The sequence below is a fragment of the Microbacterium sp. SGAir0570 genome, from assembly GCF_005491085.2.
Lineage (GTDB): Bacteria > Actinomycetota > Actinomycetes > Actinomycetales > Microbacteriaceae > Microbacterium > Microbacterium arborescens.
Genome location: NZ_CP027929.1, coordinates 1,983,428 through 2,041,098 on the forward strand (window position 1 = coordinate 1,983,428; position 57,671 = coordinate 2,041,098).

The 57,671-nt window shown below is 71.5% G+C and carries 43 protein-coding genes (2 of these 43 running past the window's edge); 21 read left to right on the top strand and 22 right to left on the bottom strand.

Going from position 1 to position 57,671, the window contains the following annotated elements; genetic code table 11:
• A protein-coding gene (locus tag C1N74_RS09445) for an ABC-F family ATP-binding cassette domain-containing protein (RefSeq protein WP_137750407.1) crosses the window boundary here: on the top strand, nt 1–178 show its final stretch. 1,646 nt of this gene lie to the left of the window's left edge; 178 of the gene's 1,824 nt are visible here — the last part of the coding sequence; its start codon lies off the left edge, out of view; the stop codon is at nt 176–178.
• A gap of 57 nt (nt 179–235) precedes the next feature.
• Here the strand turns inward: C1N74_RS09445 and C1N74_RS09450 are convergent, their stop codons facing one another.
• The 8 genes from C1N74_RS09450 to C1N74_RS09485 all read right to left on the bottom strand — a co-directional run bounded on the left by C1N74_RS09450 (nt 236) and on the right by C1N74_RS09485 (nt 7,150).
• Nucleotides 236–1,153: an ABC transporter substrate-binding protein gene (locus tag C1N74_RS09450; protein ID WP_023950327.1), complete on the bottom strand. Its 918-nt coding sequence runs from the start codon at nt 1,151–1,153 to the stop codon at nt 236–238.
• A gap of 54 nt (nt 1,154–1,207) precedes the next feature.
• Entirely contained in the window at nt 1,208–1,921 is a 714-nt protein-coding gene (locus C1N74_RS09455) for an ABC transporter permease (RefSeq protein WP_137750408.1), read from the bottom strand.
• Nucleotides 1,918–2,601 carry an ABC transporter permease gene (locus C1N74_RS09460; RefSeq protein WP_023950323.1) on the bottom strand — a complete coding sequence of 228 codons (684 nt, stop codon included), beginning with the start codon at nt 2,599–2,601 and terminating at the stop codon, nt 1,918–1,920. The genes C1N74_RS09455 and C1N74_RS09460 overlap by 4 nt, the downstream gene beginning before the upstream one ends.
• Nucleotide 2,602: 1 nt before the next feature.
• A complete protein-coding gene (locus C1N74_RS09465; protein WP_023950321.1) occupies nt 2,603–3,424 on the bottom strand; it encodes an ABC transporter ATP-binding protein in 822 nt (273 codons plus the stop codon).
• 4 nt (nt 3,425–3,428) lie between these two features.
• Nucleotides 3,429–3,719 carry a DUF427 domain-containing protein gene (locus C1N74_RS09470; protein WP_137750409.1) on the bottom strand — a complete coding sequence of 97 codons (291 nt, stop codon included), beginning with the start codon at nt 3,717–3,719 and terminating at the stop codon, nt 3,429–3,431.
• A 109-nt stretch (nt 3,720–3,828) separates the two neighbouring features.
• Nucleotides 3,829–5,142, bottom strand: a complete 1,314-nt coding sequence (locus tag C1N74_RS09475) for a GNAT family N-acetyltransferase (protein WP_137750410.1) — start codon at nt 5,140–5,142, stop codon at nt 3,829–3,831.
• Nucleotides 5,139–6,083: a 4-(cytidine 5'-diphospho)-2-C-methyl-D-erythritol kinase gene (locus C1N74_RS09480; RefSeq protein WP_071918004.1), complete on the bottom strand. Its 945-nt coding sequence runs from the start codon at nt 6,081–6,083 to the stop codon at nt 5,139–5,141. The genes C1N74_RS09475 and C1N74_RS09480 overlap by 4 nt, the downstream gene beginning before the upstream one ends.
• Entirely contained in the window at nt 6,080–7,150 is a 1,071-nt protein-coding gene (locus C1N74_RS09485) for an aldo/keto reductase (RefSeq protein WP_064956463.1), read from the bottom strand. The genes C1N74_RS09480 and C1N74_RS09485 overlap by 4 nt, the downstream gene beginning before the upstream one ends.
• An 86-nt stretch (nt 7,151–7,236) precedes the next feature.
• Here C1N74_RS09485 and C1N74_RS09490 point away from each other — a divergent pair, with 86 nt between their 5' ends.
• Nucleotides 7,237–8,871, top strand: a complete 1,635-nt coding sequence (locus C1N74_RS09490; RefSeq protein ID WP_023950308.1) for a stealth conserved region 3 domain-containing protein — start codon at nt 7,237–7,239, stop codon at nt 8,869–8,871.
• Here the strand turns inward: C1N74_RS09490 and C1N74_RS09495 are convergent.
• From C1N74_RS09495 to hemE, 10 genes are all read right to left on the bottom strand, one after another.
• Nucleotides 8,816–9,736 carry a phosphodiesterase gene (locus tag C1N74_RS09495; RefSeq protein WP_023950306.1) on the bottom strand — a complete coding sequence of 307 codons (921 nt, stop codon included), beginning with the start codon at nt 9,734–9,736 and terminating at the stop codon, nt 8,816–8,818. The genes C1N74_RS09490 and C1N74_RS09495 overlap by 56 nt on opposite strands.
• Before the next feature lie 100 nt (nt 9,737–9,836).
• Nucleotides 9,837–10,682, bottom strand: coding sequence for a 16S rRNA (adenine(1518)-N(6)/adenine(1519)-N(6))-dimethyltransferase RsmA (rsmA, locus tag C1N74_RS09500; protein WP_137750411.1), 846 nt, complete (start codon nt 10,680–10,682; stop codon nt 9,837–9,839).
• Nucleotides 10,683–10,739: 57 nt separating this feature from the next.
• A complete protein-coding gene (hemL, locus tag C1N74_RS09505; protein WP_023950302.1) occupies nt 10,740–12,059 on the bottom strand; it encodes a glutamate-1-semialdehyde 2,1-aminomutase in 1,320 nt (439 codons plus the stop codon).
• Entirely contained in the window at nt 12,056–13,051 is a 996-nt protein-coding gene (gene hemB, locus C1N74_RS09510) for a porphobilinogen synthase (RefSeq protein ID WP_023950300.1), read from the bottom strand. Before hemB ends, hemL begins: the two co-directional genes overlap by 4 nt.
• Nucleotides 13,048–13,818, bottom strand: coding sequence for a uroporphyrinogen-III synthase (locus tag C1N74_RS09515; protein WP_064956459.1), 771 nt, complete (start codon nt 13,816–13,818; stop codon nt 13,048–13,050). The genes hemB and C1N74_RS09515 overlap by 4 nt, the downstream gene beginning before the upstream one ends.
• Nucleotides 13,815–14,795: a hydroxymethylbilane synthase gene (gene hemC, locus C1N74_RS09520; RefSeq protein ID WP_023950296.1), complete on the bottom strand. Its 981-nt coding sequence runs from the start codon at nt 14,793–14,795 to the stop codon at nt 13,815–13,817. Before hemC ends, C1N74_RS09515 begins: the two co-directional genes overlap by 4 nt.
• Nucleotides 14,792–16,006, bottom strand: coding sequence for a ferrochelatase (locus C1N74_RS09525; RefSeq protein ID WP_064956458.1), 1,215 nt, complete (start codon nt 16,004–16,006; stop codon nt 14,792–14,794). Before C1N74_RS09525 ends, hemC begins: the two co-directional genes overlap by 4 nt.
• The gene (gene hemQ, locus C1N74_RS09530; RefSeq protein WP_181405510.1) at nt 16,006–16,695 is read right to left on the bottom strand and encodes a hydrogen peroxide-dependent heme synthase; all 690 of its coding nucleotides are present in this window, start codon (nt 16,693–16,695) and stop codon (nt 16,006–16,008) included. Before hemQ ends, C1N74_RS09525 begins: the two co-directional genes overlap by 1 nt.
• Nucleotides 16,695–18,098, bottom strand: a complete 1,404-nt coding sequence (locus tag C1N74_RS09535; RefSeq protein WP_137750413.1) for an NAD(P)/FAD-dependent oxidoreductase — start codon at nt 18,096–18,098, stop codon at nt 16,695–16,697. Before C1N74_RS09535 ends, hemQ begins: the two co-directional genes overlap by 1 nt.
• Nucleotides 18,095–19,165, bottom strand: coding sequence for a uroporphyrinogen decarboxylase (gene hemE, locus C1N74_RS09540; RefSeq protein WP_258318038.1), 1,071 nt, complete (start codon nt 19,163–19,165; stop codon nt 18,095–18,097). The genes C1N74_RS09535 and hemE overlap by 4 nt, the downstream gene beginning before the upstream one ends.
• 116 nt (nt 19,166–19,281) lie before the next feature.
• On the opposite strand from hemE, the gene C1N74_RS09545 reads away from it, so the two are divergent.
• Both C1N74_RS09545 and C1N74_RS09550 read left to right on the top strand, forming a co-directional pair.
• Nucleotides 19,282–20,598, top strand: coding sequence for a glutamyl-tRNA reductase (locus tag C1N74_RS09545; RefSeq protein WP_023950285.1), 1,317 nt, complete (start codon nt 19,282–19,284; stop codon nt 20,596–20,598).
• The gene (locus C1N74_RS09550; RefSeq protein WP_023950283.1) at nt 20,595–21,572 is read left to right on the top strand and encodes a LacI family DNA-binding transcriptional regulator; all 978 of its coding nucleotides are present in this window, start codon (nt 20,595–20,597) and stop codon (nt 21,570–21,572) included. The genes C1N74_RS09545 and C1N74_RS09550 overlap by 4 nt, the downstream gene beginning before the upstream one ends.
• Before the next feature lie 4 nt (nt 21,573–21,576).
• Here C1N74_RS09550 and C1N74_RS09555 read toward each other — a convergent pair whose 3' ends face one another.
• The 3 genes from C1N74_RS09555 to C1N74_RS09565 are packed head-to-tail and all read right to left on the bottom strand — an operon-like array spanning nt 21,577 to nt 25,162.
• Nucleotides 21,577–22,515 (bottom strand): TatD family hydrolase, encoded by a 939-nt coding sequence (locus C1N74_RS09555; RefSeq protein ID WP_023950281.1) that lies wholly within the window; start codon nt 22,513–22,515, stop codon nt 21,577–21,579.
• 2 nt (nt 22,516–22,517) lie between these two features.
• Entirely contained in the window at nt 22,518–24,086 is a 1,569-nt protein-coding gene (gene metG / locus C1N74_RS09560) for a methionine--tRNA ligase (protein WP_137750414.1), read from the bottom strand.
• 59 nt (nt 24,087–24,145) lie between these two features.
• The gene (locus C1N74_RS09565) at nt 24,146–25,162 is read right to left on the bottom strand and encodes a LacI family DNA-binding transcriptional regulator (protein ID WP_036304553.1); all 1,017 of its coding nucleotides are present in this window, start codon (nt 25,160–25,162) and stop codon (nt 24,146–24,148) included.
• 198 nt (nt 25,163–25,360) lie between these two features.
• Here C1N74_RS09565 and C1N74_RS09570 point away from each other — a divergent pair, with 198 nt between their 5' ends.
• The 5 genes from C1N74_RS09570 to C1N74_RS09590 all read left to right on the top strand — a co-directional run bounded on the left by C1N74_RS09570 (nt 25,361) and on the right by C1N74_RS09590 (nt 33,790).
• Nucleotides 25,361–27,382 carry a beta-galactosidase gene (locus C1N74_RS09570; protein WP_137750415.1) on the top strand — a complete coding sequence of 674 codons (2,022 nt, stop codon included), beginning with the start codon at nt 25,361–25,363 and terminating at the stop codon, nt 27,380–27,382.
• 147 nt (nt 27,383–27,529) lie between these two features.
• The gene (locus tag C1N74_RS09575) at nt 27,530–28,762 is read left to right on the top strand and encodes an extracellular solute-binding protein (RefSeq protein WP_023950275.1); all 1,233 of its coding nucleotides are present in this window, start codon (nt 27,530–27,532) and stop codon (nt 28,760–28,762) included.
• A gap of 61 nt (nt 28,763–28,823) precedes the next feature.
• Complete coding sequence (locus C1N74_RS09580; protein ID WP_088380036.1) at nt 28,824–30,452, top strand: ABC transporter permease subunit; 1,629 nt, start codon at nt 28,824–28,826, stop codon at nt 30,450–30,452.
• Complete coding sequence (locus C1N74_RS09585; RefSeq protein ID WP_023950273.1) at nt 30,452–31,345, top strand: sugar ABC transporter permease; 894 nt, start codon at nt 30,452–30,454, stop codon at nt 31,343–31,345. Before C1N74_RS09580 ends, C1N74_RS09585 begins: the two co-directional genes overlap by 1 nt.
• A 105-nt stretch (nt 31,346–31,450) precedes the next feature.
• Nucleotides 31,451–33,790 carry a glycosyl hydrolase 53 family protein gene (locus C1N74_RS09590; RefSeq protein ID WP_137750416.1) on the top strand — a complete coding sequence of 780 codons (2,340 nt, stop codon included), beginning with the start codon at nt 31,451–31,453 and terminating at the stop codon, nt 33,788–33,790.
• A 90-nt stretch (nt 33,791–33,880) separates the two neighbouring features.
• Here the strand turns inward: C1N74_RS09590 and rsmI are convergent, their stop codons facing one another.
• On the bottom strand, nt 33,881–34,705 hold the full coding sequence (gene rsmI / locus C1N74_RS09595; RefSeq protein WP_137750417.1) for a 16S rRNA (cytidine(1402)-2'-O)-methyltransferase: 825 nt from the start codon (nt 34,703–34,705) through the stop codon (nt 33,881–33,883).
• A 22-nt stretch (nt 34,706–34,727) separates the two neighbouring features.
• On the opposite strand from rsmI, the gene C1N74_RS09600 reads away from it, so the two are divergent.
• From C1N74_RS09600 to hrpA, 12 genes are all read left to right on the top strand, one after another.
• Nucleotides 34,728–36,323, top strand: a complete 1,596-nt coding sequence (locus C1N74_RS09600; RefSeq protein WP_258317906.1) for a dolichyl-phosphate-mannose--protein mannosyltransferase — start codon at nt 34,728–34,730, stop codon at nt 36,321–36,323.
• A 32-nt stretch (nt 36,324–36,355) separates the two neighbouring features.
• The gene (locus tag C1N74_RS09605; RefSeq protein ID WP_137750418.1) at nt 36,356–37,411 is read left to right on the top strand and encodes an FHA domain-containing protein; all 1,056 of its coding nucleotides are present in this window, start codon (nt 36,356–36,358) and stop codon (nt 37,409–37,411) included.
• 110 nt (nt 37,412–37,521) lie between these two features.
• Nucleotides 37,522–38,667, top strand: coding sequence for a serine/threonine-protein kinase (locus C1N74_RS09610; protein ID WP_023950268.1), 1,146 nt, complete (start codon nt 37,522–37,524; stop codon nt 38,665–38,667).
• Between the two features lies 1 nt (nt 38,668).
• Complete coding sequence (locus C1N74_RS09615; protein ID WP_137750419.1) at nt 38,669–44,608, top strand: Ig-like domain-containing protein; 5,940 nt, start codon at nt 38,669–38,671, stop codon at nt 44,606–44,608.
• A gap of 31 nt (nt 44,609–44,639) precedes the next feature.
• Complete coding sequence (locus C1N74_RS09620; RefSeq protein ID WP_023950264.1) at nt 44,640–45,605, top strand: MoxR family ATPase; 966 nt, start codon at nt 44,640–44,642, stop codon at nt 45,603–45,605.
• Nucleotides 45,602–46,957 carry a DUF58 domain-containing protein gene (locus tag C1N74_RS09625; RefSeq protein WP_137750420.1) on the top strand — a complete coding sequence of 452 codons (1,356 nt, stop codon included), beginning with the start codon at nt 45,602–45,604 and terminating at the stop codon, nt 46,955–46,957. The genes C1N74_RS09620 and C1N74_RS09625 overlap by 4 nt, the downstream gene beginning before the upstream one ends.
• Nucleotides 46,954–49,458 (top strand): transglutaminase domain-containing protein, encoded by a 2,505-nt coding sequence (locus C1N74_RS09630; RefSeq protein WP_137750421.1) that lies wholly within the window; start codon nt 46,954–46,956, stop codon nt 49,456–49,458. The genes C1N74_RS09625 and C1N74_RS09630 overlap by 4 nt, the downstream gene beginning before the upstream one ends.
• Before the next feature lie 51 nt (nt 49,459–49,509).
• Nucleotides 49,510–50,793 carry a DUF5684 domain-containing protein gene (locus C1N74_RS09635; protein ID WP_137750422.1) on the top strand — a complete coding sequence of 428 codons (1,284 nt, stop codon included), beginning with the start codon at nt 49,510–49,512 and terminating at the stop codon, nt 50,791–50,793.
• Nucleotides 50,793–51,647, top strand: coding sequence for a PP2C family serine/threonine-protein phosphatase (locus tag C1N74_RS09640; RefSeq protein WP_023950256.1), 855 nt, complete (start codon nt 50,793–50,795; stop codon nt 51,645–51,647). The genes C1N74_RS09635 and C1N74_RS09640 overlap by 1 nt, the downstream gene beginning before the upstream one ends.
• Nucleotides 51,640–53,091 carry a protein kinase gene (locus tag C1N74_RS09645; RefSeq protein ID WP_137750423.1) on the top strand — a complete coding sequence of 484 codons (1,452 nt, stop codon included), beginning with the start codon at nt 51,640–51,642 and terminating at the stop codon, nt 53,089–53,091. The genes C1N74_RS09640 and C1N74_RS09645 overlap by 8 nt, the downstream gene beginning before the upstream one ends.
• Nucleotides 53,092–53,153: 62 nt before the next feature.
• Nucleotides 53,154–53,870, top strand: coding sequence for a hypothetical protein (locus tag C1N74_RS09650; protein WP_036304804.1), 717 nt, complete (start codon nt 53,154–53,156; stop codon nt 53,868–53,870).
• A 31-nt stretch (nt 53,871–53,901) separates the two neighbouring features.
• Nucleotides 53,902–57,671, top strand: the 5' portion of a protein-coding gene (gene hrpA / locus C1N74_RS09655) for an ATP-dependent RNA helicase HrpA (protein WP_137750424.1). 202 nt of this gene lie beyond the right edge of the window; 3,770 of the gene's 3,972 nt are visible here — the first part of the coding sequence; it begins with the start codon at nt 53,902–53,904; its stop codon lies off the right edge, out of view.

The following is a 57,671-nucleotide window of genomic DNA, read 5'->3' on the forward strand; positions in this document are numbered from 1 at the left end:
CGATCGCCGACTGGAGAAGATCCAGGGCGAGATCGCGGCCGTCGATGCGCAGCTCGCCGATGCACACGACGACTTCGAGCGGATCATGGGGCTGCAGCGACGACGCGACGAGCTCGTCACCGAGACGACCACGCTCGAGGAGCGGTGGCTCGAGCTCGGCGAGGCCATCGACGGCTGACTGCGCACGGCACGACGAAGCCCCCGGCGCGATGCGCACCGGGGGCTTCGTTGCGGATCAGACGAGTCCGTTGTCCTCGAGGAACTTCTTCGCGATCGCGGCCGGCTCGAGCTTGTCGACCGTGCTCTGGACGTTCAAGGCGACCAGGGCCTCGGGGGTGAGCTTCGCGCTGACGGCGTTGATGGTGTCCTCGACCTCGCCCGCGAGATCCTTGTTCACGACCGGGACGACGTTGGACGCGAGGAAGAGCCCCTCGGGGTCTTCGAGCACGACGAGGTCGTCGGTCTGGATGCGCGGGTCGGCCGTGAAGACGTTCGCGACGTTGACCGTGCCTGCGACGAGGTCGTCGACCGTGGTCTCGCCGGTCGCCTGGAAGCCGACCTCGATGCCGTAGGTGTCGGCAAGGCCCGTCGGACCGTAGGGACGCTGCTCGAGCTCGGCAGGACCGCCGAGGGTCAGCGGCTCGGTGACGTTCGCGAGGTCGGCGATCGTGGTCAGGTTCCACTGCTCGGCGAACGCCGCCGTCACGGTGTACGAGTCCTGGTCGCTCGCGGTCGCCTGGTCGAGCACCGTGAGGTTCTCGGGGAGCGCGTCGGCGAGAGCGGCGTACACGTCCTCGGAGGTGCGGGCGGTGGTGTCCTCGTCGAAGTACTGCAGCAGGTTGCCGGTGTACTCGGGGAACAGCGTCAGCGACCCGCTCTCGAGCTCGGGCAGGTACGCCTCGCGCTGACCGGTCGTGAACTGACGGTCGACGGTCTTGCCGGCACCCTCGAGGGCCTGCGCGTAGATCTCGGCGATGATCTCGTTGGAGTAGTAGTCCTGGGAGCCGATGACGATGGTGCCGTCGGCCGGGGCCGCCGACTCGCCGCCGCCCTCCGCGAGCGGGTCGGAGCTCGCGCATCCGGCGAACAGGGTGGTGGCGGCGAGCACGCCGACACCGGCCGTCAACAGGCGGCGGGTGGTGAAGCGGGACATGGGTTCCTCTTTTCGGTGATGCGAAGGTTCGGTGCTGTGGGTCGGGATGGTCGGTCAGGCGGTCGCGGCGAGGGGCCGGCGGCGGCGCTGCGGGGCGTCGGCGGCACGGACGCCACGCGGCACGCTGAGGCGTTGGAGGAGGGCGAAGACGGCGTCGAGCAGGAGGGCGAGCAGCGCGAGGATCAGGGCGGCGCCGAGCACCTGGTCGATCGCGCGGAGGTCGATGCCCTGGATGATGCGGAAGCCGAGCCCGCCGAGGTCGGTGTACCCGGCGATCGTGACGGTCGCCACGACCTGCAGCACGGCCGAGCGCAGCCCGCCGATCAGCAGCGGCAGGCCGAGGGGCACCTCGACACGCCAGAGGATCTGCCACTCGGTCATGCCGACCGCGCGAGCCGCGTCGATCGTGCGTCGATCGATCGCCTGAAGCCCGCTGTACGCGCCCGCGAGGAGCGGCGGGATCGCGAGCACGACGAAGGTGATGAACGCCGCCTCGGTCTTCTGGGTGACGCCGAGCAGCAGGATCAGCAGGATCAGCAGTCCGAACGACGGGATGGCCCGCGCAGCCCCCGACACGGCGACGGCGAACTCGCGTCCCTTGCCCGTATGACCGATGGCCCAGCCGATCGGCACCGCGATGAGCGCGGCGATCACGACTGAGACGAAGGTGTAGAACAGCTGCTGGCCGATCAGGAACGGCACCGAGTTGCTGCCGGTGTACTGAGCGGGGTCGAGCACCCAGGCGATCGCGTCGACGAAGACGTTCATGCGGTCGCCTCCCGTCGGCGGCGCGCGCGGCGGTCGCGTCGGACCGATCCGGCGTGCGCCCACGGCATGACGACGCGTCCGATGACGACGAGCAGCGCGTCGATGACGAGAGCGATGATCGCGACGGCGAGGATGCCCGCGAACACCTCCTCGAGCAGGCGGCGCTGGATGCCGTTGGTGAAGAGATACCCGAGGTTCGTGACGCCGACGAGGATGCCGACGGTCGCCAGCGACACGGTCGAGACGGCCATGACCCGCAGGCCCGCGAGCAGCACCGGGCCCGACAGCGGCAGGTCGACCGCCCAGAACCGGCGGAACCCGCCGTATCCCATGGCCGTCGCCGCCTGCCGGACGCCCGGGTCGACCGAGTCGAACCCGTCGGCCACGGAACGGGTCTGGATCGCGATCGCGTAGATCGTCAGGCCGACGATGAGGTTGGTCTCGGTGCGGATGCCGTATCCGAGTGCACTGGGAAGCAGCACCAGCAGGGCGAGAGAGGGGATCGTGTAGAGCAGTCCCGTGAGGGTGATCACCCACCCGCGCAGCAGGCGGTAGCGCCACGCGACCCAGCCGAGCGGCACGGAGAGCACGAGTCCCAGCACGATCGCGATGACGCTCTGCCGGATGTGATCGAGGGCGAGCGAGAAGATGAGGTCGAGGTTCGACCAGATCCACGACACCTCAGGCGTCTCCTTCGACCAGGGCGCCCTGCGTGCGCCCCTCGGAGTCGACGAGCACCGCACCGTTGGCCGTCCGCTCGACGTGCAGGGCGCGCTTGCCCCGGTCGACGCCGATGAAGCTCGCGACGAACTCGTCTGCCGGGTCGCGGATGATCTCGCTGGGCGAGCCGACCTGGAGCTTGTGGGCACCGGCCGCGAGGATCACGACCTGGTCGCCGAGGAGGAAAGCCTCGTCGATGTCGTGGGTGACGAAGACGACGGTCTTGCCGAGCTCGCGCTGTAGACGCAGCAGCTCCTGCTGCAGCTCGTCTCGCACGATGGGGTCGACCGCCCCGAACGGCTCGTCCATGAGGAGGATGTTGGGGTCGTTGGCGAGGCCCCGGGCCACCCCCACGCGCTGCTGCTGACCGCCCGACAGCTGGCTCGGATAGCGGTCGGCCATGCGCGTGTCGAGGCCGACCGTCTCCATGAGCTCGAGCGCCCGGCGACGCGCATCGCGCCGACTCGTGCCGGTGAGGACGGGCACCGTGGCGATGTTGTCCGCGACGGTGAAGTGCGGCAGCAGACCCGAGTTCTGCATGACGTAGCCGATACGGCGGCGCAGCTGCACCGGTGATCCGGTCGCGACGCTCTCGCCGTCGATCTCGATGGCACCGGAGGTCGGCTCGACCATCCGGTTGATCATGCGCAGGAGCGTCGTCTTGCCGCACCCGGACGATCCGACGAAGACGGTCGTCTTGTGCGAGGGGATGACGAGCGAGAAGTCCTGCACCGCCCGGGTGCCGTCGGGGAACTCCTTGACGACGTCGCGGAACTCGATCACGCGCTCAGCTCTCGATGACGACCGAGCGGTCGAACGCGACGTATCCCGAGAAGTCGGTGCCCACGCGCTCGATCGCGGTCGGATAGGGCGTCGGGTACGACCATGCCTTGTCGGGCGAGCCGGCGACATCGAAGTACTGGGCGTCACCCTTCCAGGCGCACCTATAGGGCGTGTCGCTCTCGGTCAGGACTCCCGGCGCGACGCTCCGCGGCGGGAAGTACCAGTTGCCCTCGATCCGGACGAGATCGCTCTCGTCGGCTTCGGCGATGATCGTGTCGCCCAGTCGTGCACGCATGGCGCCGCCCTCCCGTTGTGGTCTCTCACGCTAGCGTTCGGAGCCGACACCCGGGCCGTGTTGCGTCATGCCGCGAAATGGACTAAAGCAGCGCATCCCGACCCGGCGGTCAGTACCAGAGACCGACGCGCGGCACCGTCGTCGACGCGAACATCCGCGTGGATGCCGCGAGGTCGGTGCCCGTCAGTCGGCCGGCCCGCCCGAGAGTCTCGGGCGACACACCACCGAGATAGACGGCGGCGAGCTCGACGACCGACAGGTCGAGCACATCGGCGCCGGTCGTATCGGCATCCGCCGCCGTCGACACCGTGCCCGCGCCGCCGTCATCGATCGTCAGGAGGTACTCCCCCGTAGCGATCCCGAGCGGATCGCTCACTCGCAGCAGCAGGCGACCCGCGGCACCATAGGTGCGCGCACGGAGGGCGGCAGGCACATCCACGATGCGCAGGTACTGGTGGTCGAAGACCGAGACCGACGCCGCCCGCCGGTCCCCGATCATCCACAGCACCGGCTCATCGACCGAGCACAGCTCCGCGCGGACGTGGGCCACCAGATCGAGCTCGAGCAGGAACCGCCAGAGCGCGGCGTAGGCGTCGTCGGTCTCGGCGATGAGAATCGTGACCTTCGCGGTGCCCTTGACGATGTCGCGCTCGTGCGGCGCGAGCGTGTAGGTGAGGATGCCGCGCACCTCGCCCGCCGCGTCGCGGTACTGCACGCACCGGATGTCGCCGCCGTCCTTGGCATCGGGGTCGGTGCCGGTGAAGCGATCGCCGTGTCCCGGCGGCAGCGCGATGTCGCCCGGGGTGCGGCGACGCGTGCGCTCGTGGAGCGTTGCGACGACGTCGCGCGCGGAGGTCCGGTCGATGAAGTCGAGACGACCGTCGGGCGTGGGACCCGCCCAGCGCACCCGACGGGTGTCGATGTCGAGGATCGCGGCCGATGCCGCCGACGCGAAACCGTAGCGGCCGTAGAGCGTGGACTCGGTCACCGTGAGCATCGCGATCGGCAGCCCGGCCGCTGCGACGGTGCGGACCTCGCCCTCCAGGAGGGCGCGAGCGATGCCGCGGCGGCGGTGCGTCTGCGCGACCGTGACGGCGCTGATGGCGCCCGCGGGGATCGTCCCGCCCGGCACCGTGAGTTCGGACGGCCACGACGCGATCGTGCCGACGGCGACCTCGGGCATCGGACCGCTCTCGTCGAACACGCCCGTCAAGCGTCGCGCGCTGTTGCGACCGCGCGCGCCCGCGATCTGCTCGGCCGAGCGCTCGCCGTCCTGGAAGCCGCGCGAGACCGCCTGGATCCACCCCTCGAAGGCCCGCTCGTGCGGGGGCACGGTCCGATAGGTCAGGCCGCGCTCGGCGAGGGAACGACGGGACGCCTCGTCGACGTCGCGATGCAGGAGGGGGTTCGGGGTTTCGGTCATCGTGTCATCACTTTCGCGCCCGTCACCGGGCCGGAGACATGACGGGCCCGGTGGCCCATCGCGGACAGGTCGTGCTCGATGCTCTGCGCGGCGGTGGCATCGGCCGCCAGGAAGGCGAGGGTGGGCCCGGAACCGGACACGAGACCCGCGAGGGCGCCGAACTCGCCGGCGCGCTCGAGCAGCTCACGCAGGTCGGGACGCAGCTCGCATGCCGCTTCCTGCAGGTCGTTGCGCAGGGCTGTCGCGAGCAGGTCGGGAGAGCCGGACCGCAGGGCCTGCAGCACGACAGGGTCGACCTCCGGCGGTTCGGGACGCGGCGCGATGTCGGGACGGCGATCGGCGCGCAGCCGATCGAGCTCGGCGTAGACCTCGGGGGTCGAGAGCCCGCCGCCGTCGGCGATGACGAGGACCCAGTCGAAGCGCGCTCGCCCCAGCGCCGGGCTCAGTCGATCCCCGCGTCCCGTGCCGACGGCGCTGCCGCCCATGAGCGAGAAGGGGACGTCCGCACCCAGGCGCGACGCCATCTCCTGGAGAGCGGGCGAGGTCAGCCCCGCCCCCCACAGGGCGTCGCACGCCACCAGTGCGGCCGCGGCGTCCGCCGAGCCCCCGCCCATCCCTCCGGCCACCGGGACGGCCTTGCGGATGTCGAGGTGCACGCCGCCGAGATAGCCGACCTCGCGCGCCACCATGCGGGCAGCACGCAGGGCGAGGTTCCGATCGTCGAGCGGAACGCCGGGCACGGGCGCGCCGGTCTCGTCACGGACGCTCACGGTGAAGTCGTCCGCCGGGGTGGCCACCAGGTCCTCGTAGAGCGAGACGGCCTGATAGACGGAGGCGACGTCGTGGTACCCGTCGTCCTGCACCGATCCGACGTCGAGGAACAGGTTGATCTTGCCGGGTGCCCGCACACGCACGCGGTCGGGGACGGCACTGACGCTCATGACCCGTCCGGTCCGTCCCAGATCGAGCCGATGCGAGCCGCGATGTCGTCGATGCGCCGCAGCTCGTCGTCGGTCAGGTCGGGACCATCGAGGGCGGCGAGGTTCTCGTCGAGCTGAGCCGTGCGCGATGCGCCGATGAGAGCCGACGCGACCACGGGGTCGCGCAGCGTCCACCGGATGGCGAGCTGCGCGAGGGTCTGCCCGCGCTCGCGGGCGAGGTCGCCCAGCTCGCGCAGCCCTGCCAGCGCCGATGCCGACAGCCGCCCGTCGTCCGGCAGCGAGAAGCGCTGCATGGACCGCTCCGACGTGCCGTCATCGAGGTATCGCCCCGTCAGGAGTCCCTGCTGCAGCGGCATGAAGCCGATGGCACCCATCCCGTCGGTCCGCAACTGGTCGGTGAGGCCGTCCTCGATCCAGCGGTTGAGAATCGAGTAGGAGGGCTGGTGGATCACCAGCGGCGTGCCGAGGTCGCGTGCCACCGCGGCGGCGCGCGCGGACTTCTCCGCCGAGTACGACGAGATCCCGACGTAGAGCGCCTTGCCCTGACGCACGAGCGCGTCGAGCGCGCCGACCGTCTCCTCGATCGGGGTCGTGTCGTCCTCGCGGTGGGAGTAGAAGATGTCGACGTAGTCGACGCTCATCCGCTTCAGCGACTGCTCGGCGCTCGCGATGAGGTACTTCCGCGACCCGTGGTTGCCGTACGGGCCGTCCCACATGTCGTATCCCGCTTTCGACGAGATGATGAGCTCGTCGCGGTAGGGGGCGAGATCCTCGCGCATCATGCGGCCGAAGTTCGTCTCCGCCGAGCCGTAGGGCGGCCCGTAGTTGTTCGCGAGGTCGAAATGCGTGATGCCGCGGTCGAAGGCGTGACGCAGCACCTCGCGCTGGCGGTCGAAGGGGATGTTGTCGCCGAAGTTCCACCACAGCCCGAGCGAGATCGGGGGCAGGAACAGTCCGGACGAGCCGACCTGGCGGTACCCGCTGCTCTCGTAGCGATCGGGTGCTGCGGTGTAGGGACGGTGCAGGTCTCCGCCGCGCGAAGCGGGGAAGCGGGGCGAGGCGGTCACGATCCGAGCCTATCGACAGCTCGTCGGGCCGAGCCCCGCCCCCGCAGGGATATCCGAGGTGCACGGAAACACCGATGTAACGGAGAATGTCTACTCTGCCTAAGAAGACATCTTTCCCCGAGGAGGAAACCCTGGCCCTTTCCGCTCTGCCCCGCCGCGAGAACCCCTGGATCGATCTGCCCGCGCAACGCGACGACGTCGTCTTCGACGAGGGCGTTCTGCGCCTGGTCCACGACACGACGACACCCGAAGCCGCCCGCACCGCGGATCTGCTGCTGCTCGCGGAGGCGTTCGACGCCGCCGGCATCCGCGTGCTGATGATCCGTCACGATCTCCACACCCCCGCGCTCGCGATCGACCTCGCGGACGCGGAGCGGACGGCGACGGCACTGCGCACTCTCGGTCGGCGCGAGCCGCTGTATCTGAAGGCGAAGGGAACGGCTCCGGTGTTCGCTGCCGACGCCGTCATCCCCGACTCCGCGCCGCACGCCCTCCGCGCGTACCGTCCGCGAGTGACCGCGACGGGAGGCCGGCGCTACGACCACGAGTACGGCGTGCGGGTGGAGTTCTGGCGTTTCGGCGAGACCTCCGTGGAGGCCCCGCAGGCCAACGCGCTCATGCGGCGCATCACGCCCGCTCAGGACGTGGACATCGTCACGGCGACCCGGTACGGCCGCGAGTGGCAGACCGTCGCGGGCATGCTCGACCCCCACCCCCGCGAGATCACCCACGACGTCGACATGGTGTTCTCGTGGGTCGACGGCTCGGCGAGCGAGTTCCAGCGGCAGCGCGCGGCGCAGTTGTCGGAGTACGTCGTCGGCGAGGGCGACGACGGCCCGGCCCGGTACCGCCACGTCGACGAGCTGCGCTACGCGCTGCGCAGCGTCCACATGTACGCGCCCTGGGTCCGCCGCATCTTCATCGCGACCGACTCCCCCGCCCCCGCATGGCTCGCCGACCACCCGAAGGTGACGATCGTTCGCAGCGAGGAGTTCTTCGCCGATCCGTCTACGCTACCGACGCACAACTCCCACGCCGTCGAAGCGCAGCTGCACCGCATCGAGGGGCTCGCGGAGCACTTCCTGTACTCGAACGACGACATGTTCTTCGGTCGCCCGGTGCACCCCGAGCTGTTCTTCTCGCCCGGCGGCGTCTCGTCGTTCGTCGAATGCGACGTTCGCATCGGCTCGGGCGACCCGCGGCTCGAGCGGTCGGGTCACGACAACGGCCTGCGCGTCAACCGTGCCCTCCTGCAGGAGCGGTTCGGCCGCGTCATCGTCCGCGACCTGGAGCACTGCGCCGCTCCGCTGCGCCGCAGTGTGATGCAGGAGCTCGAGGAGACCTTCCCCGAGGACTTCCGCCGCACCGCGGCATCCCGCTTCCGCGCCGCGACCGACATCTCGGTGACGAACTCGCTGTACCACTATTACGCGATGTTCACCGGGCGTGCACTGCCGACGTCGGTGCCGCGCACACGGTACGTGCAGACCACCCTCGCGCGTTCGCTCGCCGGGATGGAGCGTCTCGCGAAGCGCCGCGACATCGACATGTTCTGCCTGAACGACGGCGGCGAGACCGAGGTACCCGAAGAGATCCGCGTGGCGTCGCTGCGCGACGTGCTGGAGCGGATGTTCCCGATCCGGGCGCCGTGGGAGATCCCGGCCGTCAGCGAAGGACGGGTACGGGACGCGTCGGCGGCGCGCTCCGGCGTGAAGCGCTGACGGGAGCGATCCCGGCCTCGGCCAGTCGCCGCTGGGCCTCGCCGGCGTCGGTGTACTCCAGCGTCGTCGGCGCGTCGATCGGCACCACCGAGTGCACGACCGTGTCGTCGTAGACGTGCACGAAGTTGAACGACTGGGCGCCGTCCTGCGGGCGGGTACCGCCCACCGGGACCGTGAGGTCCTGCGCGTAGCAGGTCGACGAAGCCACCGAGACCGGGATACCGGCGAAGGTCGCGAAGGTCGAGTAGTGCAGGTGCCCGGCGATGATGGCGCGGACGTCGGATCCGGCCAGGACGGCGGCGAGCGAGCGCTGGTCGCGCAGCTCGACGCTCGCGGCCAGCGGCAGCACGCTGGGCACCGGCGGGTGGTGCATCGCGAGGATCGATCCGAGCGGCGCGGGCGTCGAGAGCACCTCGCGCAGCCACGCGAGCTGCGCGGGGCGCACTTCGCCGTGGTGTGAGCCGGGAACGCTCGTGTCGAGCGTGATGAGCCGGAGCCCGTCGATCTCGTCGACCCGGTCGGCCGCCTCAGCGGTGCCGGACTCGCGCCACAGCGTCTCGCGGAAGCCGGCACGGTCGTCGTGATTGCCCATCACCCAGAACACGCGCGTCTCGAGGCGCTCGGCGAACGGCTCGACCAGGTCGCGCAGCTCGGCATAGGCGCCGCGCTCGCCGAGGTCGACGAGGTCGCCGGTGAAGACGATCCCGTCGGGACGGAGGGCCGCCGCCTCGATCGCGTCGAGGGCTCGGCGCAGGTGCGCGGCCGCGTCGACGCGGTCGAAGAGCTGCGAGCCGGCGGCTCGCAAGTGGGTGTCGCTCAGGTGCAGCAGCACCCTCTCGGGTGCCGGGTACTCGGCGCTTCGCATCGTCTCTTCCGGGTCGGGTGATGCTCGCCGCGGCGCTCGCGGCTCGCCCCGAATGTTACCGGCATGTTTCGGGAGAACCCGATGACGCGCTGATGATCATTCAGTGAACGGATGCCGCCAGCCGTACGAAATCGTCGATCGTGAGCTGCTCGCCGCGCAGGGTCGGGTCGATGCCGACGGCCTCGAGAGCGGCGGACGCCGTCGCCGCGGTGCCGCCGAACAGCGGTGAGACCGCCTGACGGAGCATCTTGCGGCGCTGTCCGAACGCGGCGTCGATGATCTGGAAGGTGCGGCGGCGGAGGTCGTCGTCGCCGCGGGGCTCGGCGTCCCGCTCGAAGGCGACCAGCAGGCTGTCGACGTTGGGAACGGGCCAGAACACCTGCCGCGACACCGTCCCGGCGAGGCGCCACGATCCGTACCACGCGGCCTTCGCGCTCGGCGAGCCGTAGATCTTCGAGCCGGGCGCGGCGGCGAGCCGTTCCGCGACCTCGGCCTGGACCATCACGACACCGCGCTGCAGGTACGGAAAGGTCTCGAGGAAGTGCAGCAGCACGGGCACGCTGACGTTGTAGGGCAGGTTCGCCACGAGCACCGACGGCTCACCCGGCAGCTCGGTCACCCGGAGCGCATCGGCGTCGACGACCGTCAGCGCATCGGCTTCGACGCCGTGCCGAGCCGCGGTGACCGGCAGGTGCGCGGCGAGGCGGTGGTCGATCTCGACGGCCGTGACACGCGCACCCGCTTCGAGGATCGCGAGCGTCAGCGAGCCCAGCCCCGGGCCGATCTCGACGACGCGCTCGCCCGGCTGGACGCGCGCCGCGTGCACGATCTTGCGGACGGTGTTGGCGTCGACGACGAAGTTCTGCCCGAGCTTCTTGGTCGGAGTCACGTCGAGTTCGGCCGCGAGGGCGCGGATCTCGGCGGCACCGAGCAGGGTCACAGGCATGAGGACCAGCCTAGTTGCGCCGCGCCGCGCCGCCCCACGGACGACGCGACGCGCGGCTCATGCGTCGGCGGATGCGGCGGCGGCAGCCCGCGCGGCGCCGGGCAGCGCCTCGAGGATGCGGCCGAGGGCGACGTCGTCGTGCGCTGCCGTGAGGAACCACGCCTCGAACGCCGAGGGGGGAAGCGACACCCCCGCCTCGAGCATGGCGTGGAAGAAGGCCGCATAAGCCCCGGCATCCTGACGCGTCGCCGTCTCGTAGTCGGGGACGCCCGCGACGACCGCCGAGCCGAAGAAGACGCTGAAGAGCGTCCCGGCCCGCTGGACCACGTGCGGCACACCGGCGGCATCGAGCGCGGCCGAGGCCGCGACCGAGACCGTGTCGGCCGCTCGCGAGATGCGGGCGTAGACGTCCGAGTCGGCGAGGCGGAGCGTCGCGAGCCCCGCGGCGACAGCGACGGGATTGCCCGAGAGCGTGCCGGCCTGGTACACCGGCCCGAGGGGCGCCAGCAGATCCATGATCTCGGCGCGTCCCGCCAGCGCGGCGACGGGGAGGCCGCCGCCGACGACCTTGCCGAAGGTCAGCAGATCGGGCGCGACGTCCTCCCCCGCCTCGCGCAGGACTCCCCAGTATCCCGACGGCCCCGAGCGGAACCCGGTCAGGACCTCGTCGCTGATGAGCAGCGCGCCGTGGCGGTTCGTCAGCTCGCGCAGGAAGGTCGTGAAGCCCGGCGCGGGCGGGACGACGCCCATGTTCGCGCCGGCGGCCTCGGTGATCACCGCGGCGATGTTCGCGCCGTGCTCGGCGAAGACGGCTTCGAGAGCGGCACGGTCGTTGTAGGGCACCACGAGGGTCTGCGCGGCGATGGGGGCGGGGACGCCCGCGGATCCCGGCAGTGCGAGGGTCGCGAGCCCGGAGCCGGCCTGCGCCAGCAGGCCGTCGGAGTGGCCGTGGTAGTGACCCGAGAACTTCACGAGCAGATCGCGCCCGGTCGCCCCGCGCGCGAGACGGATGGCGGTCATGGTCGCCTCCGTGCCCGTCGAGACGAGGCGGATCTTCTCGGCGATCGGCACCCGGCGACGGATCTCCTCCGCCAGCTCGGTCTCGGCGGGTGTCGATGCGCCGAACGACAGACCGCGTCGAGCGGCGTCGACGACGGCGTCGATGACCTCGGGATGCGCGTGACCGACCAGCGCCGGGCCCCAGCTGGCGACGAGGTCGACGTAATCACGCCCCTCCGCGTCGGTGACATAGGGGCCGGTCGCCGACACGTAGAAACGGGGCGTGCCGCCCACCGATCCGAAAGCGCGGACCGGCGAGTTCACGCCGCCGGGGATGACCGCCCGGGCACGGTCGAACAGTTCGTCGTTGCGGGTCATGCGAAGTCCTTTCCGGCGCGGAGCCAATCGGCCACCTCGCGGGCCCAGTAGGTGAGGATGACGTCGGCGCCGGCGCGCCGGATGCCTACGAGCGACTCGGCGATCGTGCGCTCGCGGTCGATCGCACCGGCGCGGGCAGCGAGCTCGATCATCGCGTACTCCCCCGACACCTGGTACGCCCACACGGGCACCGTCGCGGCATCGGCGACACGAGCGAGCACGTCGAGGTAGGGGCCGGCGGGCTTGACCATGACGTAGTCGGCACCCTCGGCGATGTCCTGCATCGCCTCGGCCACGCCCTCTCGCCCGTTGGCGGGATCGAGCTGGTAGGTGCGACGGTCGCCCTGCAGGGTCGACTCGACGGCGTCGCGGAACGGCCCGTAGTAGGCCGAGGCGTACTTCGCGGAGTAGGCCAGCAGCGCGACGTCGCTGTGTCCGGCCTCGTCGAGCGCGGCTCGGATGACGGCCACCTGGCCGTCCATCATCCCCGACAGCCCCAGCACTTCGGCGCCGGCCCGGGCCTGGGCGAGCGCCATCCGGGCATAGACCTCCAGAGTCGCGTCGTTGTCGACCGAGCCGTCGGCGGCGAGCAGGCCGCAGTGCCCGTGATCGGTGAACTCGTCGAGGCACAGGTCGGCCTGCACCGTGATGCGTCCCTGCGCCGCGTCGCGCGCCACACGGATCGCACGGTTGAGGATGCCGTCCTCAGCGACCGCCCCCGAGCCCTCGGCGTCTCGGACGGCGGGCACGCCGAACAGCATGATGCCGCCGACGCCCGCGTCCGCGGCATCCGTCACGACGCTCGCGATGGCCTCGATCGGATGCTGCATGACGCCCGGCATGCTGGCGATCGGCAAGGCCTGGTCGATGCCCTCCTTCACGAAGACCGGCAGCACGAGCTGCGCGGCGACGAGGTGGTGCTCGGTCGAGAGGCGGCGCATCGCAGGGGTGCGACGCGTGCGACGCAGGCGCCGCTCGGGGAAGGTGCTCATGGGGAATCCTCTGGTGCGGGTCGCGCGTCGAGCTCTGCGATGAGGGCGTCGACGCTCTGCGAATGTGCGGTGTGCTGCACGGTGTAGCCGAGCTTCTCGGCGTCGCGCGTGGTGCCGGGGCCGATCGAGGCGATGAACACCTCGCGCCCGGGGATGCCGACCTGGCGGCGGAGCTCGCGCCCGACGCTCAGCGACGTGAGCAGGACGGTGTCGATCCTCCCGGTGCGCACCTCCTCGGCGATCTCGGGGGTCAGATCGACCCCCACCGTCCGGTACGCGATGCAGACGTCGACCTCGTAGCCCTGGAGCTCGAGCTCGTCGCTGATGACGGCCATCGCGAGATCCGAGCGGAGCACGAGACAGCGCCCCGTCGATCGCGGTGAGCGACCGGCGCACCACTGGGCGATCATGTTCGTCGCGGACGAGGTGCCCACCGGCACGAACTCGACCTCGAAGCCCGCGTCGGCGACGGCGCGCGCGGTCGGCCGCCCGACGGCGGCGATGCGTGTTCCGATCGGGATGCTCACGCGCTGCGCGACGAGCTGCTCGACGGTGGCCGCGCTCGTGATGAAGACCCAGGCGTACTCCCCCGCCGCCAGAGCGGCGAAGGCCGCGTCGCGGGCCGCGAGGTCGCGTGGGGGCCGCGACTCGATGAGGGGTGCGATCACACCCGTCGCGCCGCGGCGCTCGACCTCGGCGCGCACGCGCTCACCCCAGGCTCCCCCGCGGGGGATCAGGATGCGGCGCCCGCTGAGACCGCCCGTCATCGGCTCGTCCCCGGCAGATCGGCGATGTCCGCAGCACCGCCGTCCAGCAGCTCGGCGACGACGTCGGCGGCGACCGACTCACGCTCGCCCTCGGAGGTCAGGTCGGCGCGCAGGGCACGCTGGGCGCGCACCGTGCGGTCGCCCCCGGGCGCGTACACCTCGGCGACGAAGACGGACTCGGCTGCGAGCCCGGTGACCGAGATCCCGACCGGCGCGGCGCATCCGGCCTCGAGTCGGCGGAGGACCGCGCGCTCGAGGAGGGCGCGCGAGGACGACTCGGCGTCGTCGATCAGCGCGACCGCGCGGCCGATGGGCCCGTCGAGGTCGACCGTGCGGATCTCGACCGCGAGCGCTCCCTGCCCGGCCGACGTCGGCCACCGGTCGAGCCCGAAGACCTCGCCGATGGCGCCGTCGCGCTCGATGCGCCGCAGTCCCGCCTCGGCGAGGACGATGGCGTCGTAGTCGCCGTCGCGCATCTTCCGCAGACGCGTGTCGATGTTCCCGCGGATGTCGCGCACGCGCAGGTCGGGTCGGCGGCGCAGCACCTGGGCGACGCGGCGCGGCGACCCGGTGCCGATGACGGCCCCCTCGGGCAGTCCGTCGAGGGTCGTCTGGGCGGTCGGCCCGCAGAGCACGTCGCGCTGCGGGGCCCGTGGCGGCACCGCCCCGATGGTCAGTCCGGGGTAGGGCGCGGTGGGAAGGTCCTTCATCGAGTGCACGACGAGGTCGCAGTCGCCCCGCAGCAGAGCCTCGCGCAGGGCGGTGGCGAACACACCGGTACCGCCCATCTGCGCGAGCGAGCCGGTCAGCACATCACCGTCCGTCGTGATCTCGACGAGCTCGACGGGGATGCCGGTCGCATCGGTGATCGCGTCGGCGACATGGCGCGACTGGGTCGTGGCGAGCAGGCTCGCGCGGGTCCCGAGACGCAGGACGGGGACGTCGGTCGCGTCGGCGGCGTGAGTGCCGGCTGTCACGGCGCCACCCCCGCGAGCGCCGGCTGGAAGCCCAGACGCTTGTTCTCGCAGCATCCCGGTCGGCATACGTCGTACCAGGGCCCCAGCGAGGTCACGGCGGGGCGCTCGTCGGCGGGTGTGCCCTTGAGCCGCTCCTCGACGAGGTCGACCAGACCCGCCACGTAGGCCGGGTGCGTGCTGGGCGACGCGGTGCGCACCGCGAACAGTCCGTGCTCCTCGGCCGTCTCCATCGCTTCGGTGTCGAGGTCCCAGAGCACCTCCATGTGGTCGCTGACGAACCCGAGCGGCACGATCAGCACCGCCTTGCGCCCCGCGGCGGGAAGCTCGGAGATCGCGTCATTGATGTCGGGCTCGAGCCACGGCACGGACGGCGGGCCCGACCGGCTCTGGAACACCAGCTGCCAGGGGCTCGTCGTGCCGAGCTCGGCGACGATCGCCTCGGCGACCGCGGTGTGCTGGGCGACGTACGCGCCACCGGGGCCGAAGCCGCGCTCGGGCGGGCCGGAACGGTCGGCGTCGGAGTTCGGGATCGAGTGCGTCGAGAAGAGGATCTCGATGTCCTCGTCGGCGATGCCGCGCTCGCGCACCTTCGCGAGTCCGTCGCGGATGCCGTCGACGAAGGGGGCGACGAATCCGGGGTGGTCGAAGAATTGCCGGACCTTGTCGATCTCGACCTCGCCCGCCAGTCCCGTCGCTTCCATGGCGTCGGCCAGGTCTTCGCGATACTGGCGGCACGAGGAGTACGAGCTGTAGGCGCTGGTGGCGATCGCGATGACGCGACGGTGCCCATCGGCGTGCAGCTCGCGCAGCGCGTCGTCGACGTACGGCATCCAGTTGCGGTTGCCCCAGTAGACCGGCAGGCCGAGGCCGCGCGCGGCGATCTCCGTCTCGAGGGCGGCCTTCAGCTCGCGGTTGTGCTGGTTGATGGGAGACACCCCGCCGAAGTGACGGTAGTGGTGGGCGACCTCTTCGAGGCGCTCGTCGGGGATGCCGCGACCAGCCGTGACGTTGCGCAGGAATGGCAGGACGTCGTCCTGGCCCTCGGGGCCGCCGAAGCCGAGAAGGAGGAGCGCGTCGTACGACGTGGGCTCGCTCACGTGGGGTGCTCCCCCGCACGACGCGGGACCGGCGGCGGGAACCGCGCAGCCGGGCGCACACGGCGGGGCGCTCTGGGCACGCGGGGGCTTGGGACGGAACTCGTTCGCGCTCATCAGGACAGCACCTCCGCCAGCTCGGACACCTCGACGCGTCGTCCGGTGTAGAAGGGCACCTCTTCGCGGACGTGACGCCGCGCATCGGTGGCGCGCAGGTCGCGCATGAGGTCGACGAGGCTGATCAGCTCGTCGCTCTCGAGCGGCAGCAGCCACTCGTAGTCGCTCAGGGCGAAGGTCGAGACGGTGTTGGCGATGACGTCCGAGAACTTCGCACCGCGGCGGCCGTGCTGGGCGAGCATCGCCGAACGCTCCTCCTCGGGCAGCAGGTACCACTCGTAGCTGCGCACGAACGGGTAGAGGCACAGCCAGTCGCGGGCGGGCTCGCCGCGGAGGTAGCCGGGAACGTGCCGCTTGTTGAACTCCGCCTCGCGATGAACGCCCATGGCGCTCCATTCGAGGTCGAAGGCGGCGAGGGCCGCCGTTCGGCGCAGTTCGCGCAGCGCGCGCTGCAGAGCCGCCGGATCGTCGTCCGAGCCGGAAGCCGTGTGCAGCCACACCATCAGCTCGGCGCCCGCGCGCATGCCGGTGACGTCGTACAGTCCGCGCACCGTGACGCCGGCCTCGGGCAGCCCGGCGACGACACGCTCGAGCTCGGCGAGGTCGGCGTCGGTGGGCGCCTGGTGACGCGGTCGCGGACCGGCGAGGATCGCGAAGAGGGTGTAACCGAGCGGGATCTGTTCGGTCATCAGGACTCCTTTCGAACGGAGGGAACAGCGAAGAGCTCATGGGCCAGCGCGCGGGCGTGCGGAATGACCGAGGCGAGCCCGGTACCGGCCGCGACGGCTCCGGTGACGTGGATGCCGCGGGCCGCGGCATCCATCACCGTCGCCGTCCAGGAGTCGGACTCGGCCGGCACGACGGCGTCGCGCCACCGGGTCGTCAGGATCTCTCCGATGTCACCGCGATCGACGCGAGCGCCCGTGAGGTGGGAGATCTCGCGCGCCACGGCCGCGGCGGAGTCGAGGCCCGCGGTGTCGTCGGCGCGCGCCGAGAGGCGGACGAGGTGCGTCCCCTCCGGCAGCGCTTCTCGCGCCCAGGCCCACTTCGCGTCGATGTGGGTCAGGGCCTTGGCCGCGGTACAGGTACCCGGAGCGACGATGACGCCCGATCCGACGGGCTCCGCAGACAGGTCGTCGGAGGTGACCGCCGCGGTGAGCAGGCGGACCGCGGGCTGGATCGGCGCTGTCGCCCCCGCATCGATGGCGCGGCTGTCTCGCCCGAGCAGATTCGCGGCACCCCGCGGGCCGGTTGCGATGACGACGTGATCGGCGCGGATCGTCTCGCCGTCCGCGAGCGTCACCGCGACGCCGGGACCGGATGCCGGGTCGACCCGGCCGACCGCGGTGCCGGTGCGGATCACCGCGCCGCGTTCGGCGGCGAGGCGTGCGACGGCGTCGGCGAGCCGCCACATTCCTCCGGCGATTCCCCCGACGGCGGTTCCGCCCGGAGCGTTCGGGGCGACCTCCGCAGCTGCTGCCAGCAACGAGCCCGTGCGCTCGAACGCCTCCCACATCTTCGGGTGAAGACGCGGGAGCGGAACGGCCGCGGCGGGCTGCGAGTAGATGCTGCGGCAGAGCGGATCCACGAGGTCGCGGAGGAGCCCTTCGCCGAGGCGCTCTTCGACGACGTCGGCGAGCGAAGCGGTGGGATCGACGGGCGCGTCCAGAACCTCGGCGGCAGCTCGCTCGGCGGCGCGGTCGCCGACGATCGCGACGACGTCGGGTGCCAGCGGGTCGGCCGGGATGCCGATGACCGTCCGTCTCGGCAGGGGCAGCCGGCTCCACCGGGCGCCGGGCAGGCCGACGCCGTGCTGCGATACCAGGTGCGCGGGCCCCGACCGCGGTGCGACGACCTCGAGCGGCAGGGCGAAGTCGGCGATGAGTCGCGGCACCGCGTCGGTGCGCTTCGCGAAGGACTCCGCCCCCAGGTCGATGTCGACCCCCGCGATGCGCCCGCGGCGCAGCATCCCGCCGATCTGATCGTCGGATTCGACGACAGTCGCGCGTGCTCCCGCGGTCACGGCCTCGAGCGCGACGACGAGCCCGGCGATGCCGGCCCCGACGATGACGACGTCGGTCTCGACGGTCATGCCGACCGCCACGCGTGGACGGTGCGCACGACGGAGCTGATCGCGTCGGGATCCGCCTCCATGGGCACTCCGTGACCCAGGTTGAACACGTGTGCGCGTGCGGCGCGCCCGGCCTCGAGGATGCGCGCGATCGCCGCGTCGCGGACCTCGGCCGGAGCGAAGAGCAAGGCGGGGTCGAGGTTGCCCTGCAGCGTCAGGTCGCCGCCGACCCGACGATCGGCCTCGTCGAGGGGCACGCGGTAGTCGACTCCGAGGGCGTCGATGCCGATCGAGGCCATGTCACGCAGGATCTCGCCCGTCCCGACACCGAAGTGCACGAGCGGGATGTGATCGATGCCCGCGCCGGCGGGGACCGGGAGCGCGCGCACGGCTTCGAAAGAGGCCGCGGATGCCGGCAGCGCCGCCACACGGTAGTCCTCGGGCGGCAGGCCCCCCGCCCACGAGTCGAACAGCTGCGCGGCACTGGCGCCGGACTCGACCTGCAGCGCGAGGAACTCCCCCGTCACGCGGGCGAGCCACTCCGTCAGCGCTCGCCAGGCAGCCGGGTCTTCGTGGATCAGGCGGCGGGCGGCCAGATGATCCTTCGACGGCCCTCCCTCGACGAGGTAGGCGGCGAGGGTGAACGGGGCACCGGCGAAGCCGATGAGCGGCAGCGGCTCGCCGCGCGACTCGGACTCCTCGGCCAGCATCCCGGTCGTCAGCTCCACGGCGCGGGCGATCGCCTCGCCGCGCTCGCGCACGAGAGCGGGATCGATCTCGACCGCGCGGGCGATGTCGGCCGCCGTGCGCAGCGGCTGGGCGAAGACGGGGCCGCGCCCGGCCGCGATCTCGACCTCGATGCCGAGGATCGCCAGCGGCACGATGATGTCGCTGAAGAAGATCGCCGCGTCGACGCCGTGGCGGCGCACGGGCTGGAGCGTGATCTCGCTGGCGAGCTCGGGCGTCAGGCAGGCGTCGAGCATCGTGCCCTGCGAGCGCAGCGCACGGTATTCGGGCAGCGACCGGCCGGCCTGGCGCATGAACCAGACGGGGGTTTTCTCGACGCGTTCGCCGAGCAGGGTGCGCACGAGCCGGCTCGAGCCGGTGGCGTGCGTGACGAGAGGGTGGGCGGATGCCGGAATGATGATCTCCTCGAATGAGTTAATCGATATACTAGTCACGATTCCAGGGGGTTCTTCCGCACGTGCTCGTCGCTCTCACCGCGCATCAGCGCTCCACGCCGCTCGCTTCACTCGAGCGACTCTCCGTCATCGGAGACGAAGTCGGCACCCGGTTGACAGAGGCCCATGACGCCATCCAGGGTGCTGTCGTCCTGGCGACCTGCAACCGCTTCGAGGCGTACTTCGACCTGCGCGACGACGCCGACTTCCCCTCGACGATCCCGGCGATGGACGCCGCGATGGAAGAGATCGCGAAGCTGAGCGATCTGCCGTACCGAACCGTCCGCGAGACGGTCGACTTCGCCCACGGCAACAAGGTCGCTCATCACCTCTTCTCCGTGGCGTCCGGCCTCGACTCGGTCGCCGTCGGCGAGGACGAGATCGCCGGCCAAGTGCGTCGCGCGCTCGACGACGCGCGACGGGGCGGGCTGACCACCGCTCCCCTCGAGCACCTCTTCCAGCGGGCCACCGAGACCTCACGCGCCGTGAAGAACAGCACGCGCATCGGGGAGTCGGGCCGTTCGCTCGTGCGACTCGCCCTCGAGCTCGCGTCCTCGCGCGTGGCGGACTGGTCCGCGGCGCGCGTGCTGCTGGTGGGCACCGGCCGCTACGCCGCGGCATCCCTCGCCGCGCTGCGCGACAAGGGCGCCGTCGACGTCCGCGTGCACTCTCGCTCGGGCCGCAGCCGCTTCGCCCAGCGCGAGCACCTCGTCGCCGTCGACGCCGAGCACTACGCCGAAGAGGCGGCCGCTGCCGACGTCATCGTGACCTGCACGACGACCACCGACACCTATGCGCTCACCGCCGCCGAGCACGCCGCCCGCCGGGCCGGCGCCGATCGCACGCAGCTGATCATCGACCTCGGGCTGCCCCGCAATGTCGACCCCGCCCTCCGCGACGTCGCCGACATCGAGCTGCTCGATCTCGAGACCATCCGCATCCACGCCCCGATCGACGAGTTCGCCACGCTCGACGAGGCACGCGAGATCGTCGCCGGCGCTGCGGCCCGCCACGCGGCGGCGCGGCGCGTGCACGAGGTCGCGCCGTCGGTCGTGGCGATGCGCGGATACATCACGGGCATCCTCGACGACGAGCTCGAGCGTGCACGGCTGCGCGGCGAGTCCCCCCAGGTCGAGGCCGCACTGCGCCACTTCTCGGGTGTGCTGCTGCACCGTCTCATCGCCCAGGGTCACACCCTCGCGTCCTCCGGCTCGGGTGCGGCCTGGGCCGATGCGGTGGCGACCGTGTTCCCGGCTGCGGCCGAGGCGTCCACGACCACCGGCGCCGTTCCGACCGAGCGCGCCCCGGGTGGCGCGCAAGCCGGAGTCGGCCGGTCATGACGCGGCAGGTGACCCTGAAAGACATCGCGCTGCGCGCGGGTGTCTCCACGGCCGCCATCAGTCAGGCCCTCAACGATCGCGGGAGCCTGCGTCCCGAGACGCGCGAGCGCATCAAGGCGATCGCGGCCGAGCTCGGATACCAGCCCAACAAGTACGCCGCGGCGCTGCGGAGCGGCCGCACGATGTCGGTGGGCTTCGTCGTTCCCCAGGATGCCGAGCTCGACCTGTCCAAGCGCGGTGCACTGCATCGCAGCCGGCACATCGGCGCGCTCGTCAGCGCTGCAGCCGATCAGGGCTTCACGGTCACGATGCTGCCCGCCGCGCGGCCCGACCTGCTGCGCGGCGCGCAGATCGACGTCGTCTACTTCGCCGAGGTGGCCGCCGACGATCTGCTGCTGCGCGAGGCCATCGCCCGCGGCATCCCCGTCGCCACGAACGACCTCTACGTCGACACCGAGCTGTCGATCACCGTCCGCACCGGCTACGACGAAGCGGTGCGCGCCGCCCTCGCCCTGCTCGAGGCCGGCGGGGCGCGGCGTATCGGGTTCCTCGTCGACGATGCGGGCTCGCCCCGCGACGAGATCGGCGAGACCGCGTACCGCGCGTGGAGCACCGTGCGCGGTCGCGACCCGCTCGTGGCCTACCTCGATGCCGAGCACGGCGCGCTCCCCCGCCGGGTCGGCGAGCTGCGCGACGCGGGCGCCGACGCGATCTTCTCGTTCGCCGAGGAAGGCCCGGCCATCTACCTGCAGCTCGAGGAGATGGACTTCGTGATCCCGCGCGACATGCAGTTCGTCGCCCTCTGCACGAGCGACTGCGCCGTCAACACGCGGCTCGGTGTCACGCACGTCTGCGTGCACCCGGAGCTCGCTCCCGCCGCGATGTTCCAGGCCCTCAGCAGCATCCGCGACGCCGGGGCACCCGATGTCATCGATCTGCCCTGGGAGATCGTGCGCGGCTCGTCGACGCGCTGAGGCTTCAGAACTCGCCGTAGACCTCGAGCGTGTTCGCGGCGATCTGAGCCGACAGCTCGTCGACGTCGATTCCCAGCTCGGCCGCGATGAAGCGAAGCGTCACGGGGATCAGGTACGGCGCGTTGGGCCGCCCCCGGTGCGGGGTCGGCGTCAGGAAAGGTGCGTCGGTCTCGACCAGGATCCGCTCGCGCGGCGTGACCGCGAGGGCGTCGCGCAGGTTCTGCGCGTTCTTGAAGGTCACGTTCCCGGCGAAGCTCAGCCAGTAGCCGCGGTCGGCGGCGATCCGCGCCATGTCGGCGTCGCCCGAGAAGCAATGGAAGACGGTGCGCGCGGGAGCACCGACGCGCTCGAGGGTCTCGAGGACCGCATCGTGCGCGTCGCGGTCGTGGATCTGCATCGCGATGCCGTGCTTCTTCGCGAGCTCGATGTGCGCCTCGAAGCTCTCGAACTGGGCGGGCAGCCCGTCCTTCTCGGTGCGGAAGAAGTCGAGGCCCGTCTCGCCGATCGCCCGCACGCGGGGCTGCGCCGCCAGCTCGTCGATGACGGCGACGGCCTCGTCGAGGCGGCCGGCCTCGGCGTACAAGGGCGCCTCGTTCGGATGGATGGCGACGGCGGCGAGCACGCGCGGGTGGGATGCCGCCGCCCACGCCGACCACCGCGACGACTCGATGTCGCCGCCGGCTTGGACGACGCCGATCACCCCGACGGATGCAGCGAGCTCGAGCTGCTCGTCCAGCGAGCGGGGCTCGTCGCCATCCTCGATCTCGAGGTGCGTGTGGTTGTCGTACACCGGCACCGTCAGCGGTTCCGGCGCCTCCGGCCAGCGCACATCCCTCGCCGCCTGGGATCGCTGCCGCACATACTGAGACACGTCATCCGTCGACTCGCCACGAAGCGACGGTGTCGAGTCGGCCGGATCCGCGTTCTTCGGCGAGTCGACCATGCTCAGGCGGGCTGCTCGACTCGGGGGAACAGCGGGGCGAGGCCGTTGACCGTCGTTCCAGCGGGGAGCACACCCCAGCTGCCCGCCTCCCGCAGCGGCTGGTCCTCGAGCCGTGCGTCGATGCCGAGCGCCACCCAGAGCTTGCCGGTCGACTCGGGCATCACGGGAGACAGCAGCACCGCGAGGGCGCGCAGCCCCTCCGCGGCCGTGTACAGCACGGTGCCGAGTCGCGCACGCTGGGCGTCGTCCTTCGCGAGGGCCCACGGCTCGTTCTCGGTGATGTAGCCGTTGAGCGCATCGACGATCGCCCAGATGGCTCCGATCGCCTCATCGGGCCGGAACCGCTCCATGGCGGCATCCGCGGCATCGGCGGCCTCGGCCACGACGCGCTGGATCGCGAGGTCGCCCTCGGTGTACTCGGCCGGCGGCGGAACGATGCCCTCGAAGTAGCGCTCGATCATCGCGATCGTCCGCGACGCGAGGTTGCCGAACCCGTTGGCGAGCTCGGCCTGGTAGCGCGCGGAGAGGTCCTCCCACGAGAAGGACCCGTCCTGGCCGAACGCGATCGCGGAGAGGAAGTAGAAGCGGTAGGCGTCCGAGCCGAACACGTCGGTGATCTCGGTCGGGGCGATGCCGGTGAGCTTAGACTTCGACATCTTCTCGCCGCCGACGAGCAGCCAGCCGTGCGCGAAGACGCCGCGGGGCACGTCGAGTCCGGCCGCCATCAGCATGGCGGGCCAGATCACCGCGTGGAACCGCAGGATGTCCTTGCCGACGACGTGATACGCGGGCCAGCGGCGCGCGAACTCGTCGGGGTCGGTGCCGTACCCGATCGCGGTGGCGTAGTTGAGCAGCGCGTCGACCCACACGTAGATGACGTGCGACGGGTCCCAGGGAACCGTGATCCCCCAGTCGAACGCCGACCGCGAGATCGAGAGGTCCTTCAGCCCCGACTTCACGAACGAGACGACCTCGTTGCGCGCCGACTCGGGACGCACGAAGTCGGGGACGGTCTTGTACAGCTCGAGCAGGCGGTCCTGGAACTCGCTGAGCTTGAAGAAGTAGTTCTTCTCCTGCAGCAGCTCGAGCGGCTTCGAGTGGATCGCGCAGACCTTGAGTCCCTCGAAGGCGCCGGTGCCGTTCACGATCTCGGCCTCGGGCTTGAACTCCTCGCAGCCGACGCAGTACAGCGCCGCGTACTCGCCCGCGTAGATGTATCCGCGGTCGAACAGCGTCTGCACGAAGACTTTCACGCGCTCCTCGTGACGCTCCTGCGTCGTGCGGATGAAGTCGTCGTTCGCGACGTCGAGGGTGCGCAGCAGCGGGAACCACGACTCCTCGACGAGCTTGTCGACCCACTCCTGAGCGGTGACGTTGTTCGCCGCCGCGGCGCGGAGCATCTTCTGGCCGTGCTCGTCGGTCCCCGTCAGCATCCACGTGTCGTCGCCCGCCTGGCGGTGCCAGCGCGCGAGCGTGTCCACCGCCACCGTCGTGTAGCCGTGCCCGATGTGGGGCAGGTCGCTCGGGTAGTAGATCGGCGTGGTGATGTAGAAACTGCGGCCGTTGCTCACCCCGAGATTCTAGTTCGAGTGCGCGGACCGCCGGTGCCGTGTGTCGCGGCGACGGAGCGTCACGCGGTCTCGCGCACGATGAGGGATGTCGGGAGCACGAGCGGCTCCGGGTCGCCGCCGGCGATCACCTGCAGCACCATGTCGACCATGGCCGAGCTGATCTCGTTCCACGGCTGCCGCATCGTGGTCAGCGGCGGATCGTGCGTCGCCGCGAGGCCCGAGTCGTCGAAGCCGGCGACGGCGATGTCGTCGGGGACCCGTCGTCCGCTGCGGCGGATGGCGGCGATCGCGCCGACCGCCATGACATCGGATGCCGCGAAGACGGCGTCGATGTCGGGCGCGCGCTCGAGCAGTCGCGTCATCGCCGCCGAACCGGCGTCGCTCGAGTAGACGTCCTGCTCGACGAGCTCGGGGTCGAACAGGTCGCCCATCTCCTCGCGGAAGCCCTGCAGGCGGTACCGGCCGCCCGGGGTGTCGTCGGGGCCGGTGATCACGGCGATCCGGCGGTGGCCGCGCGAGAGCAGGTGGCGCGTCATGGTCCGCGCCGACTCCTGCTCGTCCACCGACACGGTGGGGACGTGGGCGCGGTCGCCGAGCGGCACGCCGGTGCAGACGGTGGGGACCCCCGCGGCGATGAGGGAGGCGAGCAGCGGGTTCGACTCGTGCGACGAGATGAGGAGCACGCCGTCGACGTGACCCGCGCGCACGTAGCGCTCGACGTTCGCCCGCTCCGCGGCGGTGTCGGCGATCATGAGCACGAGGGTCATCGAGCGCTGCGCGAGCGCCTCGGTGGCTCCGCGCAGGAGCAGCGCGAAGGTCGGGTCGGCGAAGAGCAGGTGCTGAGGCTCGGTGAGCAGGAAGGCCAGCGAGTTCGATCGCCCGGTCGCCAGACTGCGGGCGGCATGGTTGGCGGTGTAGCCGGTCTCGCGGATCGCCCGGTCGACGGCGTCGCGGGCCTCGGGCGAGACCCAGTGCCCGCCGTTGATCACGCGCGACACGGTGCCGTGCGAAACGCCGGCCGCTGCCGCGACGTCGCGGATGGTCGGTTTGCGCGACGCGCCGGTGGAGCCGTTCACGTCGGTGAGCCTACTCCGCACAGCACTGCCCGGTCGGCACGCGCCGCCAGGAGGAGCCGAGCGTGGCAGGCGACCTGGGACCGGTCACAGTTCGGTAACGACGCGTGTTCTGGGTGACGGGCTCGCTTACAGTTGTCGCACACCCTGTGACCGGTCACAGTACGACCGGCGCATTCGAGAGACACGAGGACGCGTTTCATGCCTGCGAGCGTTTGGCCGGCCATCGACGGGATCGCCTACGGCGGCGACTACAACCCGGAGCAGTGGCCCCGCGAGGTCTGGCGCGAGGACGTCCGCCTCATGCGCGAGGCCGGGGTGAACCTGGTCAGCGTCGGCATCTTCTCGTGGGCGCTCATCGAGACCAGCGCAGGCGTGTTCGACTTCGACTGGCTCGACGAGATCATCGGCCTGCTCCACGAGAACGGCATCGCCGTCGACCTCGGCACCCCCACGGCATCCCCGCCCGCCTGGTTCTTCGCCGAGCACCCCGATGCGCGTGCGGTCAACCGCGACGGCGTGGTGATGGGCTTCGGCTCGCGCGGCATGGCGTCGCACTCAGCACCCGCTTACCGTGAGGCCGCCATCCGCATCGCCTCGACGCTCGCCGAGCGGTACGCCGACCACCCGGCCGTCGTCATGTGGCACGTGCACAACGAGTACGGCGTTCCCGTCGGCGAGGACTACTCCCCCCACGCGCAGCGCGCCTGGCGCACCTGGCTGCAAGAGAAGTACGGCTCGCTCGACGCGCTCAACGCGGCGTGGGGCACCGCGTTCTGGGGCCAGCACTACGGCGTGTGGGAGCACGTGGGCGTCCCGGCCGCAGCGCCGTCGGTCGTGAACCCGGCGCAGCGGCTCGACTTCGCCCGGTTCACCGACGCCCAGCTGCGCGCGTGCTTCGTCGCCGAGCGCGACGCCATCCGGCGCTTCTCGTCTCTCCCGGTCACGACGAACTTCATGGCCAACCAGCACCACGGCTGCGACCTCTGGGCCTGGGCGCGCGAGGTCGACATCGTCTCGGACGACCACTACCTGTGGGCCGCCGACGTCGAGGGCGAGATCGGTCTGGCCATCGCCGCGGACCTCTCCCGCTCGGTCGGGGGCGGCAAACCCTGGATCCTCATGGAGCACTCGACCTCGGCGGTCAACTGGCAGCCGCGGAACATCGCCAAGCGCCCGGGCGAGATGGCGCGCAACTCGCTGTCGCACCTCGGACGCGGCGCAGACGGCATCCTCTTCTTCCAGTGGCGGGCCGGACGGTCGGGCGCCGAGAAGTTCCACTCGGCGATGCTCCCGCACGCCGGCACCGAGTCGCGGGTGTTCCGCGAGGTGGTCGATCTCGGCGCGAAGCTGAACCGGCTCGCCGAGGTGCGCGGCTCGCGCGTGCACGCCGACGTCGCGATCCTGTGGGACTTCGAGTCGTTCTGGGCGCAGGATCTGGAATGGCGCCCGTCGGAGGACGTGTCGCACGACGAGCGCATCCGCGCGTTCTACGAGCGTCTGTGGCGCGACAACATCACGGTCGACTTCGCCCTGCCGGGTCACGACCTGTCGGGCTACAAGCTCGTCATCGCGCCCGCGCAGTACCTTCTGCGCCAGGCCGACGCCGACAACCTCAACCGGTATGTCGAAGCCGGCGGCACGCTGGTCGTCTCGTTCTTCTCGGGCGTCGTCGACGAGAACGACGCCGTGCACCCGGGGGGCTTCGCCGCTCCGCTCGAGCCGGCGCTCGGCATCCGCGTCGAAGAGCACCTGCCGCTGCGCGCCGGAGTGAGCACGACGATCGATGTCGGCGGCGCGTCGCACACCGCCGACATCTGGCACGAGCACCTCGTCGTCTCCGAGGCGGAGGTCCGCGCGACCTATGTCGACGGACCGGGCACGGGGATGCCCGCTGTGACGCGCAAGCGGCACGGCGCCGGCACCGGCTGGTACGTGAGCACGCGACCGGATGCCGCGGGCCTCGCGGCCATCATGGCCGAGGTGTACGCCGACGCGGGCGTCGCCCCGCTCGACGCGCCGGCCGGCCTCGAGATCGTCCGCCGTACCGGCGACGCCGACGACTACGTCATCGCGATCAACCACGCGGCGACGGACGCTGAGCTCGCCCTGGAGGGCGTCGACCTGGTGACAGGTCGCGCCGCCCGGGGCACGCTGGAGGTGAGTGCGGGCGACGTCGCCGTCATCCGCACTCCGCGCACAGCACACGGGAGCGGCCGATGACCGCGCCCACGACCGAGAGACAGTCGACGTCTCGCGGCAGGCACTGAGAGAGAAAGCCGACGCCACCCGGCGGCGGCATCCACACCGGTCGTGACGGAGCGACCTCGCGAGAGGCCCTTCCGATCGACCACTTCGGAAGGAAGATCCATGCGCAAGATCGGGACCGGAATCGTCGCCATCGCGGCGACCACCGTCCTGCTCGCCGGTTGCTCCGGCGGCAGCACCCCCAGCGAGAGCGGCAACGCCGCCGAAGGCTCCGGCGGCTCGCTCGTCGTCTGGACCGACGCCAACCGCGCGCCGGCCATCGAGGCCGCGGCGAAGGCGTTCGAAGAGGAGACCGGCACCAAGATCGAGCTGGTCCAGAAGAACTTCGAGGACATCCGCAACGACTTCATCAACCAGGTGCCCACGGGCGAGGGCCCCGACATCACCGTGGGCGCCCACGACTTCCTCGGCTCCTTCGTCTCGGCCGGTGTCGTCGACACCATCGATCTCGGCGACAAGGCCGACCAGATCGAGAAGGTCGCGGTCGACGCATTCACCTACGACGGCCAGCTGTACGGCTTCCCGTACGCGCTCGAGACGATCGCGCTCGTGCAGAACACCGATCTCGTGGGCGAAGAGGCACCGTCATCGTTCGACGACATGATCGCCCGCGCCCAGGCTGCGGGCGCCGAGCGTCCGTTCGTCATCAACACGGCGGGCCAGAAGGGCGACGCCTACACGATGTACGGCTTCCAGACGTCGTTCGGCGCGCCCGTCTTCGTGCAGGACGCCTCGGGCTCCTACACGAACGAGGTCGGCATGGGCGGCGCGGGCGGCGAGGCATTCGCCACGTGGCTCGGCGCTCACGGCGAGGCCGGTTCGGGCGAGATCTCGACCACGATCGACTACGACACCAACAACGAGCTGTTCGCCGCCGGCACCGCCGCGTACACGGTGCAGGGCCCGTGGGCCATCGAGACGCTCACGGCCAACGGTGTGAACGTCAAGGTCAACCCGATCCCCTCGGCCGGCGGCGAGACCGCAGCGCCGTTCGTGGGCGTCCAGGGCTTCTACATCAGCTCGGAGAGCGCGAACAAACTGCTCGCCCAGGAGTTCCTGACCACCTACCTCGCGACCGACGACGCGCAGCGCGCCCTCTACGAGGCCGACCCGCGCCTGCCTGCGTGGAAGACCCTCGCCGCCGAGGTCTCGTCCGACCCCATCGTCGCCGGATTCCTCGCCTCCGCCGCGAACGGCGTGCCCCAGCCCTCGATCCCCGAGATGGGTTCGGTCTGGGACCTGTGGAACGCCGCACAGGTGCAGATCATCAAGGGCGGCGACCCCGTCAGCACCTGGAACACCATGGTGACCGACGTCCAGGCCGCGATCGGCTGATCCCCTCCGGGGGCGGAGCGCACAGCTCCGCCCCCGGACCCCTCTCGTGAAGGAGATGCACATGTCGGTCCCCCAGGGAACCGTGAGCGAGAGCGCACCGCCGCGCCGCTCCCCCGAACGGTCGCAGCAGTCCGAGCCGCACGGGCGGCGCTGGTCCGGCATCGGCTGGGGCTTCGTCGTGAAGCTCGTGCTGCTGGCGATCGTCAACGCCTTCGGCCTCATGGGCGTGTTCGCCGCCGTCCAAGCCGAGTCGTGGATCATCGCGACCGCTGCGGCCGTCCTGCTCATCGCCGCCGACATCGTCTATTTCACCAAGCGCGCCCTGCCGCTGAAGTACCTGCTGCCGGGACTGGCGTTCCTGCTGGTCTTCCAGGTCTTCATCTTCGGCTACACGGCGTACATCGCCTTCACGAACTACGGCGCCGGGCACGTCGGCTCGCAGGACCAGGCGGTGGCCGCGGCCCTCGCCCAGGGCGAGCGGCGCATCGACACCTCGCCGTCGTACCCGCTGGCGGTCGTCGAGCAGGGCGGCGAATACGGCTTCGCGATCGTCGACGACGGTGAGATCAAGGCCGGGGCCACCGATCGTCCGCTCGAAGTCGTCGGTGACGCATCCGGCTCGGGCGCTCCCACCGACGTTCCCGGCTGGAACGTGGTCCCCCGCGGCACGTTCCTCGGCGACCCCGCCCTCCAGGAGCAGATCGTCGAGCTGCGCGTCCCGGTCTCGGACGACCCGAACGACGGCTCGATCCGCACGCGCGACGGCTCGACGGGAGCCGTCTACCTCTCGACGCTGACGTGGGATGCCGACGCGCAGACCATCACCGACACGGCATCCGGCGTCGTCTACGCCGCGACCGACGACGGCCAGTTCGTCTCCGCCGACGGCGCGGCCCTCCCGACCGGGTGGGTCGTGAACGTCGGATTCGACAACTTCCTGCGGCTGGTCACCGACCCGGGCCTCCTCGAGCCGCTCGCGCTGGTGACGCTCTGGACGTTCGTGTGGGCCGCGCTCTCGGTCATCATCCCGTTCGCGATGGGGCTCGTCGTGGCGCTCATCTTCAACGACCCGCGGGTGAAGGGCCGGAAGATCCTACGGACGCTGTTCATCCTCCCGTACGCCTTCCCGGCGTTCATGTCGGCCCTGCTGTTCCGCGGCATGTTCAACGCCGAGTTCGGGGTCATCAACGAGTTCTTCTTCGGCGGCGCGAACATCGACTGGCTCGGTGACCCGTGGCTCGCCCGCATCGCCGTGCTGTTCGTGAACGTCTGGCTGACGTATCCGTACTACTTCCTGGTGTGCACGGGTGCCCTGCAGGCGTTGCCGTCCGACAGTCTCGAGGCCGCATCGATCGACGGCGCCGGCAGGTTCCGGCAGTTCCGGGCGATCGTCCTGCCGCTCGTGCTGGTGTCGACGGCTCCTCTGCTGATCTCGTCGTTCGCCTTCAGCTTCAACAACTTCACCGTCATCTACATGTTCAACAGCGGCGGGCCGGCGATCCCCGGCGCCCCCTACGCGCTCGGCTCCACCGACATCCTGATCTCCGCGATCTGGCGTATCTCGGGAGTCTCGGGCGGTGCTGCCGACTACGGCCTGGCCAGCGCCCTGTCGATCCTCGTGTTCATCGTGATCGGCGTGATCTCCGCCCTGGCGTTCCGCCAGACCCGCAAGCTGGAGGAGTACCAGTGATGTCTGCAACAACCACCGTCGCCACCCCGCCCAGCCGCGCCGGCGCTCGCCGTCGCCGGTGGGTGCTCGAGGTGGGCTGGAAGTACCTCGTCGCGCTCGTCATCCTCTTCTACGCGATGTTCCCGCTCCTCTACGTCGTTTCGGCGGCCCTGAACCCGCGGGGCAGTCTGGCCGCGAGCAATCAGCTGTTCGGCGTCTTCGACCTCGCGAACTTCGCTTCGCTCGGCAGCACGTCGTACTGGACCTGGTACGGCAACACGCTGATCGTGAGCGGCGCATCGGCCGTCGGGGCCGTGCTGATGGGAGCCGCGGCGGCGTACGCCTTCTCGCGGTTCCGCTTCCGCGGTCGCCGCGCGGGCCTGACGTCGCTGCTCATCATCCAGATGTTCCCGCAGGCGCTGGCGTTCGTCGCGATCTTCCTGATGCTCCTCGCCCTCGGCGAGGTGTTCCCCGCCCTCGGTCTGAACTCGAAGCTCGCGCTCATCTGCGTCTACCTCGGCGGCGCGCTGGGTGTGAACACGTTCCTCATGTACGGGTTCTTCAACACGATCCCGATGGAGCTCGACGAGTCGGCGAAGATCGACGGCGCGACACACGCTCAGGTGTTCTGGCGCATCATCATGCCGCTCGTGACGCCGATCCTCGCGGTCGTGGCGCTGCTGGCGTTCATCGCCTCGTTCGGCGACTACATCATCTCGAAGATCGTGCTGGTGTCGCAGGACAACTGGACCCTCGCCGTCGGGATGTTCCAGTGGGTCTCGAATCAGCTCGCGAGCAACTGGGGCCTCTTCGCGGCGGGTGCTGTGCTCGCGTCGATCCCCGTGCTGGCTCTGTTCCTCGGCCTCCAGCGGTACATCATCGGCGGGCTGACCGCGGGCTCCGTCAAGGGCTGACGCGAGAACGCACCCTCGCGCCGAGACCACACCGTCCCCGGTACACGTTCGCCGGGAACGTACCCTGTCGCGCGCCCGCGCGCACCGACCTCGAAGGAGAGGCCCATGCAACGAACCATCCCGCGGCTGGCTGCGGCCATCACGGCGGCGGCCCTGGCGGTCGGGGCGCTCGCGCTCCCGGCGGCGGCGGCGGCCGACGATCCGGCACCGGTCCCGAGCACGATCACCGTGCCACGGGTCGAGAATCTCCCGGCGGACTTCATCGGCGGCGTCGACGTGTCATCGGTGCTGTCGCTCGAAGAGTCGGACGTCGTGTTCCGCGACGCGGACGGCAATCCCGGCGATCTGTTCGTGATCCTCCGGGATGCCGGGGTGAGCGACATCCGCGTGCGCGTCTGGAACGACCCTTTCGATGCCGACGGCAACGGATACGGGGGTGGCGACGTCGATGTCACCCGGGCCGTCGAGATCGGCCGTCGGGCGACGGCGGCGGGTCTCGGAGTCCTGGTCGATTTCCACTACTCCGATTTCTGGGCCGATCCCGCCAAGCAGCAGGCGCCGAAGGCCTGGGCGGGGATGACCGTCGATGAGAAGGCCGCCGCAGCGGGAACCTTCACCCGCGACGCGCTCACGCGGTTCCGCGACGCCGGCGTCGACGTGACGATGGTGCAGGTCGGAAACGAGACCAACGGGGGCATCGCCGGAGTGACCGGGTGGGACGACATGGCGAGGATCTTCAGCGCCGGGTCGGCAGCCATCCGCGATGTCCTGCCCGCGGCCGGCGTCGTGCTGCACTTCACCAACCCGGAGCGCGAGGGCTTCTACGCGAACGTCGCGCACGAGCTGGACGCGCGGGATGTCGACTACGACGTGTTCGCGTCGTCGTACTACCCGTTCTGGCACGGCACGCCGGAGAACCTCACGGCGGTGCTGTCGCAGATCGCCACGACGTACGACAAGAAGGTCCTGGTGGCCGAGACCTCGTGGGCGTACACGCTCGACGACGGCGACGGGCACCCGAACGTCGTGAAGACGCCCGAGGACGCGACCCGCTACCCCGTGAGTGTGCAGGGCCAGGCCACCGCCGTCCGCGACGTCGTGCAAGCCGTGGCGGATGTGGGCGAGGCGGGCCTCGGCGTCTTCTACTGGGAGCCCGCGTGGCTGCCGGTCGGACCGCCGGAGCAGCTCGAGTCCAATCGCGTGCTCTGGGAGCGCGACGGATCCGGCTGGGCGTCGAGCTACGCCGGCGGCTACGAGCCCCATGACGCGGGACAGTGGTTCGGCGGATCGGCGTGGGACAACCAGGCGCTCTTCGACCACGACGGCAATCCGCTGGCCTCGCTGAACGTCTTCTCGTACGTGCGCACGGGCGCGGTCGCGCCGCGCAGCGTCACCGACGTGCAGCGCGTCGCGCTGACGGTGGAGGACGGCGACCCGATCGATCTGCCCGAGACCGTCACCGTGTCGTACACCGATGGCACGAGCGAAGCGCAGAGCGTCACCTGGACACCGGGGTCGGACACCGTCGACGGTGTCGGCGTGTACACGTTCTCGGGCACCACCTCAGCCGGCCTCGCCACGTCGGCGACCGTCACGGTGATCGGGCGCAATCTGCTCCGAAACGGCGGCTTCGAAGACCCCGATGTCTCGATGTGGCGCGCGGAGGGGCGCGGCCTCACCCTGCGGGCGACCGACGATCCCCGCTCGGGAACGCGCTCGGCGCACTTCTGGTCCGACGCCGCATACCAGTTCTCACTCGAGCAGGACGTCGTCGTGGCGCAGGCGGGCTGGTACACCGCGTCCGCCGCAGCCCAGGGCGGGGCTGCCGGCACCGACGGACGCCTTCGGCTGAGCCTGTCCAACGAAGCGGCTGCTGCCCGCGCGCTGCCGGCGGAGACCGGCTTCGCCCTCGGCGGCTGGCGCGTGTGGTCGACCCCCGTCACGGACGGTGTGTTCGCGTCCGCCGGCGACACGCTCACCGTGCGGATCGCGGGCGAGCTGCCCGCCGGCGCCTGGGGAACGATCGACGACGTCGCTCTGGTCCGCGCCGCGCCTGCCGCGGACTTCTCGGCGCTGACGGCCGCTGTGGTCCGAGCCGAAGCGATCGACCGGACGTCCTACACCGCGGCATCCCTGGCCTCGCTCGATGATGCGCTCGCCTCAGCCCGCTCGGTCCTGTCCGCTCCGGCGACGCCTCAGGCGGAGGTGGATGCCGCGACCTCGGCCCTCACCACCGCCGTCGATGCGCTCGTCGCCCGAGCGCCCGCCCCCGCCGCATCCGAACCCGCACCCGCACCCGGGCAGCCCGGCACGGACCCCGGTGCCACCACGACCACAGCGACCGGCTCGCTGGCCGCTTCCGGCAGCACCCTCCCCCTCGCCGCGCTGGCCGTCGCCGCGCTGCTGGTCCTCGCCGGGCTCCCCCTCGTCGCGCGACGCGGCTGACCCCCGAGAACGCACCGTCCCCGCGAAAACGTGCCCAAGACGGTGCGTTCTCGCGGGGATGGTGCGTTCTCGTGTCAGGGGCGGGCCGCGTCAGGGGCGGGCGCGAGCAGCCAGGGCGGCCTGATAGAGATCGCGTGACGACAGGCCGGTGGCGGCGGCGACCTCGGCGGCGGCGTCCTTGAGACGGATGCCGTCGGCCACGAGCCGCTGCACCTGCGCGAGCGCATCGGCGGGGTCGGTCTCGCGCGCACCGGCGCCGTCGACCACGATGACGATCTCGCCGCGGATGCCCTCGGCGGCCCACGCGGCGAGTTCGTCGAGCGTCCCCCGGGCCACCTCCTCGTGCAGCTTCGTCAGCTCGCGGCAGACGGCCGCACGCCGATCGCCTCCGAAGGCGTCGGCCATGGCCCGGAGCACCTCCGCGATCCGGGAGGGCGCCTCGAAGAACACGAGCGTGCGCTGCTCGCCCGCCAGCCGGTCGAACAGTCGGCGTCGCTCGCCCGGTTTGCGCGGCGGGAAGCCCTCGAACGCGAACCGGTCGGTGGGAAGCCCCGACACGGCGAGCGCCGCGAGCACCGCGCTCGGCCCGGGCAGGACGGTCACGCGGACCCCCGCCGCGGCGGCCGCGGCGACGAGCCCGAACCCCGGGTCGCTGACGGTGGGCATCCCGGCGTCGCTGAGGACGAGGACGTCCTCGGTCCGCGCACGCTCGACGAGTTCCTCGGCCCGCTGCTTCTCGTTGTGATCGTGAAGAGCGACCAGACGGGGACGATTCGTCACCCCGAGGGCCTGGAGCAGGCGCTGGGTCGTGCGCGTGTCCTCGGCCGCGATCGTCGTCGCCTCCTCGAGCGCGGTCACGAGCCGCGTCGTGGCGTCGCCGAGGTTGCCGATGGGCGTCGCGGCGAGGATGATCACCGCCCCAGCATAGGCTGGCGGCGTGACGACGACCGCTGAGCCGCTGCTCCCCGAGACACGTCGAACGAGCCTTCTCGACCGGTGGCACGCCCGATTCGGCGGCGACCCGGCCTTCGCCCGGCGGGTAGCGTGGATCGCCCCGCTCGTGATCACTCTGATCGCGGCTGTCCTGCGGATGTGGAACCTCGCCCACCCCCACGCCGTGGTCTTCGACGAGACCTATTACGTCAAGGACGCCTGGAGCCAGTGGGTGCTCGGGTACGCCGCGACCTGGCCCGACGGCGCCGACGAGCGTTTTCTCGCGGGCGAGACCGACATCTTCACCACGACGGGCAGCTTCGTCGTGCATCCCCCGCTCGGCAAGTACCTCATCGGGCTGCCGATGGCCGTGTTCGGAGCCGACTCGACCTTCGCCTGGCGCCTGGGCACTGCCCTCGCCGGCACGGCGTGCGTGCTCGTGCTGTACCTTCTGGCGCGCAGTCTCACCGGCTCGGTCGTCTTCGCGTCGCTGGCATCCGGTCTGCTCGCGATCGACGGCCTCGGGATCGTGATGAGCCGGGTCGCGCTGCTCGACATCTTCCTGACGATGTTCACGCTGCTGGCGTTCTGGTTCGTCGTCCTCGATCGCAACCGCACGCGCGTCATGCTCGCCGAGCGCATCGCGGCGCGGTGGGACGACATCGGCGCTCCGGCCTGGGGCCCGGTGCTGTGGAACCGGCCCTGGGTGATCGCCGCGGGGGCCGCGGCGGGCGCGGCGACCGCCGTGAAATGGTCGGGCGTCTGGGTGCTGGCGGCGATCGGCATCTATCTCGTCGTCAGCGACGCGCTGGCGCGCCGCAGCGCCGGCATCCTGTACTGGCCCGCCGACGCGACGGTTCGCCAGGGGGCGGTCTCGTTCGTGCTCCTGGTTCCGGTGGCGTTCGTGGTGTATCTGGCGTCGTGGACCGGATGGTTCGTCACCGACGGCGGTTACGACCGGCACGCGGCGGATGCGAACCCGGCGACGGGCTTGTGGTCATGGGTGCCCCTGCCGCTGCAGAGCCTGTGGCGCTATCACGAGTCGATGTACGGCTCGACGGCCGGGATGTCGACACCGCACGCCTATGCGAGTCCGGCCGCGCAGTGGCCGCTCCTGCTGCGCCCGACCTCGATGTACGCGGGCAGCACGCCCGGCGGCACCGGATCGTGCACCGATCCGAACGGATGCTGGGAGATCCTCTACAGCATGCCGAACCCGATCGTCTGGTGGGCCGGCGTCGCGAGCGTGCTGTACCTCGTCTACCTGTTCTTCCGCACCCGCGACGGCGCCTACGGCATCGTCCTGACCGGCGTCCTCGCGACCTACGCGCCGTGGCTGCTCTTCCCCGAGCGCACGATCTTCCAGTTCTATACCGTCCTGATCCAGCCGTTCCTGCTGCTCGCGCTGGTGTTCGTCATCCGCTCCGCGGTCAGGTCCGCGCGTCGCGACCGCGGCAGCACACGGGGCGTCGAACGGGTCGTGCTGGTCTTCCTGGGTGTCGTGCTGATCCTCGCCGCGTTCTGGTTCCCGCTGTGGTCGGCGATCTCGGTCCCCTACGAGGTCTATCGTCTGCACAACTGGCTTCCCGGCTGGGTCTGACGCCCGCGGTGGCGGCCCCGTAGGCTAGGCGCGTGTTCCGCTACCCGACGCCCGACGACGCCCGCGGCTCGGGGTTCGCGATGGTCACCGATCGGTTCGCGCTGCTTCTCGGCCCGAGCGCCGGCGAAGCGCTGGCCGGGGCCGTGTGGGAGGCGATGACGGCGCGGGATGCCGCGTTCGAGGATGTCCTCTCGGTCATCGCGACCGTCGGCATCGGTGCTCTGCCCGATTTCGCCCTGGTCGAGCTCGTCGATGCGGGCTCCAGCGCCGTCTCCGTCGCCGTCCGCGGCGCGGCGACGATCGATCTGCACGGTCCTCAGCGCAGCAGCTACGCCGGTACGGGGGTCGGCACGTGGGTCGAGGGCTCGGCCCAGCACGTCGCGGGCATCTCCCTCGGGATCGGCGCCGCGACCGGACCCTCGCTCCTCCCCATCGGTCGGGGCGTCGTGCGCACCGACGCCCTGGAATGGGGTTCGACCGCGCCTGTCGCCTCGCCCGCTGTCGCTGCAACCGTCGTCGCGGCTGCACCTCCCGTCGCGGCGCTCGAAGACCTCGACCCGCTCGAGACCGTCGCGGTCGATCGTCGAACGCTGACCGAGTCCTTCGGCCCCCGGCGCCGCACCCAACCCGGCCCCGAGCCCGAGCTGGCATCCGACCCCGAGCGGGCGCCCGAGCCCGAGCCGCGGCCCGAGATCGATGACAGCACCGTTCTCGGCTCGCGCCGCACACCCGCCGCACCCGTCGGTGCGCAACCGCGCCGGTACGTCCTGCGCCTCGAGCCGGGCGGGACCTACCCTCTCGACCACCCCATCGTGCTCGGGCGGGCGCCGCGCGCAGCGCAGCATCCGGGCGCCCGCATCGTCTCGGTGCCCTCGCCCCGCAAGGAGGTCTCGGGCACGCACGTCGAGGTCAGCCTCGTCGCCGACATGCTCGTCGTGCGCGACCTGGAGTCGACCAACGGCACGATCGTGCGCGACGCGTCGGGCGACGCCGAGCTGCTGCGGAGCGGGGCGACCGCTCGGGTCGCGCCGGGTGCTGTGCTCGATCTCGGCGACGGTGTGCTCGCATCTTTCGAGCCGCTCTCGTGACGTCCGGTCAAGCGATTTCCCGGCCTGTGGTCGGTGTGTTAGAAAAATCTCACCGGATTCGGATTCCGGGGGACGTCATCGCGCCCCCGTTGACAGGGGGTGCATGACTCGTGGCGTCGAGACTGCCCTCCGCGCCGCCCGGTCTTGCGGGATTCACCTACGTCCGTCCCCTCGGTACGGGCGGGTTCGCCGACGTCTTCCTCTTCGAGCAGAACCTGCCTCGCCGCCCCGTCGCGGTGAAGGTCCTTCTCGAGGACATCATCGACGACAGCTTGCTGCGCATGTTCAACGCCGAAGCCGACGTCATGGCGCGCCTCAGCTCGCATCCCTCCATCCTGACGATCTACGAAGCGTCGATCTCCTCCGACGGCCGGCCCTACATCGTCATGGAGTACTGCCCCACCTCGCTCACCAACCGTTACCGGCGCGAGGTCATCCCGGTCGGCGAGGTGCTGCAGCTCGGAGTGAAGATCGGCTCGGCCCTCGAGACCGCGCACCGTTCGGGCCTCCTCCACCGCGATATCAAGCCCTCCAACATCCTCATCACCACCTTCGGCACCCCGGTGCTGTCGGATTTCGGCATCGCCGCCGCCATCTCCGGACGCTCCGACGGCGACGAGGTATTCGCGATGTCGGTGCCCTGGAGTGCGCCGGAGATCATCGACGAGCGCGTCTCCGGGTCGGTCGCGGCCGAGGTCTGGGGGCTCGGTGCGACGCTATACTCCCTTCTCGCCGGGCGCAGCCCGTTCGAGCGCGCAGGCAGCGGTCAGAACAGCCGCGAGCAGCTCAAGTCGCGCATCCGGAAGGCCGCGTATACGCCGATCGGCCGGGCCGACGTGCCCGAGCGCCTCGAGCAGGTCCTCGCGCGCGCGATGAGTCGCGACCCGGGTGCACGGCACGCCACGGCGGCCGATCTCGCGCACGACCTCCAGCTCGTGCAGCACGAGCTCGGGCTCCCGCACACGCCGATGGAGGTGGCGGTCGACGAGTGGGCCGCAGCGGGGGCCACCGTCGACTTCGCCGACGACCGCGCACGCGGACCCGTCCGCCCCTCGGTGGCGTACGAGTCCCGCCGTCCGGCGCGGGCTGCGCGTGTGGTGGATCGCCGTCCCGACGAAGGCACGATCCTCGCGGGCGCCGAGCCGGTCCGCCGCCTCGGAACCGCGGCCCGGGTCGCCCTGATCGCCGGCGGCGCGCTGCTGGTCGCCGGGGCCGGTGCCGTCACGACGTTGCTCATCGTCGGCGGGGGCTTCTGAGATGGCGCGGCGCGAGAGCGCGCGTCCCCGCGTTCGCCGGACGACCTGGATCGCCGCGGGTGCGGTGACGGCGGTGCTCGCGGTCACCGCGACGCTCGCCGTCGTCTGGCCGGGGTACGACGCGCAGTCGACGCCTCCGGACGATCCGACGGTCTGGGCGCTGCAGAACGGCGCCGGCAGCGGATACGCCCGCGTGAACCTCGAGCTCGGCGAGATCGACACCGTCAAGCGCGTCGACAACGGCAGCGCGCTGGCGCAGACCACGGACCGCCTGTTCGTCTACAGCAACGGCTCATCGCAGTTCTCCGACGTCGACATGGGCCGGCCGGCCGACCTCACCGAGGACGCCCAGGATGTCTTCACCCCGACGCCTCCCGGGACCGCAGACATCGCCGTGACGGGGGATACCATCGCCTACCGCACCGAGGCGGGGGCCGTGTTCGGCTCGAGCCTGTCGGGCGGTGGCGAAGGGATCCCGATCGACCCCTATGCGGGTGCCGAGGTGCCCGAGGGCGAGGAGCGGCCGCGCTTCGTGGCCACCTCCGTCGCCGTCGGCACGGACGGCGTCGTCTACGCCTTCTCGGCCGCGGAGAGTCGGGTCGTCCGCGCCGACTCGCGCACCGGCCGCATCCTCGGAGAGGACGCGGCACCGAGCGATCTCGACGCGGCGCAGCTGAGCGTCGTCGGCTCGCGCTGGGTCCTGCTCGACGACGCGAGCGGCGACGTGTGGGTGCGGGGGCGCGACGAGGCGATCACGACCGGTCTCGCCGGAGGCGCCAGACTGCAGGACGCCGCAGGCGACGGCGATCGCGCCTACATCGCCGACGCGGAGGGCGTCGTCGCCGTGGACCTCACCGGTGCCGGCGCGAGCCGCGCGCTCGACCGCCCCGGCGCCGGCACCGCCGCCAGGCCCGCGGTGCTCGGCTCGACGGTCTACGCCGCGTGGCTCGGCGATGGCGAGTCGGCCGGTTCACTGTGGTCGAGCGATGACCCCGGCACCGTCACGCCCCTGGACTACCGCGGCGCCGACATCGGCGACAATGTCGATCCCGCCTTCATCGGCAACGGCACGAGGCTCGCGCTGAACGATCGCCGCTCGGGCTGGGTCTGGAACGTCCCCGACGGGGAGCTCGTCGCATCGTCGCAGCAGTGGGATCTCGACCGTCAGGTCGAGATCGAGCAGCAGGATGATGCCACCTCCGAACGTGTCGTCGATCCGAAGCCGCCCGTCGCCGTCGACGACGCCTTCGGGGTCCGAGCCGGTTCGGTGGCCCTCCTCCCGGTGCTGCTGAACGACCACGACCCGAACGAGGACGTGCTCAGCATCGACCCGGGCTCGCTGGAGAACCTCGACCCGTCGTTCGGAACCGCGTCGATCACCGGCGCGCAGCAGCAGCTGACGGTCGCCGTGTCTCCGGATGCCGCGGGCACCGCGACCCTCCGCTACCGGGTGACCGACGGCACGACCGCCGACGGCCTGCTCTCCGAGTTCGCTACGGTGACACTCACGGTCGTGGACGACGAGCAGAACACCGCGCCCGTATGGTGTGGTGTCGAGGGATGCCTCGCCACCTGGCCGTCGCTCACCGTGGCTCCCGGCGGAACGGTCTCGGCCGAGCTGCTCGAGGGGTGGGTCGACCCCGAGGGCGACCCGGTCTTCCTCGCCGGCGCGACGAACGACACCGGCGTCGGAACGGTCACCACCACCCCCATGGGAACGCTGACCTACCAGCATCCCGATCCGAACGCCACGGAGGGCCTGACCGTGACGATCACGGTCACGGTCTCCGATGCGCGCGGCGCGGCCGCGACCCAGCCGCTCACGATCACCGTCACCCCCACGCCGGAGCTGACCGCCGAGTCGTTCGCGGTCACCGGCGTCGTCGGCGAGCCGCTCGACGTGTCCGTCGCGCCGTACGTCACCGGCGCCGCCGGGCCGGTGTCCCTCACCGGCGTCGTGCCGCTCGACGAGGCCCAGTCGACGGCGGCGGCGAACCCTGCCGCGCTGAGCATGGTCGTCACCGCCTCGGCCCCGGGCTCCTATCTCGTGCAGTACACCGTGCGCGACTCTCTGGCCGAGGCCACGGCGACCGTACGGGTCACGATGCTCGCGCCCGAGACGGCCGGCATCACCACTCCGCCCCTCACCGCATTCGTCCGGCCGAACGAGGACGCGACGATCGACGTCGCCGCCGCCGTGTCGAATCCGGCCGGCTCGGTGCTGCTGCTCAGCGACATCCGGCCCGAGAGCGACCCCTTCGCCTCGCTCGGCGTCGACCTGGTCGGCCAGAGCCTGCTCCGGGTGAGCGGCATGACTGACTCGGGTGAACCCGGCCGCCTCGGCGTCGTGCGATACACCGTGTCGGACGGTACCGGCAGCGCAGCCGCGACGGCGCAGGGCGAGCTGACCGTCGTCCTGCTCCCGGCCGCGACCGCGGAACCGCCGATCGCGGTCGATGACGCCGTGACCGTGCGCGCGGGCACGCAGATCGACATCCCGGTGCTCGAGAACGACACCGCTCCGTCGGGCGCCCCGATCGCCATCGATCCCTCGTCGATCGTGAACGAGACCGGCGGCGGGCTCGCTTTCGCGACGAGCCGGCTGGTGCGCTACCTCGCGCCCGAGGAGCCCGGGACGTACGCCCTGACGTACACGATCTTCCGGCTCGGATTCCCCGAGGTCAGAGACACAGCACGCGTGACCGTGACCGTCGTGGGTGACGAGTCGAACCAGGCACCCCTCCCGCGGACGCTGGTCGGGCGGGTCCTCAGCGGCCAATCGGTCAGCATCCCGCTCGACGCCTACGCCGTCGATCCCGACGGCGACCCCGTCGTGCTCGACCGCATCGTCGCACAGCCCGACCAGGGCTCGGCGACGATCTCGGCCGACGGCTCGGCGATCGTCTACACGAGCCCCGACGGCTTCAGCGGGCAGGTCAGGTTCCGGTACGCCGTGCGCGACCCCAGCGGAGCGACCGGGACGGCGGACGTGCGCGTCGGAGTTATCGACACGCAGACCGACCCGAGTCCGGTGACCTACAGCGATTACCTGCAGGTGCAGGTCGGCGCGGAGAGCACGGTGGTCGTGCGCCCCACCGACAACGACATCGACCCCGCGGGGACCGATCTCGAGCTGATCGACGTCGCACCGAACGCGCAGGAGGGCTCGAGCGAGTACGACACTCTGCGGGGCCTGATCGGACCGATCGAGAACGGCGCCATGACTCTTCGCGCGGGCGACGTGCTCGGCACCTTCTCGTACACCTACACCGTCCGCAACGAGCGGGGCGACACCGCCATCGGACTCATCGTCGTCAAGACCGTCCGCGAGCCGGTGCCCGACTACCCGGTCGTGCGCGACACCGTGCTGACGCTGGAGAACCGCGAGGACTTCCCCCGAGGCATCGATGTGCTCGACGGGCAGGTGTCGTGGAACACCGGTGACGTCTCGGGCCTCCGTCTCTCGCTGTGGGGCGAGCCGACCGATCTCGCCGTCGACGGCTGGAAGATCTCGGGCGAGCTGCCCGAGCGCTCGCGCCTCATCCCCTTCGAGGTCACCGGCACCGCGTTCGACGGCACCGAAGTCACTTCGTACGGATTCCTCCGCGTGCCCGGCGAGGCCGACGTCCGCCTCGCGCTGCGCGAGGGCTTCCCGCCCCTGCAGGTGCGCGAGAAGGAGAGCGTCGATGTCGACCTCGCTGACGCCGTGCGCGTCCCCCGCGGCGCGACGCTGGTGATCGACGACGGCATCCGCGCGGGCGGCGCTCGCGGCGAGGCCGTGTGCAGCGTCGTGTCGGGCACCACGATCCGATACTCCGCCGGTGCCGGCGCCCCGTGGACCGACAGCTGCATCGTCCCCGCGCGACTGAGCACGCAGGACGTCGCCACCTTCCTGACGCTCCGGGTGACGATCGAAGCCGAGATTCCCCAGCCGACCCTGCGCAGCGCGTCGCTCACCGTCAGGCCCGGCTCGACGCAGACCTACGACCTGGGGCAGATGGTCCAGTGGGCCGGTCGCGCCGATTGGGACTCCGTCCGCTATGCGGGCGCGTACGGCGGCGACCAGTTCACCGTGACCGTCGAGGGCAGCACCGCGACGGTGACGGCAGCGGATGCCGCGCGTCCCGGGCGTCAGGAACCGGTCGCGATCTCGCTCCCGAGCCACTCCGACGCCGCGCCCGCCAATCTCCTCCTGACGGTCGGTCCTGCACCCTCGACGCTGCCCAAGGGCGGGTCGGCGGTGCAGACGTGCTCGCAGTCGGGCGGCGCGACCTCGTGCACGATCGAGGTGATCGGCGGGGCCGGCGAAGTGAACCCGCTGCCCGGCACGCCGCTGCGGCTCGTGGGCGCCAGCGGCCCCGGCAACTGCACGGGCGTGTCGTTCTCGCGCGCGAGCGACACCGCCGTACGAGCGACGTGGAGCGCGGATGCGCCGGGCGCCGCCGATTGCACCGGCAGCTTCACCGTCGAGGACGCGCAGGGGCGTCAGTCCAGCGGGGCCCGCAACGGGCAGGTGATCCTCGACCTGCAGGGCCTTCCGGCCAATCCCGCGCGCGTGGAGTGGACGGCGTACACCGGTGACTCGGTGACCCTGCGCGTGAGCTCCGACAGCGGTTCCTACCCCGCTGTCCAGGGCTACCGGATCACCGCGGGTGGCCGCGAGGTCGCCACCTGCCCGGCATCCGGGTCGTGCTCCCCGATCTCCGCGCCCGTCGGCGAGAAGATCACGTACGAGGCGCGGGCCTACAGTTCCGTCGGCGAGTCGCGCTCGACCGTGCGCACCCAGGCGTGGGCTTACCGCCCGCCGGCACAGCCCGCGGGATCGTCGTTCGAGCCGACGCCCAACGGACGCGACGGGGGACGCGCTACCATCACCGTGACCGGACTGGATGCCACGACCGGCAGCGTGCGACTGAGCGGCGGGCGCGCGGGATCGGACACGCGCCCCGTGGTCGGCGGCACCGCGACGTTCCCCAACTACGACGTCGGATCGAACTCCGCGATCACTCTCACGGCGACGCCGCTGACGACCTTCGACCTGCCGCCCATCGCGGCCGGCTCGAGCGAAGGGCAGTCGCGTGCCGTCACGGCGCACGGCGTCGGCGCCCCGGGCCTGACTCTGTCGGAGACCAACACCTCGAACTCCATGCGCGTGACCGCGTCGGTCACCCCCAACGGCGATGGCACGCAGACCCTCATCGGTTTCAGCGACGTGTCGGCCGAGGCCTGCGTTCCCACCGGGTCGGCGACGAGCCAGCAGTTCGAGGCGCAGGCGTTCAAGCGCAAGACGGTCTGGGCGTGCGCCGAGCACACCTTCAACGGAAAGCGCGGCTTCGGCGTCACGGGCGCCGAGATCTCGGCGCGTCCGGTCGGCAACGTCGAGGCGCCCGAGGGGATCACCTTCTCGGTGAGCACGCAGCCGAGCAGCGATGGCACGACCTACACCTACGGCGCACAGCTCAACCGTCCGACCGATCCTCCGTTCGAGGACGCCCAGTTCAGGCTCCTGAACGGCCGCACGACGGTCGCCGACTTCACCCCGGGCTACAACGCTCCCGTGACCGGCTGGTCCGGACGCTGGTGCGACACGTTCCTCGGCTTCGACGCCAACTGCTCGGACGCCTCTCCGATCGAACCGGCTTCCGCAAACGCATCCTTCCCGGTTCAGGTCTCCGCGAACTCGTTGCCGTCGTGCCGATCGGACCAGACATCCGTCCCCGCGTGGAGTCCTCCGGGCCTCCCGTCGGGCACGTATTCGGTCGCTTCCGAGGCCGTCGGCGGCACGGGCACGGTACGGAGCAACCGTTACACGGTGACGTGGACGGGGCCGTTGTCCGGCTTGCAGAAGCTCACCCTGGAGCGGTCCTGCGAGCAGATAGCCGCTCCGCAGCCGACACCCACCGAGCCATCCGCCGATGGCACCGGCAACACCGCCCCCTGACAGCCGCCGCATGGCGAACCGAGAGGACCCCATGAGCATCACACCGGAGCAGACCGCCTGGTTCCAGGAGACGTTCGCGACGCTCGTCGACAACGTCGAGAAGGTCGTGCTCGGCAAGCGCCATGTCATCGAGCTCGCCTTCACCGCGATGGTCTCCGAGGGTCACCTCCTGCTCGAGGACTACCCGGGAACCGGCAAGACCTCACTCGCCCGCGCCATGGGGCAGACCGTGCAGGGCACGAGCAGCCGCATCCAGTTCACGCCCGACCTGCTTCCCGGTGACGTCACCGGTATCACGGTCTACGACCAGAGTCGCGGCGAGTTCGAGTTCCATCAGGGCCCGATCTTCGCCAACGTCGTCCTCGCCGACGAGATCAACCGCGCCTCGCCGAAGACGCAGTCGGCGCTGCTGGAGGTCATGGAGGAGGGCCAGGTCACGGTCGATGGTGTGAGCCGCCGGGTGGGCGTGCCCTTCCTCGTCGTCGCGACGCAGAACCCCGTCGAACAGGCGGGCACCTACCGCCTGCCCGAAGCGCAGCTCGACCGCTTCCTGATGAAGACGACGCTCGGCTACCCCGATCACGCCGCGACCGTGCGCATCCTCGAGGGGGCCGCCGAGACGCGCCGCGAGGTCTCCCCCGTCATCACGCCCCAGGGCGTGGTGAGCATGGCCGACATCGCACGCGGGGTCTACCTCGACGCCCTCGTCCTCGACTACATCGCCCGCCTCGTCGAGGCGACGCGGCTCGCGACCGAGGTGCGCCTCGGGGTGAGCGTCCGCGGGGCGATCGCGCTGACGAAGGCCGCGAAGACCTGGGCCATCGCGCACGGCCGCAGCTACGTCACGCCCGACGATGTGAAGGCCCTCGCCGAGCCCGTGCTCGCGCACCGTCTGATCCTCGACCCCGAGGCGGAGTTCGACGGCGTGACGGCCGGGGCGGTCATCGGGCAGGTTCTGCTCGACACCGTGCCGCCCAGCCAGAGAGAGACCGTGTGAGCTTCGACACCGAGTCCCGCCTGACCCGGACCTCCGTCTCGGAGGGCACGGGTTTCGCGCGCACGCGGTTCGGCACCACCGGCCGCACGACCGTGCTCGCGGTGCGTGGCGTGCAGTCGTGGCGACGTCTGCGGCGGGCCGCCACGGCGACGGCGCGATGGATCGCCGAGACGGTCACGGTCGCCGGGTGGCTGATGGTGGTCGCCGCTGTCCTCGGGCTGGGCATCGGCCTGCCCCTCGGTCTCATGGAGTTCACGGCCGCCGGCGTCGTCGCCCTCGTGCTCCTCGTGCTGTCGGTGCCCTTCCTCTTCAGCGCCCGCGCCTACCAGGTCGATCTGCGTCTCGAGCACGACCGGGTCGTCGCCGGCACCCAGGTGGAAGGAACGCTCGTGGTGACCAACGTCGGCGCGGCGCCCGCCCTCCCCGGTCGCATCGACGTCCCCGTGGGAGACGGCATCGTCGACGTGCACGTTCCTCTGCTGCGCCACGGGCACACCCACACCGAACAGGTCGTGGTGCCCACCCACCGGCGCGGCATCATCACGGTCGGTCCCGCTCGCACCGTGCGCGGCGACCCCCTCGGCATCCTCAAGCGCGAGGGCACGTGGGACGACGTGCACACGCTCTACATCCATCCCGTCACCACGGCGCTCCGCAGCACGACGACCGGTTACATCCGCGATCTCGAGGGCAGCGCGTCGCGCACGGTCGTCGACGCGGACTTCTCGTTCCACGCGATCCGCCCCTACGTCGCCGGCGACTCGCAGCGCCAGATCCACTGGAAGTCGACCGCGAAGACCGGCACCCTCATGGTCCGGCAGTACGAGGAGACGCGGCGCAGCCGCATGGTCATCGCCCTCGCGGTCGGTGCCGACGAGTACGCCTCTGACGACGAGTTCGAGCTCGCCGTCAGCGCCGCAGCCTCGCTCGGCATCCGCGGCATCCGCGACGGACGCGACGTCGACGTCGTGGTCGGCGGAGAGGTGCCGGAGTTCGCCCGCCGTCGCATCCGCACCATCCGCGAGCTCACGACCATCACGACCCGCACTCTGCTCGACGACCTCGCCGGGCTCGACCGTCTCGAGCACGTCAGCCCGCTGCGCGACGCGGCGTCGCTCGCCGCTGAGAGTCACCCCGACGTCGCGATCGGGTTCCTCGTCTGCGGCTCACCGCTCACCGCTGCCCAGCTGCAGTCCGCAGCCCTCGCCTTCCCCGCCGACGTCGGCGTCATCGCGGTGACCTGCTCGCCCGAGGCCGAGCCGGGCTTCCGCACCCTCGGGAGCATGTCGGTGCTCTCCATCGGACTCCTCGACGACCTCCGTCAGCTGCTGTCGCGGGCGGCGCAGTCGTGAGCGCGCCCGCACGGCGCGACCTGCGCGCCCGACGCACCCCCCGGACCCCCTGGCGCTTCTTCGTCCTGCAGGCGGTCGTGCTGTTGCTCGTGCTCGCCGTGGGCGCGTTCGCCGCGTGGCCCATCTACCGCAGTGCGGCGTTCGTCATCGTCGTCGCCGCGGCGCTGGTGGCGGGGACGGCCATCGCGGCGGCCGGACTGCGCTGGCGTCTGAACGGCTGGTGGATCGCGCTCGCCGCGATCGCGACGTACGTCGTCCTGGGTCTCCCGCTCGCGGCACCCGGCTCGCTCGGCTCGCTCCCGCAGGCGCTCCAGGGCCTGCGGGGCGTTGTGACGGCCCCGGTCACCGGGTGGAAGGACCTCCTGACCCTCGAGCTGCCGCTCGGCAGCTATCAGGCCACGCTCGCTCCCGCGCTGCTGGTCTTCCTCGGCGCCACGGTGCTCGCGCTGTCGGTCGCGTGGCGCGGCGGACGATGGTGGCCGCTCGCCGTCGTCACGGCGCTCGTCCCCACGGTGTTCGGCGTCGCGTTCGGATCCACGGCCCCCATGCCCGGCCCGGCGGTCGGGCCGGTGGCGCTCAGCCGCGAAGCACTCGTGGGGATGGCCGCCCTGGTGGCGGCGCTCATCGCGATCGTGTGGCGCACCACGGCAGACCGGCGGCGCGCGATCGCGACGGCGACGGCCGCGACAGGCGTCCGCAGCGGCAGCAGGCCCATCCGCGGGCTCGCCGGGCGGATCGCCACGGCCGCGGGGATGGTCGCGGTCGGCCTGGTCGGCGCGACGATCGTCGCGCCGTGGGCGCTCGCGGGGGCGCCCCGCGACGTGCTCCGGGCCGACGTCGACCCGCGGCTCGAGCTCGCCGCCGAACTGAGCCCGCTCGGGCAGTACCGCACCTGGTTCTCCGACGACCGCTTCGACCAGCCCATGTTCCGCGTCACGGCGCCCGAGGGCGTCGACCGGGTGAGGCTCGCGACGCTGCCGTTCTACGACGGCCGGGTCGCGCGGGTCGTCGACCCCGCCGCGCCGGCCGGTGACCCGCGCTCGTCCTTCACCCGGGTCCCCTCGGCGCTCCCCGCCGGCGCCGGATCGGTCACAGGATCCGCGCGCATCGCGATCGAGGGCTGGGACGGCGTCTGGATGCCGACGGTCGACGCCGTCACCTCCGTCGACTTCGACGGCGCGGATGCCGCGACCCTGGCCGACGGTTTCTACTACAACGCCGAGACGTCCGCGGGTGTGCAGCTGGCGGACCCGGGCCTGCAGCCCGGCGCCGAGTACCGGCAGGGCACCGCTCGTCCCGAGGCCGTACCCGCCCTCGGTTCGCTGGAGCCCGCACGGGGCACGCCCACGCTCGGCGACGACGTCGTGCCCGAGAGTCTCGTGCGATGGATGGATGAGCACGCGAACGGCTCCGGCGGGGCGGGACTGGAGCACCTCATCGACCTGCTCCGCGCACGCGGATTCCTCAGCCACGCCCTCACGATCGACACGGCAGCACCACCGGCGTGGATCACCGATCTCGGCGACTACGCGTTCCAGCCGAGCCGGGCCGGGCACTCCACCGACCGCATCGACCAGCTCTTCGGGGATCTTCTGGCTCGCGAGGACGAGGTCGGCGGCGAGGACGACGCGGCACTGGTCGCGGCCATCGGCGACGACGAGCAGTTCGCCGTGGCCGCGATGATGATCGCCGACCGGCTCGGCTTCGACGCCCGGATCGTCGTGGGCATGCGGCTGCAGTCGACCGACGATACGCTCGCGACCTGCGACGACGGGCTGTGCACGGCCGGGGACATCTCCGCGTGGCTCGAGGTGCGCGGTCTCGGTCCCGACTGGGTCGCCGTCGACGTCACGCCGCAGCACGCGGTGTTCCCCTCCCCCGACACGCAGCAGCGGCAGGATCCGAAGATCCCGACCGATGTGCGGCAGGAACAGGCCGAGACGGTTCAGCCCGCCGAGGCGAATCCCAGCGACGGCGGCCGCAGCCCCAGCGACGACACGGCGACGTCGCGCGACCTCACCGCGCTGTGGACGGCTCTCCGCATCGGCGGGATCTCGCTCCTCGTGCTGCTTCTGCTCATCGGGCCCTTCGCTCTCATCGTGCTGGCCAAGCTCGTGCGACGCCGCGGCCGCCGCGCCAGCACCGACCCCGTGGAGCGGTTCACCGGCGGCTGGCAGGAAATCGTCGATTCCGCGGTGGACCACGGGCTCCCCGGGCCCGGCTCGCTGACACGGCAGGAGCTTGTGGTCGCGTACGGCGGATCGGTCGGGGCGACCGAACTGGCGACGCTCGCCGACCGGTCGGTGTTCGACGCCGCACCGCCCGACGAGGACGAGGCGGAGCGTTTCTGGCGGATCGTCGAGTCCGAACGTGCGCGGCTCGATGAGGGCCTGGGCTTCTGGGCCCGGCTCCGCGCGCGGGTGTCGCTCCGCTCGCTGGTGCGACGGGAGCGTCGCGTCGGCCGAGCGCAACGGCTGCCGCGCGGACGGCGGGATCGATAAGGTGGCACGCGGCACGCGCGGAAGGTTCCGCGCTCGAGGGCAGGAGAACAGGTGAAGGCACAGGGCTTCACGATCGACCACGCAACGGCGGTCATCGCGCTCGGCGGCTCGAACGGCGGCCCCACGGGCGCCTTCGCGGCGCTCGGGATCGTCCAGGTCGTGGTCGGCATCGGGATCTACGTCTGGACGGCGTTCGCACTCACCGCCGTGTTCCGCAAGACGGGCATCGATCCGTGGCGCGCCTGGGTGCCGGTGCTGAACATCTGGGAGCTCTTCGTCCTGGCCGGCATGCGCGGGTGGTGGGCAGCCGTGCTCGCCGGTGGCGCCGTCCTCGTGACCATCATCTCCGGCGTCGTCGCCGGCATCTTCGCCGGGATCGCGCTCAACGCGGGCTTCGGCGGTGACGCCGGCAGCGCGGCCGGCGCGCTCGCCGCGGCCGCGATCGTGCCATCGCTCATCTGGCTCGCCTTCATCGCGTTCGCCCTGGTCATCCACGTTCGGATGCTGCGCGCCCTGTGCCGCGGGTTCGGACTGGGCACCGGGTTCGTCGTGCTGGGCGCCCTGCTGTTCCCGGTGTGGGCGAGCGTCGTCGGCTGGGGCTCGGCGCGGTGGCTCGGCCGTGAGGCACCGGCCGAGCCCGGGCCGTTCCGTACGTCCGCGGCCCCGGCCGCGGGTCCGGCGGTGCCGACATCGCCCGTCGCCGCGTCGCTCGCGACACCGGCACCCGCCGCGGTGCCCGCGCCGCCGCTCTTCGCGCCGTCGAGCCCTGCACCCGGCGTACCCGCTCCGCCCGCCGCGCCGGCCGCCCCCGCGGCATCCGAGCCCATCAGCGCGAGCCCGTGGGCTCCGCCGCCCCCGCCCGCCGAGGCGGCACCGGCCGATCCGGCTCCGCAGTCGTGGTCCGCCCCCGCCCCGGCGGCCGCTGCGGTACCCTCGCCGGCTCCCGCTGCAGTTCCCGCTCCGGCTCTCGCGGCCGACGAGGGGGACGTCGACGAACGCACCGTCCTCGCCGCACGACGCGGTCCGCAAGCCACTCTCCGGCTGCCGAACGGGTCGTCGGTCGCGCTGTCGGCCACCGCCGTCGTGCTCGGACGCAACCCGCTCGCGCCCGATCAGGCGCCGGATGCGCAGGCGATCGCGATCGACGACGTCACCCGCACGGTCTCGAAGACGCACGCCCTGCTCCAGCACACCGGCTCGGGCTGGACGATCACCGACCTGGCCTCCACCAACGGCGTGTTCGTCGGCCCCGACGACGTCGAGGCCTCGGGACCGACGCCCGTTTCGGGGGTCTTCCACCTCGGAGACGCCGAGCTCGAGCTCACCGAGGCCTGATGACCACCGCGACGCCTCCGATCGATGTCCACGTGACCAGCGGCAGCCGGACCGACACCGGGCGCCGTCGATCCGTGAACGAGGATGCGCTGCTGGCCGAGTATCCCGTGTTCGTCGTGGCCGACGGCATGGGCGGACACGACGCGGGCGACCGTGCCTCGGCCGCGGTCATCGAGGTCTTCCGGCCGCTGGTCGGTCGCGACGACCTGCGGCCAGAGGAGGTCGCGGACGCCGTCGAGCGCGCTCATTCGGCGGTCGCCGTCGTCGCTGCCGGAACCTCCCGCGGAGCCGGCTCCACCCTGTCGGGAGTCGTCGCCGTTCAGCAGGGCGGTGTGCGGCGCTGGCTCATCGTCAACGTCGGCGACTCGCGGGTCTACCGACTGCTCGCCGAGCGGCTGGAGCAGCTGACGATCGACCATTCGGTGGCACAGGAGCTGGTCGACGCCGGTCAGCTCACGCGCGAGCAGATGGCGACGTACGAAGGCCGGAACGTCATCACCCGCGCCATCGGCGGCGAGCGCAGCCGCGCCGACTTCTGGCTCATCCCGATCGTCACCGGTGAGCGCATCGTCGTGTGCTCCGACGGGCTGACCGGGGAACTCTCCGACGAGGCGCTCCGTGCCGGCCTGATGATGGGCGGCTCCCCCGCCCAGACGGCGGAGTCCCTCGTCGCCCAGGCCCTGGCCCACGGCGGCCGCGACAACATCAGCACGATCGTGCTGGACGTCGTCGCGGGCGGCATCAGTCCCCGCCTCGAGGACACGACCGGAGGCATCATGAACAGCGAATCGGTCACCGCGACGGTCGAGGTCGCCACGGCGCGCTCTCGACGCCGCCGAGCGGACCATGGCTGAGCTGCGCCGGCGGTCGCGACAGCCCCTGCCGGCTCCGGGCGACATCGACGGCCGTCGGCCCGAGCGGATCCTGGCGTCGAGCGATCGCGCCGACGTGCACCTGTACCGGGATGCTGCGGGCCGGAACCCCGCGGCGGTGAAGGTCCTCCGTGACCCGCTCGACGATGATGAGCGCTCGGTCTTCACGGCGGCCTCCGCTCGACTCGTCGCCCTGTCCGCTCATCCCAGCGTCGCGACGATCCACTCCGCCGGCACCACCGACGACGGTCGCCCGTACCTCGTGATGGAGTACTGCTCGCGCGCCGACCTGGCCGAGACGGCGTCGCGCCGACCGATGAGCGTGCCCGAGGCGCTCCGACTGCTGGTCCGCCTGTGCGGCGCCGTCGAGACCGCGCACCGGCACGGGCTCGCCCACGGGCGGATCCGCATCGAGAACGTCCTGACGACGGACTACGGGTGGCCGGCGCTGATCGGCTTCGACACCGATGCCCTGCTCCGCCGCGGCGAGCGCAACGCGACCCCGGCGGCGCGGGCCGCGGATGTGCACGGCCTGGCCGTCGCGGCGACCGAGCTGCTGACGGGACGGCCCATCGCCGAGACGGCCTCACCCCTCGAGGGCGCCGATTCGGTGCCCGCCGAGTTGGAGACGCTCGTGCTCACGACTCTCGGGGCGGGAGAGGCGGGCGGCGGTCCGACCGCCGCCGAGTTCGGTCTGGCGCTGCAGCGCATCGAGGCGGACCGGCACCTCCCGATCACGCACCTCGACGCTCGGGAGCCGAGCGCTGACGCCTCCGACGGTGACGACCACACCGTGTTGTCGACCCGGCATGCCCCCGCGGACGACCACACCGTGCTGGCCGGCCGGCGCCGGGCCGGCGACGATGTCGACCCCGAGCCCGATGGGGTCGACCGCACCGTCATCGCCCATCGCCGCCGCAGCCCCGGGGACGACGGTCCGGTCGACCAGGATTCCGACGAGCGCACCGTCCTCTCGGCTCGCACGTCCGTCTCCGACGACGATCGAACCGTGCTGTCCGTCCGGAACACCGGACCGGACGACGACCGGACGCGTCTGGTGTTCCGGTCGATCCCCGCCGCGACCGATGTCCCTGCACGCGACGAGGCGCCCGCGGCAGATCCCGACAGCGAGCCGACGGCGTTCGTGCGCCGTGAGCGGCGCGACGACCTCGTCCGCGGCCGCGTCGACACCGAACGTCTGGCGATGGGACCGGACGACGACGGCGAGCGCTACCGGGTCCGGGCGACGCCCCGGCTCGCCGAGGTGTCCCGGGTCCGCGTGGAGGCGCCGGTTCGACAGACCGCGCCGACGACCGCGTCGCGACGTCGTGGCACGGCAACGGTCATCGCGGTCATCGGGATCGGGGCCATCGTCCTCGGCGCCGCCGCGACAGCCGTCGTGATGATGATCGGAGGAGGAGCATGACAGCTATCGACAACGACACCGACGAGCACGACCGCGAGGAGGTGGGCGCCGCCGCGGGCGAGATCGCCGAGAGCGTCGCAATCGAGTTCTGCGGCGAGTGGTTCCGCCCCGTCGCGGGAACCACCTACGCGATCGGGCGAGACGCCGACCTCGTCATCGACACGAACCCGTACCTGCACCGACGGCTGCTCGCGATCGACGCCGAGCACGGCCTGTGGTGGCTGTCGAACATCGGCCAGTCGATCTCGGTGAGTCTCGCCACGCCCGACGGTGCCTACCAGGCGGTGCTGGGCCCCGGCGCTCGCGTTCCGCTGGTGTTCCCCGCTCTCGTGGTGATGTTCACGGCGGGCGCCTACACGTACGAGCTGACGGTGCACACCGACGGGTCGCGCTTCACCGTCCGCGACAGCTTCCCCCGCACCGCGGACGAGCACGTCGGCACGACGACCGTCGGTGCGGTCGCGCTGACCTCCAGCCAGCGACTGCTGCTCCTGGCCATGTGCGAGCCGATCCTGCGCGGCGGCATGGTGGGCTCGAGCCAGGTGCCCACGTCGGCAGCCGCGGCGGAGCGACTGGGCTGGCCGCTGACGACGTTCAACCGCAAGCTCGACAACGTCTGCGACAAGCTCGACCGCGAGGGCGTGCGCGGCCTCCGCGGCGGCGTGGGCAAGCTCGCCACCAATCGCCGCGCGCGTCTGGTCGAGCACGCCGTTCTCTCACGCCTCGTGACCGCCGCCGACCTGCCGCTCCTCGACGAGATCCGCGACGAACAAGCCTGAAACGCGCCGCAGCGCCGTACGATGGAGGGCTGTGTCCACGCCCGCCCCTGTGATCTCCTTCCCGCCCGAGCTGCCCGTCAGCGCGGCACGGGACGAGATCGCGCGCGCCATCCGCGATCACCAGGTCGTGATCGTCGCGGGTGCCACCGGCTCGGGCAAGACGACGCAGCTGCCGAAGATCTGCCTCGAGCTCGGGCGCACGAGCATCGCGCACACGCAGCCGCGCCGGATCGCCGCGCGCACGGTCGCCGAGCGCATCGCCGCCGAGATGGAGGTCCCGCTCGGCGGGGCCGTCGGCTACAAGGTCCGCTTCACCGACCAGGTCTCGGCCGAGACTCAGGTCGCGCTGGTCACCGACGGCATCCTGCTGAACGAGATCCACCGCGACCGGATGCTGCGCCGGTACGACACGATCATCATCGACGAGGCGCACGAGCGCTCGCTCAACATCGACTTCCTCCTCGGCTACCTGCGCCGCATCCTCCCCCGCCGCCCCGACCTGAAGGTCATCGTCACCTCGGCGACGATCGACCCCGAGAGCTTCGCCGCGCACTTCGCCGACGCCCAGGGCGCCCCCGCGCCGATCATCGAGGTCTCGGGTCGCACGTACCCTGTCGAGGTGCGGTACCGGCCGCACGACGACTCCGGCGATGACGAGACGGCCACGGACGACGTCGACGGGCTCGTCGCGGCTCTGCGCGAGCTCGACCGCGAAGCCGACGGCGACGTGCTCGTCTTCCTCCCCGGCGAAGCCGAGATCCGCGACGCTATGGACGCCGTGCGCTCGGCATATGCGAAGGATGCCCGCCCGACCGAGGTGCTGCCGCTCTACGGGCGGCTCTCCGCCGCGGAGCAGCACCGCGTCTTCGAGCCCTCGCGGGTCGCGGGGGTGCGGCGCCGGGTCATCCTCGCCACCAACGTCGCCGAGACGAGCCTGACCGTTCCCGGCATCCGCTATGTCGTCGACGCGGGCACGGCACGCATCTCGCGCTACAGCAACCGGTCGAAGATCCAGCGGTTGCCGATCGAGGCCGTGTCGCAGGCATCGGCGCAGCAGCGCGCCGGTCGAGCCGGCCGAACGTCGGCGGGTATCGCCATCCGGCTCTACGCCGAGGATGACTTCACCTCGCGTCCGGAGTTCACCGAGCCGGAGATCCTCCGCACCTCCCTCGCGTCGGTGGTCCTTCAGATGCTCGCGCTCGGATTCGGCGACATCGCGGACTTCCCGTTCCTGACCCCGCCGGACTCCCGCGGCGTGAAGGCCGCCTTCGATCTGCTCGTGGAGCTGCGGGCGGTGCGCCGCGATGAGAAGGGCGCCTGGCGGCTGACGGACACCGGCCGCGAGATCTCGCGTCTGCCGATCGATCCGCGATTCGCGCGCATGCTGGTCGAGGCGCGCGCCCTCGGCGTGACCCGCGACGTCCTCGCGATCGTGGCGGGCATGTCGATCCAGGATGTCCGCGAGCGCCCGGAGGAACGACGCGAGGAAGCCGACCGGCTGCACGCGCGGTTCACCGACCCGACGAGCGACTTCCTGACGCTGCTGAACCTGTGGAACCACCTCCAGGATCAGCAGCGCGAGCTCGGCTCCAGCGCGTTCCGCCGCACCTGCCGGGCGGAGCACCTGAACTACGTACGCGTCCGGGAGTGGTTCGACGTCCACCGCCAGCTCAGCACGCTCGCCCGCGGCGATCGCGACCGCGGAAAGCGCGGACGCGACGAGCCCTCCTCGGACGGAACGGGCGCGGCGCATCCCGACCGCGTCCACCGGGCGGTCCTCGCCGGTCTCCTCTCGCAGATCGGTGTGCTCGACACCCGGAGCACCGCGACCGCCCGCGCCGCGACCGGCCGAAGCGGCGGGGGCAAGCCGACGCGTCCGCGCGCCGAGTACCGCGGCGCGCGCGGCGCGAAGTTCGCGATCTTTCCCGGGTCGGGCTTGCGCAAGGCCTCGCCCGACGCGGTGATGGCCGCCGAGCTCGTCGAGACGTCGCGACTGTATGCGCGCACGGTGGCCGCGATCGATCCCGCCTGGGCCGAGGAGCTCGCCGGAGATCTCGCCCACCGGTCGATGAGCGACCCGCACTGGTCGAAGGATGCCGGGGCCGCCGTCGCCGCCGAGAAGGTCACCCTCTTCGGTGTCGAGATCGTCCCACGCCGCCGCGTGCAGCTCGCCGGACGCGACCGCGAGCTCGCACGCGAACTGTTCCTGCGCCACGCGCTCGTCGAGGGCGACTGGAACTCCGCGCACCTCGACAAGCGCCTGACCGCGTTCGAGCGACGCAACCTCGAACTGCGGCGACGCCTCGAGAAGATCGAGGAGCGCGAGCGGCGCCGCGACATCCTCGTCGGCGACGAGGCGGTCTTCGCCTTCTACGACGCCCGCATCCCGCGCGACGTGTTCGACGTGCGGTCGTTCGAGGCGTGGTGGCGCGATGCCGCAGCACGCACGCCGCGCCTGCTCGACATGACCGAGGGCGACCTGGCCGGGGATGCCGCGGGCAGCGACGAACGCGCCTTCCCCGCGCGCTGGCGACAAGGCGATCAGGTGCTGTCACTCGCCTACCGCTTCGAACCGGGCGCCCCCGATGACGGCGTCAGCGTCGTCGTGCCGCTCGCGCTGCTCGCCTCCCTCCGCCCCGACGGCTTCGACTGGCAGGTGCCGGGGCTGCGCGACGAGCTGATCGCGGGGCTCCTGCGCGCACTCCCCAAGGCGATCCGTCGGCATGTCGTCCCCGCCGCCGACTGGGCATCGCGGTTCGCCGAGGAGCTGGCCGGCGATGGCCCCGAGTCACACGACGGCCTTCCCGCACGCACCCTGCGCGACGCGCTCGCCGCTCGCATCCAGCGCGTCGCGAACCAGCCCGTCACGGCGGCCGACTTCGACCTCGAGCGCGTGCCCGCCCACCTGTCGATGTCGTTCCGCGCTGTCGACGAGCGCGGGCGCCCGCTCGGCTCGTCGCGCGACCTCGCCGAGCTGCAGCAACGGCTCGCCAGCCGCAGCCGCGCCTCCGTCGCGCGTTCGCTCGCGAAGGCCGCCCCGCGTCCTGGAGCCCAGCCCGCCGCAGCGTCACCCGCCGCAGGATCTCCCGCCGGGGCGACGGCCGCGGGGCCGGCGGGCGACCAGCGGTCGGGCATCGCCGAGCAGACCGGCCTGACCGACTGGACTTTCGGCGACCTTCCCGAGCTCGTCGACACGAGGGTCGCCGGCGGCGTCGTGCGCGGATACCCCGCCCTCGTCGACGAGGGAGCCTCCGTCGCCCTGCGCATCGAGGCGACCCCGGAGCGGGCCCGCCGCCTGACCCTCGCGGGCGTCCGGCGGCTCGTCCTGCTGTCCGTCCCGTCTCCGGCGACCTATGTCCTCGATCACCTCACGGCGCCCGAGAAGCTCGCGCTCGCGGCCTCCCCGTACCCGTCGGCCAAGGCGCTCATCGAAGACGCGCGCGTCGCCGTGGCCGATGCCGTCATCGACCGCACCGCGGCATCCGTCCGCACGCCGGCGCAGTTCCAGGCGGTGCGCGACGCCTTCTCGGCGGCTGTCGTCGACGAGCTGTTCCAGACCGTCTCGCTCAGCGCACGCATCCTCACCCTTCAGCGCGACGTCGAGCGGGCGATCCGCAAGGAGAACTCGATGGTCCTGCTCGCCGCTCTCGGCGATGTGAAGCAGCAGCTCGCCGGGCTGGTGTTCCCCGGGTTCCTCTCGCGGACGGGAACCGCCCGTCTCGCGCACCTGCCCCGCTACCTCCAGGGCGCCCTCGATCGCGTGTCGACCCTGAGCGACAATCCCGGACGCGACCGGCAGCG

What these genes read in the sequence shown, in the direction of transcription:
- C1N74_RS09450 (WP_023950327.1), bottom strand. Translation starts at nt 1,153, where the DNA reads ATGTCCCGCTTCACCACCCGCCGCCTGTTGACGGCCGGTGTCGGCGTG.
- C1N74_RS09615 (WP_137750419.1), top strand. Translation starts at nt 38,669, where the DNA reads ATGGCGCGGCGCGAGAGCGCGCGTCCCCGCGTTCGCCGGACGACCTGG.
- C1N74_RS09555 (WP_023950281.1), bottom strand. Translation starts at nt 22,515, where the DNA reads ATGGTCGACTCGCCGAAGAACGCGGATCCGGCCGACTCGACACCGTCG.
- hemQ (WP_181405510.1), bottom strand. Translation starts at nt 16,695, where the DNA reads ATGACCGAACAGATCCCGCTCGGTTACACCCTCTTCGCGATCCTCGCC.
- C1N74_RS09550 (WP_023950283.1), top strand. Translation starts at nt 20,595, where the DNA reads ATGACGCGGCAGGTGACCCTGAAAGACATCGCGCTGCGCGCGGGTGTC.
- C1N74_RS09535 (WP_137750413.1), bottom strand. Translation starts at nt 18,098, where the DNA reads ATGACCGTCGAGACCGACGTCGTCATCGTCGGGGCCGGCATCGCCGGG.
- C1N74_RS09590 (WP_137750416.1), top strand. Translation starts at nt 31,451, where the DNA reads ATGCAACGAACCATCCCGCGGCTGGCTGCGGCCATCACGGCGGCGGCC.
- C1N74_RS09570 (WP_137750415.1), top strand. Translation starts at nt 25,361, where the DNA reads ATGCCTGCGAGCGTTTGGCCGGCCATCGACGGGATCGCCTACGGCGGC.
- rsmA (WP_137750411.1), bottom strand. Translation starts at nt 10,682, where the DNA reads ATGCCTGTGACCCTGCTCGGTGCCGCCGAGATCCGCGCCCTCGCGGCC.
- C1N74_RS09575 (WP_023950275.1), top strand. Translation starts at nt 27,530, where the DNA reads ATGCGCAAGATCGGGACCGGAATCGTCGCCATCGCGGCGACCACCGTC.
- C1N74_RS09470 (WP_137750409.1), bottom strand. Translation starts at nt 3,719, where the DNA reads ATGCGTGCACGACTGGGCGACACGATCATCGCCGAAGCCGACGAGAGC.
- C1N74_RS09475 (WP_137750410.1), bottom strand. Translation starts at nt 5,142, where the DNA reads ATGACCGAAACCCCGAACCCCCTCCTGCATCGCGACGTCGACGAGGCG.
- C1N74_RS09585 (WP_023950273.1), top strand. Translation starts at nt 30,452, where the DNA reads ATGTCTGCAACAACCACCGTCGCCACCCCGCCCAGCCGCGCCGGCGCT.
- C1N74_RS09515 (WP_064956459.1), bottom strand. Translation starts at nt 13,818, where the DNA reads ATGACGGGCGGTCTCAGCGGGCGCCGCATCCTGATCCCCCGCGGGGGA.
- hemL (WP_023950302.1), bottom strand. Translation starts at nt 12,059, where the DNA reads ATGACCCGCAACGACGAACTGTTCGACCGTGCCCGGGCGGTCATCCCC.
- C1N74_RS09480 (WP_071918004.1), bottom strand. Translation starts at nt 6,083, where the DNA reads ATGAGCGTCAGTGCCGTCCCCGACCGCGTGCGTGTGCGGGCACCCGGC.
- C1N74_RS09640 (WP_023950256.1), top strand. Translation starts at nt 50,793, where the DNA reads ATGACCACCGCGACGCCTCCGATCGATGTCCACGTGACCAGCGGCAGC.
- C1N74_RS09525 (WP_064956458.1), bottom strand. Translation starts at nt 16,006, where the DNA reads ATGAGCGCGAACGAGTTCCGTCCCAAGCCCCCGCGTGCCCAGAGCGCC.
- C1N74_RS09645 (WP_137750423.1), top strand. Translation starts at nt 51,640, where the DNA reads ATGGCTGAGCTGCGCCGGCGGTCGCGACAGCCCCTGCCGGCTCCGGGC.
- C1N74_RS09490 (WP_023950308.1), top strand. Translation starts at nt 7,237, where the DNA reads ATGTCTACTCTGCCTAAGAAGACATCTTTCCCCGAGGAGGAAACCCTG.
- C1N74_RS09455 (WP_137750408.1), bottom strand. Translation starts at nt 1,921, where the DNA reads ATGAACGTCTTCGTCGACGCGATCGCCTGGGTGCTCGACCCCGCTCAG.
- hemB (WP_023950300.1), bottom strand. Translation starts at nt 13,051, where the DNA reads ATGAGCACCTTCCCCGAGCGGCGCCTGCGTCGCACGCGTCGCACCCCT.
- C1N74_RS09580 (WP_088380036.1), top strand. Translation starts at nt 28,824, where the DNA reads ATGTCGGTCCCCCAGGGAACCGTGAGCGAGAGCGCACCGCCGCGCCGC.
- C1N74_RS09495 (WP_023950306.1), bottom strand. Translation starts at nt 9,736, where the DNA reads ATGCGAAGCGCCGAGTACCCGGCACCCGAGAGGGTGCTGCTGCACCTG.
- C1N74_RS09620 (WP_023950264.1), top strand. Translation starts at nt 44,640, where the DNA reads ATGAGCATCACACCGGAGCAGACCGCCTGGTTCCAGGAGACGTTCGCG.